This window comes from uncultured Roseobacter sp., from assembly GCF_947492555.1.
Classification (GTDB): domain Bacteria; phylum Pseudomonadota; class Alphaproteobacteria; order Rhodobacterales; family Rhodobacteraceae; genus Roseobacter.
Genome location: NZ_CANLNE010000001.1, coordinates 1 through 55498, shown reverse-complemented (window position 1 = coordinate 55498; position 55498 = coordinate 1). Strand labels below are relative to the sequence as shown.

Below are 55498 nucleotides of genomic sequence, written 5' to 3'. Positions count from 1 at the left end.
CGGCGGGTGGGGAAGGTTTGTCCCCCGCTGAGGATGTCAGGCAGGCCGTGACCGGCTTTGTCACTGATTTCAAAAGCTTCCAAACCGACATTGAATCAAAACTTCAACAAACAGAAGAGCGACTGACCATGCTGGACCGAAAGACACACACTCCCCAACGCAGCCCTCTTGCAGGCGCTGTCGATGCTGGCGCACCCCATCAGAAGGCCTTTAATGCATATCTGCGTTCCGGCGATGATGACGGCCTGCGTGGCCTTGAGATGGACGTGAAGTCGCTGTCCACAGCGGTGAACTCGGACGGCGGCTACCTCGTTGATCCGCAGACGTCGGATACCGTGAAGTCGGTTCTGAACGCAACCGCGTCCATCCGCTCCATTGCCGCCGTGGTGAATGTCGAGGCGACGTCCTATGACGTTCTCGTCGATCACACCGATGTAGGCGCGGGTTGGGCGACAGAGGCCGGTTCCACAACGGAAACGGACACCCCGCAGCTCGACCGCATCACCATTCCGCTGCATGAGCTGAGCGCACTGCCGAAAGCATCCCAGCGTCTGCTGGATGACAGCGCGTTCGACATCGAGACATGGTTGGCAAGCCGCATCGCGGACAAATTCGCGCGGGCCGAAGCCGCAGCCTTCGTTAACGGTGACGGTACCGATAAGCCCATGGGCTTTCTGAGCCACGCCTCCGTCGACAACGACGTCTGGACCTGGGGCAACCTTGGTTATGTTCCAACAGGTCAGAATGGCGACGTGAATGCGGATGCGATCATCGACCTGGTCTATGCGCTGGGGGCGGAATACCGCGCCAATGCAACCTTCGTGATGAACTCCAAGACAGCGGGTCTGGTGCGCAAGCTCAAGGACAATGACGGCCGCTTCCTGTGGTCGGATGGTCTGGCAACGGCAGAACCTGCCCGCCTGATGGGTTATCCGGTGCTGATTGCCGAGGACATGCCTGATGCGGCGACGGACGCCAATGCGATTGCCTTTGGCGACTTTGCAAACGGCTACACCATCGCTGAACGCCCCGATCTGCGCGTCCTGCGCGACCCGTTCAGCGCCAAGCCGCATGTCCTTTTCTATGCGACCAAGCGCGTGGGCGGTGATGTCAGCGACTATGCCGCCATCAAGCTGCTGAAATTCGGCACCTCCTGAAGGATGTGACGATACCGGTGCCGGGGGATGCCCCCTGGTGCCGGGCCGGGTGCGTGCCGGAACGTTTGTGTTGTCTAGCTGCTCCCCTCCGACCGAGCAATGCAGATGGGTGCGCGCCCGGTTCCTGAGTGGTGGAGCACAAGTAATTGGAGACATTCGATGATGTTGATCGAAGAAACGACGGTGCCGGATGCGGCTCTACCAGTCGAGGAATTCAAAGCGCATCTGCGGCTGGGCACCAGCTTTGGTCAGGATTCTGCGCAAGACGAGGTATTGAGCGGGTTTTTGCGGGCGGCCATGGCGGCGATTGAATCGCGCACCGGCAAGGTCTTGATGACCCGGCCTTTTAGCTGGTCGCTGACCTTCTGGCGCGATCGGGATTCGCAGATCCTGCCGGTTGCACCTATTTCGGCGCTGACGCGATTGTCGACCATTGCACGCGATGGCAGCGAAACCGAGATTGATGCCACGCAGTACTGGCTGCAGCGCGACAGTCAGCGGCCCCGTCTGCGGTCCGTTGGTGCGTGCCTGCCAGTGATCCCGCAAAACGGGTCGGCCTCCATCGAGTTCGAGGCGGGCTACGGTCCGACGTGGCAGGATCTGCCCGCCGACTTGCGTCAGGCCACGTTGTTGCTGGCCGCGCATTACTACGAGTATCGCGACGAGACGTCCTTGAGCGATGGCTGCATGCCCTTTGGCGTCAGCAGCCTGATCGAACGTTACAAGGTGATGCGCCTCGGGCCGGGAGCGATCCTGTGAAAACGCCTCGTCTGAACCGCCAGCTTGTGCTCGAGGCCCCTCAGCGGATTGAGGATGGCGCGGGCGGATATGTCGAAACCTGGCAGTCGCTCGGGACACTCTGGGCGCAGGTCACCGCGCGTTCCGGTCGGGAGCTCGCGCAATCCGGCGCATCGGTTTCGGCCATGAGCTACAAGATCGTCATCCGGGGCGCGCCCTTCGGAGATGCCAAGCGGCCAAGGCCGGAGCAGCGATTTCGCGAAGGTGAGCGGGTGTTCGTCATCAAGGCCGTGGCTGAGAATGACGCAAATGGCCGGTACATCACCTGCTTTGCAACAGAGGAGAGTACGGTATGAGTTACGCCATGTCGGGCGCGCTTCAGGCCGCCATATACGAGGCCCTCATTAATGATGCGACCCTTGGCGGATTGATCGGCCGGGATGTCTATGATGCGGTACCCACTGGTGATTTGCCCGAAACCTACGTGAGTCTCGGGCGGGAGCAGGCGCGTGATGCGTCCGATCAGACCGGTAACGGCGCGCTGCATACGGTCGAGATTTCAGTCTTCACCACGCAGCCAGGATTTGCCGGTGCCAAGGCGGTCGCGATGGCGATTTCGGATGCGTTGCAGGATGCCGATCTGGCGTTGAGCCGCGGGCGTCTTGTCTTTCTCAGATTTCAGCGGGCCGAGGCCCGGCGGATCGACTCCAATGCCGGGCGCGAGATCCGGATGCGGTTTCGAGCCCGCGTCGAAGATGAATAACCTTTAGACTTCAAACAGGAGATAACCCATGGGTGCTCAGAACGGAAAAGACCTTTTGGTGAAGGTCGACATGACGGACAGCGGTTCGTTCACCACACTGGCAGGTCTGCGTGCCACGCGGGTCAGCTTCAACGCTGAAACGATTGATATCACCAGCCTGGAAAGCCAGGGCGGATGGCGCGAGCTGCTGTCCGGGGCCGGGGTTCGGTCGGTATCGATCAGCGGGTCGGGCGTGTTCCGCGACGCGGACACCGACGAGCGCGCGCGTCAGCTGTTTTTTGACGGCCAGGCGCCGAGCTTTCAGGTCGTGATCCCTGATTTCGGCGTTGTCGAGGGGCCGTTCCAGGTGACTTCCATCGAATACGGGGGCAGCCACAATGGCGAGGCAACTTATGAGTTGTCGCTGGCAAGTGCTGGTTCTCTGAGCTTCACGGCGATCTGATCATGGCAAATCCCTGGAGGGGCGATGTCGCCTTGGTCATAGATGGTCAGTCTCATGTGATGCGTCTGACATTGGGGGCGCTGGCAGAGTTGGAGGCCGCGCTGGAAGCGGATTCGCTGATGGCGATGGTCGAGCGTTTTGAGGGCGGGAGTTTCACCAGTCAGGATGTCCTTGCGCTGTTACGCGCGGGGCTGACGGGCGGGAAATGCGGGGTGTCCGATGATGCCCTTTACCATGCGCAGATTGAAGGCGGTCCGATCGCAGCGGCAAAGGCAGCGGCAGAGCTTTTGGCGCGGGCCTTCACGGTGCCTGCGGCATGAGTCAGCTGGACTGGCCCGCCCTGATGCGGGTGGGGCTGCGCGGACTGGGCTTGCATCCGGATGTGTTCTGGGCGCTGACGCCTGCCGAATTTCAGTTGATGCTGGGCGATCCGACAAAATCCGGACCGCTGTTGAGCACCGGTTTGGAGGCCCTGATGACGGCCTATCCGGACAAGGACAATAAGGACGATTGCGATGACGGATGAGAGCGGTTTTGAAGATCTGGAAGGGCGCGCGGAGGGGCTAAACGACACGTTGGGCCAGACCAGTGTTCTCGTCTCGGGGTTCGATAGCGAACTGCGGCGGATGAAGACGTCGCTGGAGGCGACAGGGCGCGATATTGCGGCCCTGGAACGCGGCCTGACCCGCGGATTGCGGCGTGCGTTCGACGGCGTCGTTTTCGATGGGGCGAGTCTATCGGATGCGTTGAACACCCTTGCCAACAGCATGGTGGACACGGCCTACAGCGCCGCCATCAACCCGGTGACAAAGCATGCCGGTGGGCTGTTGGCGCAGGGTGTCGACGGGCTGTTGGGTAGTATTCTGCCCTTTGCAGATGGCGCCCCTTTTAGTCAGGGTCGTGTGATGCCCTTTGCAACCGGTGGGATCGTCAGCGGTGCCACACCTTTTGGCATGCGTGGCGGTATGGGCGTGATGGGCGAGGCGGGTCCGGAGGCCATCATGCCGCTGGCCCGTGGTCCGGACGGCAAACTCGGCGTGCGCGGCGCAGGCGGCGGTGGACAAAGCATCGTTATGAACATCTCGACCCCCGACGTTCAGGGGTTCCAACGCAGTCAGGGGCAGATCGCTGCCCAGATGACCCGTGCCCTGGGGCGCGGGCAACGCAACCGGTAACGGGAGGGGAGCAGGATTATGCAGTTTCATGAAGTCAGATTTCCAGCCACGCTGAGCTTTGGCTCTGTTGGCGGTCCGGAACGCCGTACGGATGTTGTGACGATCAGCAACGGATATGAAGAGCGCAACTCTCCATGGGCGCATTCGCGCAGGCGGTATGACGCAGGGATGGGCATGCGGTCACTGGATGACATCGAGACTTTAATCGCCTTCTTCGAGGCGCGTTTCGGCCAGCTTTTCGGGTTTCGCTGGAAAGACTGGTCGGATTATCGTTCGTCCAAGCCGTCGCTGGACATCACCGCCTTCGATCAGGCCTTGGGAACCGGGGATGGCGTGCAAACCGAGTTTGCGCTGCAAAAGACCTACCAGTCGGGCGCCCATGGATACAGCCGCCCAATCAGCAAGCCGGTTGCGGAAACCGTGCGGGTTGGTGTGGCTGGTGTCGAGCTGCAGGAAACCATTGATTACGCGCTCGATCTTACGAGCGGCGCAATCACCTTTTCACAGCCCCCAGTCGCTGGCGCCGATGTCACCGCAGGGTTTGAGTTTGATGTTCCGGTGCGTTTTGACACCGACCGCATTCAGACCAGTATCGCCAGTTTTCAGGCTGGCGAAGTGCCCAATGTCCCTATTGTGGAGGTACGCATCTGATGTCGCAAATGGATGCAGGATTGCAGGCCCATCTTGAGGGCGGGCTGACCACCGTGGCGCACGCATGGGCTATTGAGCGCAAGGATGGTGTTATACTTGGCTTCACCGATCATGACCGGGAGCTGACCTTCGACGGAATCACCTTTCGCGCGGATACAGGCCTGAGCGCCCTGGCGCTGTCACAGAGCACGGGCTTGTCGGTGGACAACACCGAAGCCCTTGGGGCGTTGAGCGATTTGTCGATCCGCGAGGATGAGATCGAGCAAGGCCGTTTTGACGAGGCTGAGGTGCGCGCTTGGCTGGTGAATTGGAATGACGTATCGCAGCGTTGGCTGCAGTTCCGTGGCACGATTGGTGAACTGCGGCGCGCGGATGGTGGTTTCCAGGCAGAGTTGCGGGGGCTGACTGAGTTACTGAACCGCCCGCTGGGGCGCGTTTACCAGAAGCCGTGTACGGCCGTCCTGGGCGATGGGGCATGTCGGTTTGATCTCACGGCGCCGGGGTATTCCATCGACTTGCCGATTGAGACGGTGACCCAGGCCCGCGTGTTTCGGTGGGCAGGCTTCGGCGGATTCGATGCAAGCTGGTTTGCGCGGGGGCGGTTGGAAGTTCTGACCGGGTCGGCAAAAGGCCTTTGGGGAATGGTCAAGCAGGACCGGTTCGAAGGCGCTGACCGCGTGATCGAACTTTGGGAGCCGATGCGCAGCCCGCTGGAGGCTGGCACTGTCGTGCGTCTGATCGCCGGATGCGACAAACGCAGCGAAACCTGCCGTGTGAAGTTTGCAAATCTCGCCAACTTCCAGGGCTTTCCGGATGTCCCGGGCGAAGACTGGATGATGGCGGTTCCGAAATCCACGGGCGCGAACACCGGTGGGAGCCTGAGATGACACCGCTTCAACAAAATATCGTGACTGAGGCACGGGACTGGATTGGCACGCCCTATGTCCACCAGTCAGCAGTCAAGGGCGCGGGCACTGATTGTCTTGGGCTGTTGCGGGGGATTTGGCGGGTGCTTTACGGCGATGAGCCCGAAAGCGTGCCAGCCTATTCCATGGATTGGTCCGAACCACAGGGTGAAGAACGTTTGTGGAATGCTGCATTGCGCCACCTGCACCCGAAAGACGTGAAGGATGAGGCCCCGGGCGACGTTCTGCTTTTCCGCATGCGCAGCAGTGCGGTGGCCAAGCATCTGGGCGTCGTCGGGCGCGTTGGCTCAAACCCGAGCTTCGTTCACGCATATTCGCGCTTTGGTGTGGTGGAGAGCTCTCTCAGCCTGCCGTGGCGCCGCCGGGTGGTTGCTCGGTTTACATTTCCTGAGGAGGCCAGCTGATGGCGACGCTAGTTCTTTCTACTGTAGGCGCTGCGGTTGGCGGCTCCATCGGGGGTACGGTGGCAGGTCTATCGACGGCCGTCATCGGGCGGGCTGTTGGGGCAACCATCGGTCGCGTGATCGATCAGAAACTCCTGGGTCAAGGCTCCGATGTTGTCGAGACGGGCAAGGTCGACCGGTTCCGGATTTCGAGTGTTGGTGAGGGGGAAGCGTTGGCCCAGGTCTATGGGCGCATGCGTCTGGGTGGACAGGTGATCTGGGCATCGGACTTTGCCGAGACCGTCACAGTGGCAGGTGGCGGTGGCGGCGGCAAGGGTGCCCCAAGCCAGCCAAAGTCGCAAACCCGCAGCTATTCTTACTCGGTCAATCTGGCCATCGCCATTTGCGAGGGTGAAATCACGCGTATCGGGCGGATCTGGGCCAATGGCGAAGAAATTGCACCGGACGACTTGAACATGCGAGTCTACCGTGGCGCGGCTGATCAGTTGCCGGACCCGGTGATTGAGGCAATCGAGGGGACCGGTATGGTTCCGGCCTACCGTGGCACAGCCTACGTGGTTTTTGAAAACCTCTCGCTGGAACGGTTCGGAAATCGGGTGCCTCAGTTTTCCTTCGAGGTATCACGCCCGGAACAGGTTACCGAACCCGATGCGGATCAGGCGCTGACCTATGCAATCAAAAGCGTGGCGGTGATACCCGGCACGGGAGAGTATTCGCTGGCCACGACGCCGGTGCATTACACCAGCGGTCCCGGTAGCCGCTGGAGCGCCAATGTGAACACCCCGGCAGAGAAGACTGATTTTGCAGCGTCACTGGAGACGTTGAGCGACGAACTGCCAAATTGTCAGGCGGCATCGCTTGTCGTTTCCTGGTTTGGTAATGATTTGCGCTGCGGAACCTGCGAAGTGCGTCCAAAGGTTGAGAAAAAGCAGTACGAAGGCGAAAACATGCCTTGGTCGGTCGCGGGGTTGAACCGGAGTTCAGCCGAGGCAATGCCGCTGGAAAACGAGCGCCCAATTTATGGAGGGACGCCGACCGATCAATCCGTAGTACAGGCCATTCAGGCGATGCATACGGCGGGCAAGGAAGTGTTGTTTTACCCCTTCATTCTGATGGATCAATTGAGCGACAATGTCCTGCCGAACCCTTACGCCCCGGAAGAAACGCAACCACGGCTACCATGGCGTGGACGGATTACGCTCTCTGTGGCACCTGGCGTCGCGGGATCGCCTGATGGGACTGCAGGCGCAGATGCGGAAGTCGAGGCGTTCTTCGGAACAGCGAAGGCTGCCGATTTTACAACTTCCGGAACATCTGTTGTGTACAGCGGACCTCAAGAGTGGTCGTTTTCCCGGTTTATCCTGCATTATGCGGCGCTCTGCAAAGCTGCGGGAGGGGTCGAAGCGTTTTGTATCGGCACCGAGATGCGCGGCCTGACGCAAATCAGAGGATTGGGAAATCGCTTTGTTGCCGTTGAGCACTTGCAAGCACTCGCCGCCGACGTGCGTAGTATTCTCGGCCCTGACGTCAAAATCAGTTATGCTGCGGATTGGAGCGAGTACTTTGGCTATCAGCCGCAGGATGGGTCGAATGATCGGTATTTTCATCTCGACCCGCTGTGGGCGGATCCCAACATCGATTTTATCGGTATCGACAACTACATGCCGATGTCGGACTGGCGCGAGGGGGATGACCACCTCGATGCCGATGTCGGGTCCATTTATGATCTCGATTACCTGCGCGGCAATATCGCCGGGGGTGAAGGGTATGATTGGTATTATGCCTCGGATGAGGATGCGGCAGCCCAGATCCGAACGCCCATTGAGGACGGTGCGCACAACGAGCCATGGATTTATCGGTACAAGGATATCAAGAACTGGTGGTCAAACGAACATTACGAGCGCATTGGAGGGATTAGGGCTGCCACAGCGACCCCTTGGGTGCCGAACTCCAAGCCGATCTGGTTCACTGAAATGGGCTGTGCATCGGTTGATAAAGGCACAAATCAGCCCAATAAGTTCCTGGACATGAAATCCTCCGAAAGCAGCCTGCCGAAGTTTTCGAACGGAGCGCGGGACGATTTTGTTCAGGCACAGTACCTGCGTGCGATGGTGACATTCTGGGGCGATGAGACCAATAACCCGGTTTCCGCCACCTACGGTGGGCCAATGGTAGACATGGATCGCGCCTTTGTCTGGGCATGGGACGCGCGCCCGTATCCCTATTTCCCCAATAATTCAGCGCTTTGGAGCGATTCGGAAAACTACGCGCGCGGTCATTGGATTAATGGAAGAACGTCAGCGCGGTCTCTGGCGTCTGTCGTAAGCGAGATTTGTCATAAGGCCGGTGTCTTAGATTTCGACACGAGCCAGCTTTACGGAAATGTCCGTGGGTACCTGGTCAACGACGTGAACGATGCACGTGCATCACTGCAGCCTCTGATGCTGCGCTATTCCTTTGATGCTGTGGAGCGTGATGGCCAGTTGGTTTTCCGCATGCGGAACGGTCAGAACCCTGTGCCGCTGGATCGGAGTATTCTGGCGCTGAGTGATGAGCTGGACGGGACCGTTGAACAATCGCGCTCGGCACAGGCCGAGATGGCAGGACGTGTAAGGTTGCGTTTCGTTCAGGCCGATGCCGATTTCGATGTGCTTGCCGAAGAGGCTGTTTTGGCGGACGAGCGCACGCATTCTGTCTCCACCTCTGAAGTCCCGATTGCGCTGACCCGCGGAGAGGGGCGGCAAACTGCCGAAAGGTGGTTGACCGAAGCGCGCATCGCCCGCGATGCGATACGCTTTGCCCTGCCGCCCTCCTGCCTGACCATGGGGGCGGGCGATGTCATTGAATTGCAGGCCGATCAATCGGAAGGGCGAGCCTTGTACCGCATAGACCGAGTTGAACAGGGGATGCTCCAGATTGTTGAAGCCATTCGGATTGAGCCGGATGTCTATACCTCGGCTGAAATGATCGATGATATGCCCAGCCCCAAGGCTTTTGTACCGCCGGTACCGGTTTCACCACTGTTTATGGACCTGCCTTTGATCACTGGAGACGAAACACCGCACGCCCCCCATGTCGCGGTGACTGCACAACCCTGGCAAGGGTCCGTCGCGATCTATCAGTCTCCGAGCGATAGCGATTTCAGGCTCGCGAGCCAGATCTCTGCGCGCTCAATCATAGGCACCACACAGTCAGACATGTTTGCAGCACCTGCCAGCCTTTTGGATCGGGGCGCACCTCTTGAAGTCAAGCTCATCAGTGGAACTCTGAGTTCAGTTGATGTTCAGGCGATGCTGAGTGGTGCCAATCTGGCCGCCATTGGAGATGGTACGCCGGACAATTGGGAAGTTTTTCAGTTTGCGGATGCGGAACTGGTGGACAAGGATACCTACCGCCTCTCCCGCAGATTGCGAGGACAGGTCGGCAGTGACGGTCTGATGCCGGATGTCTGGCCAACAGGTTCTTGGTTCGTCTTGCTGAACGGCTTTCCGGAGCAACTGGAGATCAGCCGGAATTTACGGCGCGTGGAACAGACCTATCGTATAGGTCCAGCGCGTCGTTCTGTGGATGATATTTCCTATGTTCAGGAGGCGCATGCCTTCAACGGAAACGGCGAACGGCCTTACGCGCCGGTACATCTGCGAACACACCGTACCTCGGATGGGAGTGTCGCCGCGACCTGGGTGCGTCGCACGCGATTGGATGGCGATGGATGGGATGTACCGGAAGTACCTTTGGCCGAAGAAGGAGAAACCTACTCGGTCCGTGTGCGGCAAGGCGAAGCTATATTGCGGGATGCAATCGTTCACTCTCCGGAATGGACGTATGCGCACGCCGATCAGTTGGCGGATGGCGCCGTTGGGACAGTTGTCGTGGAGGTTGCGCAGGTTTCCGCCGTTTTTGGAACCGGATTGTCGCGGCAAACAGAGGTCACACTTTGAGGACTTGTTGCGCAGTGAGGCACGTAGAGAATGACGTTACATGGTATTCAATTGCCACGTTAGCTGTGTTTGTCACAGGCGCTGATTGATCCATTCAAAACTGGAATAGAATACATCACAGGTTTGCGTTTGGTTTTTGCTTACTAGATAAAGTAAGTAAGAACTGGTGCAAAAGGATGATGGCAATGGCTGAACTGAAACCAAAGATCACCCAGGTCGATCCGGCGTGGGATCAGATATGTGCTGAAGCGCGGCAGGCTGCATTGGACGAACCCCTGATGGGGGGATTTCTGCACGCCTGTATCCTGCATCATAAAAGCATCGAAAAAGCGCTGTCTTACCGTATTGCAGCGAAGTTGGCGTCGAATGAGATGTCCATGGTTGTGGTGCGCGAGATGGTCGAAGACGCTTACGCGAGCGATCCGACTCTTGTTCAAGCTGCCCGTGCAGACCTCGCCGCGATTTACGAGCGTGACCCGGCCTGCCATCGCCTCTTGCAGCCCATCCTCTATTTCAAAGGGTATCAGGCGATGCAGGCTTATCGGGTCGGCCATCACCTCTGGTCAAAAGGCCATCGCGATCTGGCGTACTTTGTCCAGATGCGTGTCTCTGAAATCTTTGGCGTGGACATTCACCCGGCGGCCCGCATCGGCAAGGGCATCATGATCGATCACGCCCATTCTATCGTCATTGGTGAGACAGCGGTGGTGGGCGACAATGTCTCGATGTTGCATTCGGTGACGCTTGGCGGGACCGGCAAAGAAGAAGAGGACCGTCATCCCAAGATCGGCAATGGCGTGTTGATCGGTGCCGGTGCAAAGGTGCTTGGGAACATCAAGGTCGGGCATTGCAGCCGCATCGCTGCAGGTTCGGTCGTTCTCGAAGAAGTTCCGGCCTGCAAGACCGTCGCGGGTATTCCTGCAAGGATCGTTGGCGAGGCCGGATGTGATCAGCCCTCGATTTCGATGAACCACATGTTTGGCCCGGACAATCAGTAGCTGAACGACAAAATGCAAAAGGCCGGGTGTTTTGCACCCGGCCTTTTTTGCGTTTGCGCTGCGGTTACGCGAGCATTGTCATCGGGGTCTCGAGGTTTTCCTTGATTGCCTGCAACAATTTCGCACCCAATGCGCCGTCGATGACGCGGTGATCGACAGAAAGCGTGACGGACATGACCGTCGCCACCGCGAGTTCTCCGTCTTTTCCAACAATCGGTTTTTTCACGCCCGCGCCGACGGCCAGAATAGCGCCATGTGGAGGGTTGATAACCGCATCGAAGTTGTCGATGCCGAACATCCCGAGGTTCGAGATGGCAAAGCTGCCGCCCTGATACTCGCGCGGCGCGAGCTTCCGATCCCGGGCACGCCCGGCGAGATCTTTCATTTCTGCTGACAGCGCGGAGAGCGATTTCATCTCGGCGTCTTTCAGGACGGGTGTGAACAGCCCGCCTTCAATGGCAACGGCCACGGCAACGTCGGAGGGTTTCAGTTTTAGCATCCTGTCGCCCGCCCAAACGGCATTTGCGTCCGGCACGGATTGCAGCGCCAGGGCGCAGGCCTTGATGATGAAATCGTTGACGGAGAGCTTCACGCTGCGGCTTTCAAGCTGCTTGTTCAGCTCGCCCCGGAACTTCAGCAGTGCATCCAGTTCGATGTCCCGACGCAGATAGAAATGCGGGATCGACTGTTTGGCTTCTGTCAGGCGCGCCGCAATGGTTTTGCGCATGCCGTTGAGGCTGATTTCCTCGTAGTCGCGCCCATCGTACATCGCCATGACCGCGTCCGCCGCCGGGCCAGCGGCCGGTGCCGCAGCTGCAGGAGCCGCTGCAGGCGCATTGGCGGCGGCTGGTTTGGGGGCCGCACTGGCGCCCTCGACGTCCGCTTTTATGATCCGACCATGCGGGCCGGAACCTTTGATATCCGCGAGGTTCAGACCCTTGTCAGCCGCAATCCGACGTGCCAGCGGAGAGGCGAAGATCCGGGTGCCATCTGCGGCCTGTGGGGCAGGGGTACTGCCTGCTGCCGGAGCAGGGGCGGGCGCCTCGGAGGCCGCAGGGGCCTCCTCGTTGCCCGCGTCGGCGGCTTGTGTCGCCTTCGGCGTGGGCGTCGACGTGTCGATATCATCGGCACTTTCGCCTTCTTCCAGCAAGACCGCGATGGCGGTGTTCACTTTCACACCTTCGGTGCCCTCGGCCACGAGGATCTTGCCGATGGTGCCTTCATCGACGGCCTCGAATTCCATCGTGGCCTTGTCGGTTTCGATTTCGGCCATGATGTCGCCGGAGGAGACGGTGTCACCTTCTTTAACGTGCCATTTGGCCAGCGTGCCCTCTTCCATGGTAGGGCTCAGAGCGGGCATGAGGATTTCTGTCGGCATCTGATGCGCTCCTTACTTGTAGGTGACTTGCTTCACGGCAGCGACGACCTCGTCAGTGGTCACCAGCGCGAGTTTTTCAAGGTTTGCCGCATAAGGCATGGGCACATCCTTGCCTGTGCAGTTGATCACCGGGGCATCCAGATAGTCGAAGGCCTGCTGCATGATGACGCTTGAGATATAGTTGCCGACGGAGCCCTGTGGCCAGCCTTCTTCAACCGTAACGCAGCGGTTGGTCTTCATCACCGATTTGAGAATGCTGTCTGTGTCCATCGGGCGTAGGGTACGCAGATCGATGACCTCGGCGGAGATGCCTTCCTCTGCCAGCTGATCGGCGGCGGCGAGGGCATAGCTCATGCCAATACCGAAGCTGACGATGGTCACGTCCGAGCCTTCGCGCCAGATGCGTGCCTTGCCGAACGGTACCGTATAGTCATCGAGATCCGGTACGTCGAAGCTGCGCCCGTAGAGGATTTCGTTTTCCAGGAAAATCACCGGGTTGGGATCGCGGATCGCGGTCTTCATCAGGCCTTTGTAGTCGGAGGCGGAGTAGGGCATCGCGACCTTCAACCCCGGTACCTGCATGTACCAGGCCGCGTAATCCTGACTGTGCTGCGCACCCACGCGGGCGGCGGCACCGTTGGGACCACGGAAGACCATGGGCGCACCCATCTGACCACCGGACATGTAGAGGGTTTTTGCGGCTGAGTTGATGATCTGGTCGATGGCCTGCATGGCGAAGTTGAAGGTCATGAATTCGACAATTGGGCGCAGACCGCCGAAGGCTGCCCCTGTGGCGATCCCGGCAAAGCCATGTTCGGTGATCGGCGTGTCGATCACGCGTTTGGCCCCGAACTCATCGAGCATGCCTTGGCTGATCTTATAGGCGCCTTGGTATTCGGCAACCTCTTCTCCCATCAGGAAGACGCTGTCGTCGCGGCGCATCTCTTCGGCCATGCCATCGCGCAGCGCCTCGCGGACGGTTTGCTGTTTCAGCGTGGTGCCTTCCGGCCAGTCGGGCGTGCTGTCTGTTTGGGGCGCTGCAGGGGCAGGGGCGGGCGCCTCGGAGGCCGCAGGGGCCGCCTCGTTGCCCGCGTCGGCGGCCTGTGCCGCCTCCGGTGCGGGCGTCGATGTGTCGATATCATCGGCACTTTCGCCGTCTTCCAGCAAGACCGCGATGGCGGTGTTCACCTTCACCCCTTCGGTCCCTTCGGCCACGAGGATCTTGCCGATGGTGCCTTCATCGACGGCCTCGAATTCCATCGTGGCCTTGTCGGTTTCGATCTCGGCCATGATGTCGCCGGAGGAGACGGTATCGCCCTCCTTAACCAGCCATTTGGCCAGCGTGCCTTCTTCCATTGTTGGGCTCAGAGCGGGCATGAGAATTTCTGTTGCCATGGATCAAGCCTCCTGCGGAACTTCTGTGGCGTAAATATCGGTCCAGAGCTCTTCGACAGCCGGCTCCGGTGAGGTTTTGGCGAACTCAGCGCTGTCGTTCACGATTTCCTTGATCTCTTTGTCGATCGCCTTGAGATCCTCATCGCTGGCATGTTTGCCGGTGAGCAGAAGCGAACGAACCTGTTCGATCGGATCCCGCTCGTCGCGCATTTTCTGCACTTCTTCGCGGGTCCGGTACTTGGCCGGGTCGGACATCGAGTGCCCCCGGTAGCGATAGGTCTTGATCTCGAGAATATAGGGGCCGTCGCCGGAGCGGCAGTGCGCCACGGCCTTTTCGCCCGCTTCTTTGACTGCCAGCACATCCATGCCATCCACGGCCTCGCCGGGAATGCCAAAGGACTTGCCGCGTTCGTAAATTTCAGCGGAGGAGGTGGAGCGTTGCTGCGACGTGCCCATCGCATATTGGTTGTTTTCGATGACAAACACACAGGGCAGTTTCCACAGGGCGGCCATGTTAAAGGCCTCGTAGACTTGGCCCTGGTTTGCAGCACCATCCCCGAAGTAGGTGAAGGTGACCCGACCGTTTTCCTTGTACTTATCCGCAAAAGCGAGGCCCGCGCCCAGCGGCACCTGCGCCGCAACGATGCCGTGGCCACCATAGAAATGCTTCTCCTTGGAGAACATGTGCATGGAGCCGCCCTTGCCCTTGGAATAGCCGCCTTCGCGACCCGTCAGTTCGGCCATCACGCCGTTGGGGTCCATGCCGCAGGCCAGCATATGGCCGTGATCGCGGTAGGAGGTGATGCGCTTGTCGCCTTCTTCTGCTGCCGCCTCGAGGCCAACGACGACCGCTTCCTGCCCGATGTAGAGGTGACAGAACCCACCAATCAGCCCCATGCCGTAAAGCTGGCCCGCCTTTTCCTCGAACCGCCGGATCAGCAGCATATCGCGGTAATAGGCCTTGAGCTCTTCCGCAGAAACATTCGGTTTTTTGGTGGATTTTCGCGGTGCCATCTGAGCGGTTCTCCCTCGTCTCACCCGGCTACGGGCAGATAGTTTAGCGTTAAACTATTCTTTATCGGATTCGCGCGCGTAAGGCGAGGGGCAATCTGACGCGTGGTCAGCAGCCCGTTTAATTGTCAGGTATTAGGGCGCTAAGCGCTTAGCGGATAACGATTTCATCCGCGCGGATCATGCCAAGAACAGATCGTGCCTGTTCGTCCAGAAGGTCCAGATCGAGAAAGTTATCTGACAGTCGTTGGGTCAGGTTCTCCATTCGGACGACTTCTTGCTGCACGTGGGTCAGTTGTTTTTGCAACGCATCGGCTTCGGCCACGATCTCGGCGCGGCGGAACAATCCGAAATCGCCCTGTACGGCAGCGAATGTGAAATAGGTAGCCAACCCCAACGCAAGCGTGAAGAACACGAATGTACCGAATGCAGGTCGGGGTGTGCGGGTCATCTGCCGTGCCTCTTGGTCGCCTCTTACCGGGCGTGGTAGTACTATCGCACAGGCACCGTGAAAAGGGAATCCCCTTTGTCACATTTCCTTTGAAAAACAGGCGGTTTCGCGCGGGTTGCTGGCGGAGTCCGCGTCAGTCGGACAGCGCTGCAACCCCCGGTAGCTCCTTGCCTTCCATCCATTCCAGGAAGGCGCCGCCAGCGGTGGAGATATAGGTAAAGTCCGCTGCCGCACCGGCCTGATTGAGTGCGGCGACCGTATCCCCACCGCCCGCAACCGAGATCAACTGGCCTGCCTTGGTCAGGCGCGCGGCCTCTGCAGCGGCGGCGTTTGTCGCCTGATCGAAAGGCGCAATCTCGAAGGCCCCAAGGGGACCATTCCAGATCAGTGTCTTGAGATCGGCAAAAGCCGCACAGACAGATTTTGCGCTTTCGGGGCCTGCGTCCAGCACCATCTGATCTGCGGCCAGGACCGTATCGGCGCCGAGGGGCAGGGCGTCATGATCGGCACCGGCTTTGAACTCCCGCGCGACCAAACCGTCCACGGGCAGGAGCATGCGGCAGCCGGTTTTCTCTGCCTCCGCCATGATCGCCCTGGCCGTGTCGATGAAATCGGGTTCCTGCAGGGATGCGCCCAGTTGCGCGCCTTGAGCGGCGAGGAAGGTGTTCGCCATGCCGCCGCCGATCACCAGCAGGTCCAGTTTACCCACCAGATTTTCAAGCAGCGCGATTTTTGTCGAGACCTTTGCGCCGCCCACAACGGCGCCGACGGGGCGTTCGGGATGGGCCAATGCGCTTTCGAGAGCGGACAACTCGGCCTGCATCAAGCGACCCGCGCAGGAGGGCAGCAGATGCGCGACGCCGGTTGTCGAGGCATGGGCACGGTGCGCGGCAGAGAAAGCATCGTTACAGAACACGTCACCCAAGCTGGCGAGGAACTGCGCCATGCTGGGATCATTGGCCTCTTCCCCCGCGGCAAAGCGGGTGTTCTCCACCAATACGACGGTGCCGGCGGGCAGGGCTTTCAGGGCGTCAGCATCGGGGCGTTCGACGAAAGTGACGTCCTGACCGAGGGCCGCCTCCAGCGCGGGCAGGGTCACCCGCAGCGACATTTCGGGCACGACCTTGCCTTTGGGGCGTCCGAAGTGGGCCAGCAGGATCGGCAAACCGCCCGCCGCCAGAATATCGCGAATGGTTGGCACGATCCGATCAATGCGGGTGGTGTCGGTGACCCGGCCATCCTCGACCGGTACGTTGATATCCACCCGCACCAGCACCCGTTTGCCTGCAAGCTCCATATCGTCCAGCGTCTTCCAGCCCATCACCCGATCCTTTCGTCAAAATTGCCCCCGTGTTTTGCGCGTATGACCGCTTGCGTCAATGACCTGCTTGGCATTCAGCGCCACAGGATTTAGGTAATCGGCCAAGCAAACAGACAGGAGCGCCGATATGGCCGAGATCAAAGACCCCGAGAACACAATTCTGATGGAGCTGAAGGGCGGCACCGTGACCATCGAGCTGCTGCCCGATGTGGCCCCGAAGCATGTCGAGCGCATGAAGGAACTCGCGCGGTCCGGCCAATATGACAACGTGGCGTTTCACCGGGTGATCGACGGCTTCATGGCGCAGACCGGCGACGTGCAGCACGGCAACATGGAAGAGGGCTTCAACCTGCGCATGGCGGGCACCGGCGGCTCGGACATGGACAATGTCCCGGCTGAATTCTCCAAGATTCCGCACGCGCGCGGATCAATTGGTGCCGCCCGGTCGCAGAACCCCGACAGCGCCAACAGCCAGTTCTTCATCAATTTCAAGGACAATGACTTCCTGAACGGTCAGTACACCGTTTACGGTCAGGTAACCTCCGGCATGGAGCACGTCGATGCGATCACTCGGGGCGAGCCGCCTGCGGAACCCGACCGGATGATTTCCGTCAAGGTGGCCGCAGATGCATAAGGCGCTCATCGCATCGCTGATGCTGGCCAGCCCGGCGCTGGCCTCGGGTCTTGAGATCGAAGTTGCGGGCGAGGCCAGCGGTACGATCAAGATCGACCTGCTCGAAGATGTGGCGCCCGGCCACGTGGCGCGGATCACGGCGCTGGCAGAAAGCGGCGCCTATGACGGTGTGGTCTTTCACCGTGTGATCGAAGGATTCATGGCGCAGACCGGTGATGTCGAACACGGCAAACGGGGCGGTGACATGCGCCGCGCGGGCACCGGTGGGTCGGAGCAGCCTGATCTGGCAGCGGAATTCTCGGACGTGCCGTTTGACCGCGGCGTCGTGGGTATGGCGCGGGCGCAGAACCCGGACAGCGCCAACAGCCAGTTTTTCATCATGTTCCAGGAAGGGTACTTCCTGAATGGCCAATACACCGTTGTCGGCCGCGTGACAGAAGGGCTCGACGTGCTGGACGCGATCAAGCTTGGCGCCGGCCCCAATGGCGCCGTTATCGGCGAACCAGACGTGATGCAAAAGGTCACCGTGACGGACTAGCGTGTGTGATCCTGACCAGCCCGTCACGAGATACCGGGCGGGCCGGTCAATCGCAGCTTTGACCTGATGCGCTCAATCCCGTTCCCCGTGTTGTAAGGTGGGGTGTGATTGCGTATCCTCGGCCCAACTCCGCACAGGCTGCGATATTCGACGAACCAAGACGGCAAGTGGGGCAACGCCAAAGGCTGCTTCTACAGGAGACGTATTTGAAGCTCGTAATTCATTGCGGCCTGCACAAAACGGGCACCACAAGTTTCCAGAAGTTTTGCTTTGCGAACCGGCTCTTGCTTCGTGATTTTGGAGTTCACTACCCGGAGTATGGCGACCAATTTCAGCACAGCCATGTCCTTTGGGAGGTACAACGAAGAGGCTCGGAAACGCTTGGAGCTTATCTTCAGGAGTGCTTTAGGGAGGCCGAACCCACCTGCCACACGGTGCTTCTGAGTGGCGAGGATTTTGAAAACTGTATCGCGGATGTCGCACTTGCTTCTGAAATCGAGGTATTGGCGCATGAGGCCGGGTTTGACGCGATTTCATGGGTCGTCGTGACCCGGCCAATCGAGGATTACATCTCTTCACTCTATGCAGAGAAGAGTAAGCATGGTGTGGTCCTAAGCCGCGAAGTCGTGCAAAATGCAGCGAAAGAGCGTGGTTGCCTGTACTTGTCGACGATCAACTTCAACTACATCTTCATTTTCGATTTCACGCGCTTCGCCAAGCGTTTCCGACACCATGTATCGGGTCAAGTTATTGAATACGACTTCGACAGTTTCATGGTGGATCATCCGGGCGTCGTTTTGCTACGGCGACTTCTGTCGGAAGATGCATTCACGCAGTTTCAGGCCGCAGCCGAAATCGGCAAGCGGGCTGAAAATGAGCGACTTAACTACGACCAAGTCGAAGCAAACTATGTTGCGACGGCCCTTGGTGTGGAAAGACTAAAAAGCAATTGGTTTCGCCCATTGGCTGCACCCTTCATTTGGCTACGGCTTCGAAAAGCCCGAATACTGCAGAATGGCAGCACCAAGTCAGGCTGAATTGCACGACTGTCGCCGTTCTTCGGGCATAGACGCGCCGGTCCATTCAATATCCCCTTTCGGACGCTGGAAGAGGGAGCGCAAAGGCAAATTGCAGTGGCAAAGCCCACGGTTGCGTGCCCGGAAAAGCTGCATGTGGTGATGATTGCGCGATTCCCCGCACCGTACGGCTGCTTTCTTCCTGAAGATCACCCGGAGATTATCCAGCGACTTGGCGGTCGTAGTCCTCAGCGTCAAACCACCCCAGGGAGGATGTGACTTTCATATCGTCGTTGAGTTCCCATTCCTCCCAACCAGTCACATTCAGTGGATTGCCGGTCTCTGCATGGTGGCCCGTGAAGGTCCACATATAAACGACGTGCGTACCGGCCCCCCGGATACCATCACACGTAAGATGCAAGTCCGGCACATCCGAATGAAAGCCTGCCGCCATCTCGGTGAGCCCGGTATGTCCCACGGAGGGCTCGCCACGGTTGATTGTGATACTGCTGCCGGGCACATGCATGTCGGCAACCTGCGTCGGAATCTTCGAATTCCAAGCGTCTGTATATCGCTTTGCAAGGGCGTCCAGTTGACGTTGTGTAAATGGCATCTTGGCCTCCTAATTCATCGGGGAGGCTATGCATTGCGGGTAAGCTTGGCAAGAAATCCCTTGCCCCGACCAGCCATGCCCAGCGGGGAGGGGCGTGGGGCTGGGAGCTGTCTGACAAGAACCACGAGATATGGTTTCAGTTCGGTTGACTCAAAAAAGGCGCCGCAGCGCGACGCCTTTCGTCTTTTCAGCGCGATCCTTTTAGGATGCGGGATTCGGCTTGGCCGCAGGCGTCGATTTCGCGCCCGGGTTCAGAGGATCGTCCTGACGCTGTACCGATCCTTCGAAATGTGCGCCGCTTTCGATGGCAATGGTCTTGTGAATGATGTCACCCTCGACCCGCGCAGTTGATGTCAGGCGGACCTTCAGGCCGCGAACGCGGCCCACGATGCGTCCGTTGACCACGACATCATCAGCAATCACTTCGCCCTTGATCGTGGCCGTCTCGCCAATGGTCAGCAGATGGGCACGAATATCGCCTTCGACCGTGCCTTCGACCTGGATGTCGCCAGTTGTCTTCATGTTGCCCGTGACGTGCAAATCCGACGACAGCACGGAGGCTGGCGGCTTTGCCTTTGGAGGGCTTGCTTTGTACTCGGCCGGCTTTGGTGTGGCCGGAGCAGAGGAAGACGCCGCAGGTGTGCTTGTGTCAGCTTCGGCCTGTTTGGCGCCCGGTTCGTTGATTTTGCTCTTAGAAAACATCTTTTGCAGCCTTGATATAGATCATTGGGTTTACAGCTTTCCCACCGACACGCACTTCGTAGTGAAGGTGCACGCCGGTCACCCGTCCACTCGCACCCATATCACCGATATGATCCCCGCGCGAGACCCTTTGCCCAACTTTGACGCGAATTTTTGAAAGATGCGCGTAACGGGTTTCGATGCCGAAGTCGTGCTGGATTTTGATCAGGCGACCATAGCCGGACTGCCAGCCCGCGTGGATCACCACGCCGTCAGCCGTGGCATGCAGATCCGTGCCGGCAGGGGCGGCGAAGTCCACGCCCTTGTGCATGCGGCGGCCACCGGTCTTGGGATCACGGCGGAAGCCGTAGTCACTGGTGAACCGAAAGGCGCGTTTCACCGGCATCGCAAAAGGCGCTTTTTCAGCCGCAATGCGGTAAAGGTTCAGCGTGTCCATCTGCTCCAGAATGCGGTTGGCCCGCAGGAAATCAGGGGACACTTCCTCTCCCCGGCTGGAAAAGGACAGCGGTGTCAGCGGGCCGCCCTGGCCGGAATAGCCACGCCGCACCTGGTCCAGAATGCGCTGTGGTGGCATCCCGGCGGCCTTGAACATCTTGTCCAGGGGCTCGACCGACACGGTCATTGCTTCTTCCAACTGGCGGAAGATCTGATCGTTATTCTCCTTCATCAGCTCGATTTCCAGCGCGAGCTCGTCGGCATGGATCAAGGCCTGCTGTGCGTCTGCAACAACCTGATCCCGTTCGGCGGCGGTGCGCGCCAGCGCATCGGCAAGAAAATCAACCGGGACGCCCGCATCCTTGGACGCAGCAAGGGTCTGCGCTGTGCCCTGTGGCGCATCACTTTGCAGCGCCGCCAGCGCCTCGCGCGCAGTCTCGCGGTCTTTCATCTTGCTGCGCAGGGTGGTCTGGATTACCTCGATCCCGGTCTCCAGCTCATGCCGCCGCGTTTCGGACGCCAGCAGTTCCGATTGCATCACGGAAATCTGGTCAAGGGCGGCGTTGAACCGTTCCTGCGCGGCCAGCGCCTCGGCGGCCCGGCCATCGCGCTGCGCGGACAGATCATTCAGGCGGGCCTGATAGGTTACCTGATCGCGCTTTGCCTGTTCGCGGAAGTTGCCAGACCCAATGCTGTCCATCAGCAGAATGGCCGTGGCGATGATCGTCCAGGAGACCAGAAGGGCACCGCCGGCAAAGGCGATCAACTGGGTTTCCGGTTTCAGGCGGATAAATCTTGTATCGGTATCGGATTTGAGAAACACGCGGCGTTCAGGGAAACACTGCTCAAGCAGCCCATGAACCTTGATTGCCAAACGTGTCCGCACGAAGCCGTCCCTCTGCTCGTCTCCCCCGGTGCGCACCCTTTCTCAAGAGGGTTAACACCACACGCAGAGTGCTTAAAGAGCGGTTGCATGCGGGGCAAGCCGCTTTCGACCCCTTGCCTCAACTTGGCGTTGAATTGTTGTAAATCGGCAAAAATCTGCTTGTTTCTGCGGGTTTCCGCTCTTAGGCGCCTTCGGCCAGGGGCCAGTAGAAATCCGGGGGAATACCTGCCTCAGCCCGCTTTTCCTCGTTGAAGGGCGGCTTCAGCGCGCCGTGGAAATATTTCCGCACCAGGTTGTGGAACATTTCCTTGGGGTCTTCTTCGTGCCGACCACAGAGGAAATGGAACCACTTCGACCCATAGGCCACATGACTTACCTCTTCGGCGTAGATGGTCTCGAGTGCGGCGACCGCCGAGGTCGACTTCGCTTTGCGGAAAATCTCGATCATACCGGGTGTCACGTCGAGCCCGCGTGCCTCCAGCACCATGGGCACCACGGCCAGACGTCCCATGAAGTCATCTACGGTGTCTTCGGCTGCACGCCACATGCCCGCATGGGCCGGAAGCGCGCCGTAGTGGCTGCCAAGTTCTTCAAGACAGTCGCACATCAGTTTGAAATGTTTGGATTCTTCGTCTGCGGCTTTAACCCAGTCATCGTAAAACCCCATCGGCATTGGAACATGGGCAAAGCGTGCGATGATGTCCCAATGCAGGTCCACCGCGTTCAATTCGATGTGGGCGACAGCATGCAGCAGCGCGATGCGTCCCTCCGGCGTGCCGGGGCGACGGCGCGGCACGTCGCGCGGGCTGAGCAGTTCGGGCGCCGCGGGCCGGGCGGGATGTACCGGAGGGTCGGCGCGACCGATCTGCGGCGTCTCACCCGCCGCGCGCGCGGCCTGCCAGTCAGCGGCAAACCGGCGCGACAGGGCCGTCTTTTCGTGACCGTCGGCGGTGCGCAACACCGCCTCGGCCATTTCCGCCAATGGGATCACAGCGCCTGAACCGCCTGCAGCACCTCATCCACATGGCCGGGCACTTTTACCTTGGGCCAGATGCGCGCAATTGTGCCATCGGCGGCAATCAGGAAGGTTGAGCGTTCGATGCCGAGGAATTTCTTGCCGTACATGCTCTTTTCCTTCCAGACACCGTAGTCTTCGCAGGCGCTGCCATGTTCGTCCGACAACAGCGGCACGGTCAGCTCTTTCTTGGCCACGAATTTGTCATGACTCGCCATGCTGTCCTTGGAGATGCCGAAGACCTTGGCGCCCGCCGCCTCGAACGCCGCCTTGCTTTCGGAAAAGCCGATGCTCTCCTTGGTGCAGCCGGGCGTGTTGTCGCGCGGATAGAAAAACAGAACGACCGGCTGGCCCTGCAGCGCAGACAGGGTGACATCGCCGCCATCGGTGCTCGGCAGGGTGAAATCGGGGGCAGGTTGGGAAATCTCTGGCATGACACTCTCGTGGGTTTAAAGGTTTGCACTGCAGTGACATATTAGGACTGTGCGGGCCAGAGGGAAGGCCTGCCACGCCGATTAACCCGTCGCCTGTCCCAGCCACGAACCCCGCAGCCCGATTTGGAACAAAACCCGTCAGATCGCCCCAGAAGACGCCGCAAGAAGCGCTATGTGATCCCGGCCCTTTTGCTTGTGCTGGTGATGGCCGCTGTTGGCGGGGCGGTCTGGTGGGTCAAGGACCGGGACATCATCATCCCGCCGTGGGTGCGGGACCAGATCGAGACGCGGCTGATCGAGGCCGTGCCGGATGCGCGGATCGCTTTTGGTGAAATGATGCTGATCGTCGATGAGAACTGGCGCCCCCGCGCCCGTATCCGCGACGTCCGGATCGCCACACCCGAAGGTGTTGATATCGTTTCGTTTTCAGAGTTGCGGGCGAGCCTGTCGATGACCGGGCTGCTCAAGGGCAAGCTGGAGCTGAAGACGGTTGATCTCAACGGGATTTTCCTGAACCTGCGGCGCGGGCCGGGCGGCGTGACGCTATCGGGGGGCGGCGCGACCCAGACCGTCTCACGCGAAGCGCCGAACCTCGCACGGCTTGTCGCGGACCTGGACGATCTGCTGCTGCGCCCGGTTCTTGCCCGGCTGCGCAGAGCCGATCTGCGCGGTCTCACGCTGCGCTATGAAGACGAGCGGGCCAACCGCGCCTGGACCATCGACGGGGGCAGCCTGTCGATGGAGCGGAACGGTGCGGCGCTGCAGGTCGGCGTTGACCTTGCGGTGCTGAGCGGGGGCGCGCAGGTGGCGACCGTGGCGGCGAATTACGCCGGCCAAATCGGCCGGACGGCCTCGCAGTTCGGCGTCACTTTCGCCAATGTGGATGCCATCGACGTCGCGGTGCAGGGCCCGGCCTTTGGCTGGCTGCAGGCGCTGCGCGCCCCGATCTCCGGCTCTCTGCGCGGAGGTGTGCGGGAAGATGGCACGTTCGATCCGCTGAACGCGACTTTCCAGATCGGGGCGGGCGTGATCCAGCCCACACCGGAATCCCGCGCTATCCCCATCGACAGCGCGCGCAGCTATTTCACCTATGAACCGGCGGCGCGGACGTTGCGGTTCGATGAGCTTGCGGTCGAAAGCAAATGGGTCAGCGGTCGACTCGATGGGACAGCCACGCTGGCCGATGATGGCAATGGCCGTATCGAGGACCTCGTGGGGCAGTTGCGGCTCACCAATCTCAGGATCAACCCGGCGGATTTCTACGAGGAACCGGTGCAGGTTGCAGAGGCGGAGCTCGATTTCCGTCTCACGCCACGGCCCTTTGCCCTGCATCTGGGACGGCTGCAGGTGATCGACCAGGGTCACATTCTGACCGCAAATGGCAAGCTTTCTGCGGACGCGCGCGGGTGGGACATCGCGGTGGACGCCCAGATGGACGGCTATGAACCCGACCGGCTGATGGAGCTCTGGCCGGAACACGTGGTGCCCAAGACGCGCAAATGGCTGAGCGAAAACCTCTATGGCGGCCAGATGCGGGATATCGGGGCCGCGCTGCGCTGGTCTGCAGGGCAAGAGCCCGAAACCTATCTTGGGTTCGACTTCGATGAGGCCCATGTTCGATTTTTGAAAGAAATGCCGCATATCCGCGAGGCCAAGGGGCACGCCTCCCTGCTTAAGGACCGCTTCGTTCTTGTGGTGGACAGTGGTGGCGTAGAGGCGGAGGAAGGCGGGCATATCGATCTGGCGGGGTCGTCCTTTATCATCCCCGATGTGCAGGCCAAAGACGGCACACCTGGCGTGATCCGGCTGCTCACGAAATCCTCCGTGACGGCGGCCTTGTCCATGCTGAACCAGCGGCCTCTCGAAGTGATGCGAAAGGCAAACCTGCCCGTGGCCCTTGCTGATGGCCGGGCAGAGATGTCGGGTACCGTGGCGCTGCCGCTCATCAAAGGGGTCAAGGTGGAGGCGGTTGAATTTGATGTCTCTGGCGAGATCGCGGATCTGCGCAGCGAGGCGTTGATCATGGATCGGGTGTTGCAGGCTGACCGTCTGGCGCTGGTGGCTTCCGACGAGAGCGTCAATCTCACCGGGCAGGGGGATCTGGATGGTGTGCCCTTCGACGTGACCTGGACGCAACCGTTGAACAGCCCCGGCGCGCCGGGACGTGTTACCGGAGAGATCAGTGTAACACCCGATGCGCTGGACGCCTTCAGGATCGATCTGCCACCCGGATACATGCGTGGCGAAGGCAAAGCCGACATTGATATCACGCTGGCCAAGGATCAGCCGCCTGTGCTGCAGCTTGCCTCCGACCTGCGTGGCATTACACTGTCGATCCCGCCGATTGGCTGGTCCAAGGGCCCGAACACCGCCGCCGATTTCGAAGTGGTGGCCGCGCTGGCGGAGGTGCCGGTGGTGGAGCGTCTCTTTCTTGACGCGCCTGGCCTTGACGCGGTCGGGGCGGTGGATCTCGCCGAGGGGGGAGACCTCGACAGGGTGCGCTTCTCGCGGGTGCGGGTCGGAAACTGGCTGGACGCCCCGATTGATCTGGTGGGACGGGGCAGGGGCGCACCGGTGGGGGTGGTTGTGCGGGGTGGCACGCTTGATCTGCGGCGCGCGGACATCCCGGCGTCTGCCGCAGCCGGAGAGGCGGCGCCGCTGACCGTGGCGCTCGACCGGTTGCAGGTCACCGATGCCATTGCGATCAACGGTTTGCGCGGAGAATTCACCACCGGTGCGGGGCTCGATGGCGTCTTTACCGGGCGGATCAACGGCGGCGCGCAGGTAAACGGCCGGATGATCCCACAAGGCGCGCGCAGCGCGATCCGACTGACGGCCAATGATGCTGGTGCCGTCTTTGCCTCGGCCAATGTCGTGCAACAGGTGCGCGGCGGGAATTTCGAACTGGTGTTGCTGCCCGTGGGCACCGGCGGGGCCTTTGACGGCACCTTACGGGTGCTCAACACGAGCGTCGTCGATGCACCCGCCATGGCCGCGCTGCTCAACGCGGTCAGCATTGTAGGTCTCTTCAACATCGAGGGCAGTGACAGTCTCTTTTTCTCTGAGGTGAATGCCGATTTCCGCCTGTCGCCGCGTCGGATCACCCTGCGCGAAGGCAGTGCCGTGGGGTCCTCCATGGGCATATCGATGGATGGTATCTATGCCACGGACAGCGGTGCACTGCAGATGCAGGGGGTGATCACGCCGGTCTATCTGCTCAACGGGATCGGCAGTGTCTTTACGCGAAAGGGCGAGGGGCTCTTTGCCTTCAACTATTCCATTGGCGGGACCGTGCGGGACCCGGATGTCTTTGTGAACCCGCTGACGGCGCTCACCCCGGGCGGCATCCGCGATCTTTTCCGCGCGCCGAAACCGGATGTGCCCCTTGCCGAGGGCGAAACCCCGCCACCTCCCGCACCTGAACGGGAACGTCCCACTTTCACCCGCGGCGAAGATCGCTAAAAGGCCCCCTCATGAAACTGAGTGATTTTGATTTCGATCTGCCGGACGGGCTGATCGCGACCCGCCCCGCGGTGCCGCGGACCTCGGCCCGCCTGCTGGTTGCGCAAGGGGCCGACATGACCGATGCCGTTGTTTCGGACATCACAAAATACCTGCGCCCCGGTGACCGGCTGGTGCTGAACGATACCCGTGTGATCCCGGCGCGCCTCAGCGGACTGCGCCACAGGACATCGGCGCAAGGACAGACACAGGCACGTATCGAGGTGACCCTGCTGGAGCCGCGCAGTGACGGCACCTGGGCGGCGCTGATCAAACCACTGAAGAAGCTGAAAATAGGCGAAGAGGTGATTTTCAGCGCGGACCTGAGCGCGACGCTCCAGGGAACGTCGGACGGGCAGGGGCATCTGGCGTTCAACCTTGAGGGCGATGATTTCGATGCTGCGCTGAATGCCGCGGGGGCCATGCCGCTGCCGCCCTATATCGCCGCCAAACGCCCGGCGGATGCGCGGGATCTGGACGACTATCAAACCGTTTTCGCCACCAACAAAGGCGCCGTAGCCGCGCCCACCGCGTCTTTGCACTTTGACGCGGCGCTCTTGCAGACCATAGCGGATCACGGCGTCAGCTTTACCCATGTGACGCTGCATGTGGGGGCGGGTACCTTCCTGCCGGTCAAGGTCGATGATGTCACCACCCACAAGATGCATGCCGAATGGGGGCAGGTCAGCGCGCAGGCAGCGGCTGAGATTGCCGCGACCAGAAAGGCGGGCGGCCGGGTGATCCCGGTCGGCACCACCGCCTTGCGTCTCATCGAGACGGCGGCGCGGGGGGGGCAGATCGCCGCCTGGGAAGGAGACACCGATATCTTCATCTATCCCGGCTTTGAGTTCCAGGTCACCGACGCGCTGATGACCAACTTCCACCTGCCGAAATCCACGCTGATGATGCTGGTCTCCGCGCTCATGGGGCAGGACAGCGTACGGCGTATTTACGCGCATGCCATCGCCCGCGAGTATCGTTTCTTTTCCTATGGAGACGCCTCGCTGCTCTTCCCGAAATAACCGCGTGGCCGCAAAGCGACCTACAAAGTCGCACATGGGCCTGACGGGTCGCACGCCGTCCTGCAAGGAGGGGGTGTCGTCCCTCCCGCGACCGAATGGAGATTGTCATGCTACAGGTCCTGTCCAGCGCTTGGGCGCTCTTGCTCGGGATGTCGTTGTTGATGGTGGGCAACGGTATGCAGGGCACCTTGCTGGGCATTCGTGGCGAGATCGAGGGCTTCTCGACCTTCGAGATGTCCATCGTCATGTCGGCCTATTTCGTCGGGTTTCTGGGTGGATCGCGCATGGCGCCGGGCCTGATCCGGCGCGTCGGCCACGTGCGGGTCTTTGCAGCGCTGGCCTCGCTGATCTCGGCGGTGATGATCCTCTATCCCACGGTCACGGAGGTCTGGCTCTGGACGCTGGGCCGCGTGCTCATCGGCTTCTGCTTCTCCGCCGTCTACGTGACGGCTGAAAGCTGGCTGAACAACGCTGCCACCAACGAAAACCGCGGGCAGGCGTTGTCGCTCTACATGATCGTGCAAACGGCGGGCATCGTGCTCAGCCAGGCGCTGCTGCTGACCGCCGATCCCTCTGGCTACGTCCTCTTCGTGATCCCCTCGGTGCTGGTGTCGATCGCTGTCACCCCGATCCTGTTGTCCATCAGCCCGACACCGGCCTTTGACACGACCAAACCGATGAGCCTGAGAGAGCTGGCAGGCTTCTCCCCGATGGGCTGTGTCGGCATGTTCCTGCTGGGCGGGGTCTTCTCCGCACAATTCGGCATGGCCTCAGTCTATGGGGCAAAGGCCGGGCTGACGGTGGCACAAATTTCCACCTTCGTGGCCATGTTCTTTGTGGGCGCCGTTCTGTTGCAATACCCCATCGGGTGGATTTCCGACCGCATGGACCGGCGGTTCCTGATCCTGATTGTTTCTGCCGTTGGGGTCGTAGGCTCCGCGATTGGGATGGTGCTGGGCGGCAATTTCACCCTGCTTCTGGTCTCCGCCTTCGTTGTCGGCGGCATGTCGAACCCGCTCTACTCGCTGCTCATCGCCCACTCCAATGACTTCCTGGAGCATGAAGATATGGCGGCGGCCTCGGGCGGACTGATCTTTATCAACGGGTTGGGCGCGATCCTCGGACCGATCACTACCGGCTATATGATGGACACTGTAGGACCGAGCGGGTTCTACCTCTTCACCGGCATTCTCTTTGCCGCGCTGGTACTCTATGCGGCCTACCGTTCAACCGTCCGGAAATCCATCCCGGTGGACGAAACGGGGGCGTATGTCGCCGTGGCGCCGTCCTATACATCCGTTGCGCTTGAATATGCTCAAGAATACGCCATCGAGTCCGATTTGAGCGATGAAAATGCAACTATTCCTGATTGAATGTGTCGCACTGATGCAAAAAGTGACTATGCATTTAACTTAAACGAGACGTAACATACCGTAGTGGTGTGTTTATGAGGAGACGTGAGTGATGGTAGGTCCGCAAGAGATCTTGAGTTTTTGGCTCGACGACATCGGCCCCAAGGGCTGGTACAAACAGTCTGATGCGCTGGATACGGCGATGAGGACACGGTTCGAAGAAACCTGGAAAGCGGCCTGTGAAGGGCGATTTTCCCTCTGGCTGACATACCCCTCGGGCGCGCTGGCCTACATCATCTTGATGGATCAGTTTTCCCGCAACATGTTCCGCGATACCGGTCAGGCCTTTGCCAGCGACCGGGCCGCTCTGGCCGCTGCGAAATCAGCCATCGACAAGGGCTGGGACATGCGGATCGACGAGCCCGCGCGCCAGTTTTTCTACTTGCCGTTGATGCATTCGGAAAATCTTTGTGATCAGGACCGTTGCGTGCGTCTGATGTGTGAACGTATGCCAGAGCACGGACCTGAAAACCTGCTGCATGCGCAGGCCCATCGCGCCGTCATCCGCCAGTTCGGGCGCTTTCCACACCGCAATGCGGCGCTTGACCGCGCCCCGACGCAGGCAGAAGTGGAATTCATCGCGCGGGGCGGATACGGCGAAATGGTCCGCAGCCTTCAGGCCGACAAAGCCGCCTGAGCGCCATCCATGCGCGTCCTGCAGGGCGCCTTTGCGCGGTGCGCATTTGTCGCGCCGCAGTTCATGTTGCCGCTGATCGAAATATAGTTTAACGGTAAACTATATTTTGGACCCCATCTGCGAGGACATGTCATGGCTGCGAAATCCTTTGATCTGATTGTGATTGGGGCAGGCCCCGGCGGCTATGTGGCCGCGATCCGGGGCGCGCAGCTGGGGATGTCCGTTGCCATCGTCGAACGCGAACATCTGGGCGGCATTTGCCTCAACTGGGGCTGCATCCCAACCAAGGCGATGCTGCGCTCCTCCGAAGTCTTCCACCTGATGCACCGGGCCAAGGAATTCGGCCTGAAAGCCGATAACGTGGGTTACGATCTCGATGCGGTGGTGAAACGTTCGCGTCAGGTGGCGGGGCAGCTGTCGGGCGGCATCGGCCACCTGATGAAGAAGAACAAGGTCACCGTCTTCATGGGCGAGGCCACGATCCCTGCCAAGGGCAAGGTCAGCGTGAAAACCGACAAGGCCACCGAAGAATTGACCGCCAAGAATATCGTGCTGGCCACCGGCGCCCGTGCGCGCGAATTGCCGGGTCTGGAGGCGGACGGCGATCTGGTCTGGACGTACAAACACGCGCTGCAGCCCAAGCACATGCCCAAGAAACTGCTGGTGATCGGGTCTGGAGCCATCGGCATTGAATTTGCCAGCTTTTACAACACACTGGGGGCCGATACGACCGTGGTCGAGGTGATGGACCGCGTGTTGCCCGTGGAAGACGCCGAAATCTCTGCCTTTGCGAAAAAATCCTTCGAAAAGCAGGGCATGAAGATCATGCAGAAGGCCATGGTCAAGCAGCTTGATCGCGGCAAGGGCAAGGTCACCGCCCATATTGAGGTGGGCGGCAAGGTCGAGAAACACGAGTTCGACACGGTGATCTCTGCGGTGGGGATTGTCGGCAATGTGGAAGGGCTTGGCCTCGAAGCGCTTGGCGTCAAGATCGACCGCACCCATGTGGTCACGGATGAATTCTGCCGTACGGGTGTCGACGGGCTCTATGCCATTGGTGACATCGCCGGTGCCCCGTGGCTGGCGCATAAGGCGAGCCACGAGGGCGTTATGGTCGCCGAGTTGATGGCCGGGCAGAATGACGTGCACCCGGTGAAGCCCGAGAGCATCGCAGGCTGCACCTATTGCCACCCGCAGGTCGCCTCCGTCGGCTATTCCGAGGCCAAGGCCAAGGAACTTGGCTACGAGATCAAGGTGGGCCGCTTCCCCTTCATCGGCAACGGCAAGGCGATTGCTCTGGGCGAGCAGGAAGGCATGATCAAGACGATCTTTGATGCCAAGACGGGCGAGCTGCTGGGCGCGCACATGGTTGGTGCGGAAGTGACCGAACTCATTCAGGGCTATGTTGTGGGTCGCCAGCTTGAGACCACCGAGGAAGACCTGATGAACACCGTCTTCCCGCACCCGACCCTCAGCGAGATGATGCACGAGTCCGTGCTCGACGCCTACGGCCGCGTCATCCACATGTAAGCCGCTCAGCAACACGGTTTTCCAGCAATACATCGGGTGTGTGAGGCCGGACGGACCCCGCACCGACTCCTCTTTGACGCCGGAGTGCCGCCCGGGATGATGTGGGCACAGATGCCGCTGTCACAATCGGAACGCGCCATACCGCGGCGTATGAATTGATCTCCCACCGTCCCAATTCCGCGACATCATCGCGGCGCCGGGTGCAGGACCGGCACAAGGGGGTGGGCGGCCATGCAGGCTGGCCTTCAGGGGGAGCCGCATGCATCAGATGACAACGTTAACCTGGATCGAGGCCGTCGGCTGGCTGGCCTCGATCCTGACCGACGCCACCGACGCGATGAACACGATGATGCCGTTGCGCATTCTGGCCATCGCATCCTCGCTCTGTTTCATCGTCTAAGCCGCCATTCTGCAGCCCATGTCCCTGCGCGGCAAGCTCAGCAGAGCGACGGATAAAAAGCAGGCGATTTTTTCAGTCATCCGACCCTAAGGTCGGTTGCGGCGGATCAAGGCCGGACCTGTCGTGTTCCAGCAGGGCGATCCGGTGGACCGCCTGTACTTTCTGTCGGCCGGTCGGGTGCACAGCTAGGAGCATGACATCGATCTCGCGGCGGGTAGCATCTTTCGCGAGATGGCTCTTTTCACCGACCAGGCGGCGCGCACGGCGACCGCGCTGTACCGAAGATGCGCAAGTCCACGAGATTGATGAGAAACTGTTCATGCGGCTGCAGCTGGAACACCCGGCTTTCGGCATGTCGGCGATGCGCACGATCACCCGCCGTCTGATCGAAAACGCCAGGTCTGACCGCCGTGGTCATGCGTCGGGGGCGGCCACAAGGTCCGCTGGCGCCTGAGACGGGGCAGGTCCGAGACGTTGCCGTCTGCGCGAGGTGTAACTCCGGCCACCTGATCAAGGCACCCCGCCGCGTCCTGCGTTTTTGCAAGGGCGTCCTGCGGCGATGCGGGTTGTGGTGTTGGTCATCTGATCTCATTTTGTGGTGTTGGGTCAGGTGACCCGTCACATTCCCAATGGGAAGGACCTTTGTTATGAGTATCTCACGTTTTTTGACAGCCATTCTCTTCAGCCTATGGGCCACGTCCGGGCAGACAGCCTCTGTCACCTGGACGATGGACATCAATCTCGAGAACAGCGGCTCGGCCATTGGCAGCTTTGTCTGGGACAGCGAGCTTAACACCGTGACGTCCTGGGACATCACGGTCTCGGAAGGGCTGACCTCCGTTCTCATCGGGGTTCTGCCGGGCCAAACCTTCAGCAGCGCGAGCGCGGGGCACGTCGCCAATACCTACATCCAGGGTGGTTTCAGTTTTATCAACTTCGAAACCGACGATGTCACCTACTGGTACGGGCCCGATAGGCCGCGGCACTTTCGGCTCGGCTTCGGCTATGACGGCTTTGACGTTCTCGACACGCCCGTAGAGGCGCTCCTGCTGATCGGCGACACGCTGAACAAGTTCCCCGTCACGAAAACCGGTGTCACGGATTGCGGCAGTTGCTCGCCATCCCGCAGCGGCAGGCCGGGGTCCGTGCTCAGCGCCGTTCCGGCACCGGTGCCTCTGCCAGGCGCGCTCCCACTGACCCTGTTCGGGTTTGCAGCGCTTGGTTTTCTGCACAGACGAAGGGGCGCATAAGACCGCCCAGGACGCTGAGCGACAATTCGGTTGCGTTCATCGCGGCACCAGATTGCCACCCTCACACGGCTCTGTCATACCGCGCCCGAGGGGGCTGGTGCCATGCAGACAACATCTTGGGGACTGGTGCTTGCGCTCTGGGGGGCCGGGCTGGGCGCGGCGGCCCAATATGGCAAGTTCAGCGCGATTTTTGATCAACTGCCCGGCGTCTACCCGGACGCAGGCGCGGCACTGGGATTCATCGTTTCCATCGTCGGCCTGCTGGGTATTTTCTTCGGTGTTGCGGCAGGTCTGATGGTGGCCCGCATCCGCTACCGGCGGGCGCTGCTCTGGGCGCTTTGGATCGGGGCCGCGATCTCCCTGTTTCAGGCGTTTCTGCCACCGCTGCCATGGATGCTGGCCAGCCGCGCGCTGGAGGGGCTGTCGCATCTCGCCGTTGTCGTTGCAGCCCCGACGCTGATCGCACAGATCTGCGCCCCGAAGGATCGTGGGTTGGCGTTGACCCTCTGGGGTACCTTCTTTGGCGTGGCCTTCACGATACTGGCCTGGGGTGGGCTGCCCCTTGTCGCCTGGAAAGGCATACCGGCCCTGTTGACGGCGCATGCAATCTACATGGCGGCCTTTGCCCTGCTGTTGGGGGCACGGCTTAAGGCGCTGACCGTCGATCAACCCGCCCCCCCGCTGTCCCTGTCCAAGATTCTGCGGGACCATGTTGAAATTTACCGCTCTCCCTGGATCTCCGCTCCGGCCATCGGCTGGCTGTTCTACACTTTCTGTTTCGTGTCCATTCTGACGGTGCTGCCCGCCTATATTGCCGAAGAGAGCCGCGCTTTCGTGATGGGGGCCATGCCGCTCGTCAGTATCGCCTCCTCGATGACGCTGGGGGTGGCCCTGTTGCGGCATGTCCCCGCGATCACCGTCATCCTGACAGGTTTTGTCGGTAGCTGTCTGTCGATGGGGTGGCTTTGGCTTGACCCCGGCGCGCCGATGGCGTGTCTTGCCCTTGCGGGTACCATGGGGTTGATCCAGGGGGCCAGCTTTGCGGCGGTGCCCCAACTGAACCACAGCCCGGAGACGCAGGCCCAGGCCAATGGGGCGGTGGCACAGATGGGCAATGTCGGCAACACGCTCGGAACGCCTGTCATGGCTATCACGGCAGGTTCTTTGGGTTATGCCGGATTGCCGGTTCTGGCGGGCTGCGCCTTTGTGCTCGGGGGGTGCGCGCATGTGGTTTTGGCACGGCGTCGGCGTCGGGCTTGATGTTCTCTTTACGTTCTCTCTTTTTTGTTGGAGAATCCCTGCGAGCCGCCTATGTCTAGACCGTTAACCGGGGGTGCCTGATGGCCGAGTTGAAGAATATCGAGGTGCGCGGCGCGCGCGAGCACAATCTCAAGAGCATCGACGTGGATATCCCGCGCGACAAACTCGTTGTGATTACAGGGCTTTCCGGCTCCGGCAAGTCCTCGCTCGCCTTCGATACGATCTATGCCGAGGGCCAACGCCGCTATGTCGAATCGCTCAGCGCCTATGCGCGGCAGTTCCTCGACATGATGCAGAAGCCGGATGTGGATCACATCGCGGGTCTCTCGCCTGCGATTTCCATTGAGCAGAAAACCACCTCGAAGAACCCGCGCTCTACCGTCGGCACGGTCACCGAAATCTATGACTACATGCGGCTTTTGTTCGCCCGCGTCGGCACGCCCTATTCGCCCGCCACCGGCAAGCCCATTGAGGCGCAGCAGGTGCAGGATATGGTCGACCGCGTGATGGCGATGGAGGAGGGGACCCGTGCCTATCTGCTCGCGCCCATCGTCCGCGACCGTAAAGGCGAGTACCGCAAGGAGTTTCTGGAGCTGCGCAAGCAGGGGTTCCAGCGGGTCAAGGTGGACGGTGAGTTTTACGAACTCGATGAGCCGCCGACCCTCGACAAGAAGTTTCGTCATGACATCGACGTGGTGGTCGACCGGATCGTCGTGCGCGAAGGGCTGGAGACGCGGCTGGCCGATTCCTTACGCACCGCCCTCGACCTCGCCGATGGTATCGCGATCCTGGAGACCGCGCCCAGCGAAGGCGATCCCGAGCGCACCACTTTCTCCGAGAAATTCGCCTGTCCGGTTAGCGGCTTCACAATCCCTGAGATTGAGCCGCGCCTGTTCTCCTTCAACGCGCCTTTCGGGGCCTGTCCGGAGTGCGATGGTCTGGGCGTCGAGTTGTTCTTTGACGAGCGCCTCGTAGTGCCGGATCAGAACCTGAAAATCGCAGATGGCGCGCTGGCCCCCTGGCGCAAGGGGAAGTCGCCGTACTTCCTGCAAACCATTGAAGCCATTGCGAAACACTACAAGTTCAAGCAGTCGACCAAATGGAAGGACCTGCCCGAGAAGGTGCAACAGGTCTTCCTTTACGGCTCCGGTGAGGAAGAAATTGCCTTCCGCTATGACGAGGGCGGGCGTGTCTATCAAGTGACCCGCACCTTCGAAGGTGTGATCCCCAATATGGAGCGGCGTTACCGCGAAACCGACAGCAATTGGATTCGCGAGGAATTCGAGCGCTATCAGAACAATCGCTCCTGTGGCAGCTGTGGTGGCTACCGGTTGCGGGACGAGGCACTGGCGGTGAAACTGGGTCCGTCCGATAATGCGGAGAAGCTGCTGCACGTGGGGCAGGTGGTCGAAATGTCGATCCGCGAGGCCTTCGACTGGTGCGAGACGGTGCCGGAGCATCTGACTGCGCAGAAAAACGAAATCGCCCGTGCGATCCTGAAGGAAATCCGCGAACGGCTCGGGTTCCTGAACAATGTGGGCCTCGAATATCTCACGCTCAGCCGCAACGCGGGCACGCTGTCCGGCGGCGAAAGCCAGCGTATCCGGCTCGCATCGCAGATTGGCTCGGGTCTGACCGGCGTGCTCTACGTGCTCGATGAGCCCTCCATCGGGCTGCACCAACGCGACAACGACCGGCTGCTGCTGACGCTCAAGAACCTGCGCGATCAGGGCAATACGGTGATCGTGGTCGAACACGATGAGGAGGCCATCCGCGAGGCGGATTACGTTTTCGACATCGGGCCGGGCGCGGGTGTTCATGGGGGCGAGGTGGTGGCCCACGGCACGCCGCGCAAGATTGCGGCCTCCAAGAAGTCGATCACCGGCCAGTACCTGACCGGCGTGCGCGAAATTGCGATTCCGGCAGAGCGGCGCGGCGGCAACAAGAAAAAGCTGCAGGTGGTCGGGGCGACCGGCAACAACCTGCGTAATGTGACCGTCGATTACCCGCTTGGTAAATTCGTCTGCGTCACGGGGGTGTCAGGCGGCGGCAAGTCCACGCTGACCATCGAGACACTGTTCAAGACCGCCTCGATGCGGCTCAACGGTGCCCGCCAGACACCCGCGCCCTGCGAGACGATCAAGGGGTTGGAACACCTCGACAAGGTCATCGACATCGACCAGCGGCCGATCGGGCGCACCCCGCGCTCGAACCCGGCGACCTACACCGGTGCCTTCACGCCGATCCGCGATTGGTTCGCCGGGCTGCCCGAGGCCAAGGCGCGCGGCTATAAGCCCGGGCGCTTCAGCTTCAACGTCAAGGGCGGGCGCTGTGAGGCGTGTCAGGGCGACGGTGTGATCAAGATCGAGATGCACTTCCTGCCCGACGTCTATGTGGAATGCGAGACCTGCAAGGGCGCGCGCTACAACCGCGAGACGCTGGAGATCAAGTTCAAGGGCAAGTCCATCGCGGATGTGCTCGACATGACGGTCGAGGACGCGCAGCAATTCTTCTCCGCCGTGCCGTCGATCCGGGAAAAGATGGACGCGCTGATGCGCGTGGGGTTGGGCTACATCAAGGTTGGCCAGCAGGCGACAACGCTCTCGGGCGGCGAGGCGCAGCGGGTAAAGCTGTCGAAGGAACTCAGCAAACGCTCCACCGGCCGCACGCTCTACATCCTCGATGAACCGACGACCGGCCTGCATTTCGAAGACGTGCGCAAGCTTCTGGAAGTGCTGCACGAGCTGGTGGATCAGGGCAACTCCGTGATCGTGATTGAACACAACCTCGACGTGGTGAAAACGGCAGACCACATCATCGACATCGGTCCTGAAGGTGGCGACGGGGGTGGTCAGATCGTCGCCACGGGCACGCCCGAAGAAGTGGCCGACGTGGCGGAAAGCTACACCGGGAAATACCTCAAACCGATGCTCCTCAGTCGCGGGCGAGTGGCCGCCGAGTAGCAGGGCGTTACCTCGGAAATTCGGTGGCTCAACATCCCCCGTTTGAGCAGAGAGCCGCTACGCACGGGCGGACGGCATCCTTTTTGTGCACCGGACTGGTTGTGCCCCGGACTGGTCAGTCCAAAAGGGCCGCCGCAGCCCCCAGGAACTCGAGAACCTCATGCGTTTCCCTGTCTACCCGAAACACATTGTCGCCAACGCGATAGTAGGTTCCGTCGCGACCCAGGCCGTAGCGATCGGGATTGCGGATGATGATGTAATCCCCCTGAACGATGTCGCCCCGGTTGTATCTTTTCCCTTCATAGCCGCCTTTCTTGGCCTGTCCGGGCGGGACACATGGGGTTGCTTTCTTGGCAAGACCGGGTGGGCATCCCTTGGGTGCCGCAGCAACAGGGGTAGCGAATGACAGCGCCGCCGAGGCCAGCACGAATGGAATGAATAACCGCATGTGACATCTCCTGATTTTCTGGGGGCATAACTCAATCGCGCAGGGAATCGTTCAGAAACTTTTGCTGACGGCAGAATTCTGTACTCAGGATGGCGACAGACAGAGGTCGAGCAGATGCGCAAAGTCACGCGCGTCCAGACTGTCGAAACTGCCAGCAAACGTCTCTATGCGACCCGCGCGGGCCTCTCCCAGAATAGGATCGGCGAAGAGATGAAACTTGTCCGAGATTTCCGTATCGGACAGCGGCATATCCACATCGCCACGGGGAGTGCGGGGCTCGGAGGTCACAGTGCGACCGTCGGACGTTGTTAGGCTGACGCTGGCCCAGCGTTTGCCGACGCTGATCTTGGTAAAGTGCGGATCGTCAATGAGTTGCGTGGCGTTGCTGATCCGCAGGATATCTGCGTCCTGCAAGGTCTCGGTGGCCAGTTCAGGCGCGCCGACTTGCCCTCTTACGATCATTGTTGCGACGGGAAAAGCAATGGCATAGGCAAATTCATCGGGTGTTGCAGGAGTATGGCCTGCAAGGCGTGTCGCATTGTGGAAGGTGTGTATCTTGACGCCCGCAATCTGGCTGTGGTGCAGCCCGTGGTTCCGCATCAGATCCTGCGCGGCGTCTATGGCGGGATGCGCCCAGCGGCAGCAGGGATAGGCTTTGTAGTGCGTATCCTCGACCAGTCGCCAGCGCTCCCCAAGGTCCGACCAGAATTCGGGCGCCTGTTCGCAGGTCAGGGCCGGAGCGCCGGTGAAGCCCATCTGCGCAAGATAGGCTGCCGTCACGCCCGAGGGCGCGCCCCAGCCAACGCCATCCCTCAACATCGTCGGATGATCGATGCAGCGCATCATCTGGCTGCGTGGTCCGTGGTATTCGCCGATCCCGGCGGCCTGTCTGATCTGGTCCGGTGTGCAATGCAGTGCCCGCGCACAGGCGACGGCAACCCCGATGGAGGTCCACGCCCCGGATGTGTGGTAGTCGGCGCAGGTGGCGTGCTGCGCCAGTCCCGCACGATAGCTGACCTCGTAAGCTATGGCCAGAAGTGTCGCAAAATCAGTGCCGTGCAGGTTGGCGCTGACATCCGCCATGGCCATCAATGCCGGAAAGACGGCGGAACCTGCGTGCCCCTTGCAGGGTGAGCTACCATCATGCGCATCCACGCTGTCGATGGTGAAGGCACCGGCCATCGCCGCGCCTGCCGGGCTGACAATGGCGCCCTGCATCAATATCCGCGCGCTGCCCGCTTGACCTGACCCGAAAAGCGCAACGGCGGCGCGCCGGGCAATACCCGCCATTTCAGTGGTCGAGGCGACTGCAGCCACCCCCATCGTGTCCAGAAAGGATCGGCGCAGCACCCGCAGCACGTCCTGAGGCAGGTCCTCATAGCTGAGGGTCGCGGCGAAGTCGTGAAAGGCGGGGGGCATCGGCTGTCCTTTGCGGCTTTGCATCACCCTAACCCGGGATCACCGCCGCGATGGTCTGTTTGCGACCTAGCCGGACCTGCCGCGTTCGGAAAAGCGCGGCAACATCGCCGAGAAATCCTTGCCCAACCCATCTTCATCCTGCACGAACTGCCGATAGAGCCTGTGGGCCAGCGCCCCCATCGGGGTGTCCGCGTCCACGGCTTCTGCGGCCTGTTGTGACAGTCCCAGATCCTTCACCATCAGTTCGGCGGCAAAGCCGGGCGTATAATCATTGTCGGCCGGGCTGGCGGGCCCAACGCCGGGCGCAGGGCAGTAGGCATTCATGCTCCAGCTGTAGCCGGAGGATGTGCTGACCACATCGAACATTTTCTGCCGGTCAAGCCCGAGTTTGTCGGCCAGGGCAAAGGCTTCGCAGGTGGCGATCATCGTGGCACCGAGGATCATGTTGTTGCAGATCTTCGCGGCCTGTCCGGCCCCGGCGTCCCCGCAATGCACCGCCTTCTGCCCCATGATGTCAAAGAGCGGCTGGGCCTTGGCAAAAGCCTGTTCCGTACCGCCCGCCATGAAGGTCAGCGTGCCGCCCGCCGCGCCGCCGATCCCGCCGGAGACGGGCGCGTCCACAAACAACTGACCACTACCCCCTGCCTGCTCTGCCACGGCGCGCGCGCTTTCCACATCCACGGTGGAGCAATCGAGTAGCAAGGCGCCCTGTTGCATGGCGGGCAGGACGTCGGCGGCGACCCGGCGCAGGATGTCGCCATTTGGCAGCATCGTGATCACCACGTCCGCATCGCGCACGGCCTCGGCGGCAGAGGCGGCCATGGTCACGCCCTCCGCCGCGCTGACCGCCGTGTCGAAACCGGTCACTGTGCATCCCGCCCTGGCCAGATTGGCCGCCATCGGCGCCCCCATATTGCCCAAGCCGATAAAGCCTATCTTTAGCGCGTCCATCTGTTTCCCCTCCAATTTCAACGTGTTTTTCCCCAGTGGCATCAGCATCTTGCTCACCGCTGCCGCAGGCACCTTCTGATCCGCGAATTGCCATTTCGGTGTGCGGTCCTTGTCGATGATCGCAGCGCGAATGCCTTCGAGGAAGTCGCCGTGTTCCATCGCGCGGAAGGTAAAACGGTACTCCAGCTCCAGCGCCTTTGCGATGGTGATCGACGGGCCGCGCAGACGGTGAAGGATCTCCACCGTGCTCGCCATGGAGAGCGGGCTGTTGCGTTGCATCTTTTTCAGGGTGTCGCGGGTGAAATCACTATCGTCGTGGCGCAGATTGGCAAGGATATCGGCAAGGGTTTCGCCGCCGAAGTGACGGTCGATCTCCTCCTGAAGGTCTGCGAGGGTACCGGCCGGGGCTTCCTGCGCGGCGTTGGCAAGGATATCCGGGCCTGCGCCCTGTTCCAGCCGGTCGATCAGGTCCGGCCAGCGTTCTTCCGGGACATAGAGATCGGCAAAGCCAGCGAGGATCGCATCCGCCGCCGACATCCGCGTCGCGGTGGTGCCGAGGTACTCCCCCAGCCGCCCCGGCGCCAGCGCCAGCATCAGGGTGCCACCCACGTCGGGGACCAGACCGATCCCGCATTCCGGCATGGCAATCTGGCTCGACTGCCCGACGATGCGGTGCGATCCGTGGCAACCGATGCCAACGCCGCCACCCATGGTAAATCCCTGCAGAAAGGAGATAACGGGTTTGGGGTATTCAAAAATCTTGGCGTTCAGGCGGTACTCATCTGCCCAAAAGGTCTGGCCATAGGCGAAATCTCCACGTGTGCCGGTGTCATACAGTTCGGCAATATCGCCCCCGGCGCAAAAGGCCCTGTCCCCCTCGGCGTCGATGACGACCTGCGTCACCTCGGCCTTGTCGCGCCAGCTGTCCAACGCCTCTTCGATCGCCAGACACATCTGATAGGTCATGGCATTCAGCGCCTTGGGCCGGGCCAATGTGATGCGCCCGGTGGTGCCCGTTGTTCGAATGCGAATGTCGGTCATTTATCTCCACCCACGCGTCGTTTGATGGGATGTATCGCTTGGCCCATGCTGCTTTTCAAGGCGCCGCGAGGCTGGGGTGCCTGAGAGTGTTTATCGGCCGTGCCGGATGGGGCGAGGGCGGCGGGTCGCGCCGCCCTGCGGTGCTCATTCCATCGGCTTGAAGTTGAACTCGCCGCCTTCCTTGATGCCCGACGGCCAGCGCGAAGTGATCGTTTTCGTGCGTGTGTAGAACTTGAAGGCATCCGGCCCGTGCTGGTTCAGATCACCGAACACGGACTTCTTCCAGCCGCCAAAGGTGTGGTAGGCCAGCGGCACTGGGATCGGCACGTTCACCCCGATCATGCCCACATTCACCCGGTTGGCAAAATCGCGCGCGGCGTCGCCATCCCGGGTGAAGATCGCGGTGCCGTTGCCGTATTCGTGGTCCATCGCCAGCCCCAGCGCCTCTTCGTAGCTTTGCGCCCGCACGGTGGAGAGCACCGGCCCGAAAATCTCGGTCTTGTAGATGTCCATGTCCTTGGTGACATTGTCGAAAAGATGCGGGCCGACGAAAAAACCTTCCTCGTAGCCTTGCAGGCTGAAATCGCGCCCGTCGACCACCAGCTTGGCACCCTGATCGATGCCGGTCTGCACCAGACGTTCGATATTGGCCTTGGCGGCAGCGGTCACGACAGGGCCGTAATCCACATCCGTGCCGCCGGTGTAGGGGCCGACTTTCAGCTTTTCGATGCGCGGGACGAGCTTTTCGATCAGACGGTCGGCGGTTTCATCGCCCACCGGGACAGCAACCGAGATGGCCATACAGCGTTCGCCCGCCGCACCATAGCCCGCACCGACCAGTGCATCCGCCGCCTGATCCATATCCGCATCGGGCATGACAATCATGTGGTTCTTGGCGCCGCCGAAGCACTGCACGCGTTTGCCCTGTGCGCAGCCGGTGCCGTAGATGTATTCGGCAATCGGGGTGGAGCCGACAAAACCGATGGATTGGATCGTCTGGTCATAGAGAATGGCGTCCACCGCCTCCTTGTCGCCGTTCACCACCTGCAGGATGCCCTTGGGCAGGCCCGCTTCTTCCATCAGTTCGGCCAGCATCAGGGGCACGGAGGGATCGCGTTCGGAGGGTTTCAGGATGAAGGCGTTGCCACAGGCGATGGCAGGCGCGAACATCCACATCGGGATCATCGCGGGGAAGTTGAAGGGCGTAATACCCGCCGTGACACCCAGCGCCTGACGCATGGAATACATGTCGATGCCCGGACCGGCGCTGTCGGTGTATTCGCCTTTCAGCAATTGCGGCGCACCGATGCAGTACTCCACGACTTCCAGACCCCGCTGCACGTCGCCCGCCGCATCGGGCAGGGTTTTGCCGTGCTCACGGCTCAGCGCTTCGGCCAGCTTGTCCATGTCGCGATTCAGCAGGTCGACGAATTTCATCAGCACGCGGGCGCGACGCTGCGGGTTCACCGCCGCCCAGGCGGGTTGCGCAGCGGCTGCAAACGCCACGGCCTTTTCCACTTCCGCCTTGGAGGCCAGCGGGCATTTGGCCTGAACCTCGCCCGTGGCCGGGTTCATCACATCGGCAAAGCGCCCGGAGGTGCCTTTTACATATGCGCCGTTCAGATAGTGGGTGAGTTCTTGCATGGTATCCTCCGCAGGGTTGGTCCGACGTCCGGCAGCATGTGCCAGCGGCTGTGAGATTGCCAGAACCATAGTCTTGCAAAAACAAGGGTGAAAGAGGCAAGATGGCAAAGTTGTTTTGTAATTTTGCAAAACAACATCAAGAAATGTGGGCGTTGAAAAGGCGGGCGGGTGCAGACAAACTGGGATGATCTACGGCTATTTCTGGCCGTCGCGCGCGAGGAATCGCTCTCTGGCGCGGGCAAGGTCCTGCGGCTTGATCCCGCGACTGTGGGGCGGCGGATGCAGCGGTTGGAGGACGCCCTGCAAGCCCGGCTTTTTGTGAAGTCGCCACAGGGCTACACGCTGACCGAGGCGGGGATGTCCCTTCTGACGCGGGCGGAAACGGCAGAGCGGGCGATGCGCAATGCTGTGGCGGAATTGCCGGATGTGTCCGACAGGCTCAGCGGCCAGATCCGCATCGGTGCGCCGGATGGCGCCGCGAACTACCTGCTGCCGCAGGTCTGTGCCGCAATCGCCGATGAGAACCCGGACCTCGACATCCAGATCGTGGCCCTGCCGCGTGTCTTCAACCTGTCGCGGCGGGAGGCGGATATGGCCATTGGCGTCAGCGCACCCACGGCGGGCCGTCTGGTGGTGCAGAAGATCACGGATTATCACCTGCATCTGGCGGCCTCGGAGCACTATCTGGCAGACAGCCCGCCGATTAAAGGCCGCGAAGATCTGCGCCACCACCGTCTTGTCGGCTACATCCCCGACATGATCTTTGACCGCGAGCTGGACTACCTCAGCGATCTGGGGATTACCCGCGTGCCGCTGGCCTCGAATTCGGTCTCGGTCCAGATCAACTGGATCCGGCAGGGCGGGGGCATTGGCGTTGCCCATGATTTCTCCGTGCCGGCCATGCCCGGCGTGCGCCGCATCCTCACCGATCAGATCAGCCTGACGCGGGCGTTTTACCTGATCCGCCACGCCGATGATCAGCGTAACCTGCGGTTGAGCCGCTTTGCGCAGGCGCTCACTGCAGGTTTGCGCGCGGAAGTTGCACGACTCGAAGCGCTGGCTTGACTTGATGCCACTTTGAGGTGACGCTGGAGGGGGTGAAACACGTCTCAAGGAGCTTTCGCATGTTGGTGTCACAGATCCTGAAAACCAAAGCTTTACATGACATTATTACGGTGTCTCCGACCACATTGGTCTCTGAGGCCGCGAAAATCCTGTCCGACAAACGCATCGGTACGGTTGTGGTCTCTCGCGACGGCAAGAGCGCGGATGGCATCCTGTCTGAACGCGACATCGTGCGGGAGATCGGGGCGCGCGGGGCGGGGTGCCTGACGCACCCGGTGGAGTCCATCATGACAACCAAGCTGGTGACCTGCGGCAGCGATGACGCGGCGGATGCGGTTCTGCAAAAAATGACCGATGGGCGATTCCGCCATATGCCTGTGCTGGACAAGGGCACGCTGGTCGGGTTGATTTCGCTGGGCGACGTGGTCAAGGCCAAGCTGATGGAACTGGCGATGGAGAAAAATGCGCTGGAAGGCATGATCATGGGGCATTGACCCCGGTCCGATCTCTCTGGCGGTTTCCGCGTTAAGGACTTGCAATCCCATGGCTTAAATGGTCGTGTGGCACGAATTCTCACGACAGGAGAGCCCACATGCGCGTTGGCCTCTATCCCGGCACCTTCGATCCGATCACGCTGGGTCATATCGACATCATCCGACGTGCGGCGGTTCTGCTCGACAGGCTTGTGGTGGGGGTTGCGATCAATCGTGACAAGGGGCCGCTCTTTGACCTCGAAGAGCGTGTTGCCATGATCGAGGCCGAATGCGCCGAGCTTGCGAAACAAACCGGCATCGAAATCCGCGTGCATCCGTTCGAAAACCTGCTGATCGACTGCGCCCGCGATGTGGGGGCCCAGGTCATCGTGCGCGGCCTGCGCGCCGTGGCGGATTTCGAGTATGAATATCAGATGGTTGGCATGAACCGGCAGCTGGATGACACCATCGAGACCGTCTTTCTGATGGCGGAAGCACAGCATCAGGCGATTGCCAGCAAGCTGGTCAAGGAAATCGCCCGTCTGGACGGGGACATCAGCAAATTCGTGACCCCGCGGGTCAAAACGGCGCTGATGGCGCAGCTGGGCAAGACCTAGAGCAGCGCGCCCATCCGTGCGGCCACGTCCAGCATGCGGTTGGAAAAGCCCCATTCATTGTCGTACCAGGCCAGCACCCGCACCCATGTGCCATCCTGCACGCGGGTCTGGTCTTCGGCGACAATCGTGCTGTGCGGGTTTCTCTTGAAATCGGACGATACCAGTTTGCGTGTGGTTGTGGACAGCACCCCGCGCATCGGCCCGTCTGCCGCCGCGCGGAAGGCCGCGTTCACCGCATCGACATCCGTCGCCGTGGCGACCTCGACCGAGAGATCGATACAGGACACATTTGGGACAGGCACGCGGATCGCCTGACCAGTGATACGCCCGGCCAGATCGGGCAGCACCTCGCCCAGGGTCTGTGCTGCCCCAGTGGTCGTCGGGATCATCGACACCGCTGCCCCACGGGCGCGGTAGAGATCATCGTGCGGCGCGTCGTGCAGGCTTTGGTTGCTGGTGTAGCAATGCACGGTCGTCATCATCCCGCGCCGGATGGTAAAGCTGTCCTGCAGGACCTTGGCCATGGGAGCCAGGCAGTTGGTGGTACAGGACCCGTTGGAGATCAGCAGGTCCTCTGCCGTGATGGTCTCGGCGTTGATGCCTTCGATGACCGTCTTGGCCGCACCCTTGGCCGGTGCTGACAGTAACACGCGGCGTGCGCCCCGGGACAGATGTTCACGTGCACGCAAGGGGGTGGTGAACCGTCCACTACACTCCAGCACGATATCGACGTCGGGCCAGGTGATCGCAGTTGGCTCCTGCACGGACGTCATGCGGATCGTGCCCGCGCCGAGGTCCAGCCCGGCATCCGAATAAGTCAGGGGGCCGGGGTAGGGGCCGTGGGTGGAATCAAACTCGAAAAGATGGGCGAGTGTTGCCGCCGGTGCCGGATCGTTGATCGCCACCACCTGCATGTCGCTGCGTCCGTTTTCGTGCAGCGCGCGCAGGACTGTCCGTCCAATACGGCCAAACCCATTGATGCCCAATCTGAGTGTCATAGCCTGAAGTTCCACTTTGCATAGCGTCCGTCGGCCCGGCGGACGCCCGTCTGTCTTATCTCCAGAAGGAGAGCCATTCGATCAACTCAAAGAGCTTTTTGCCAAGAAACACAAGATGGTCCGTGCCGAAAAGCAGGACATCGACCAACACCAGAAGCAGGATGATTGCCCCCAGGGCGAGAGCGATGCGATTGGTCATAACGTGCCTTTCCCGGACAGGATGCCCAAGCGGGGCATCCCAGGGGCCCGCCACTGCGGTACCCTTTCAACGATCCGGGTATGACAGTCTCCTTTCAGCCCCGCAAGCCGGGACAGATCAGCCCAGGTGGCCCATGTCGACGGCCACATCGGCCATGCGTGCCGAGAAGGCCCATTCATTGTCGTACCAGGCCAGAACGCGCACGGTGCGCCCGCCGACCACCTTGGTCTGTTCCGGGGCGATGATGCAGCTTTGTTCGGTGTGGTTGAAGTCGATGGAGACCTTGGCCTCCGCGTCATACCCCATCACACGCGACATTGATCCGTTTGCAGCGTTCTGCAGGGCGTCGTTGACTTCCTCGACGGTGACATCACGCGGCGCCTCGAACGTCAAATCCACGGCGGAAACATTGGGGGTGGGTACCCGCATTGCAGTCCCGTCGAGTTTGCCTGCCAGATTGGGCAGCACTTCCCCCAGCGCCTTTGCGGCCCCGGTGGAGGTCGGGATGATCGCCATCGCGGCGGCACGGGCGCGGTAGAGGTCATCATGGCGGCGGTCCAGAGTGGGCTGATCGCCGGTGTAGGAATGGATCGTGGTCATGATCCCGCGTTCGATGCCGATGGCTTCATCCAGCACTTTGGCCATGGGCGCCAGGCAATTGGTGGTGCAGGAGCCGTTGGAGATCACGGTATCCGAGGGCAACAGCTCGCGATGGTTCACACCATAAACGATGGTGCGGTCCACACGCTTTGCCGGGGCAGAGATCAGCACCCGCTTCGCGCCCTGCTGAATGTGGGTCTTGGCCTTGTCTCCATCGTTGAACTTGCCGGTGCATTCCAGCACCACATCGACACCGGTCCAGTCGAGTTCGTTCATGTCGTAGGTCGACATCATACGGATCGGGCCGCGCCCGAGATCCAGCGAGTTGGCACCCACGACGACGTTGCCGGGAAAGCGGCCATGGACCGAATCGTATTTGATCAGATGAGCAGAGGTTTCCAGCGGCCCCGTCGCGTTGATGGCCACGACATCAATGTCATTGCGGCCTGATGTGGCGATATGGGCCAGCGTACAGCGGCCAATGCGTCCGAAACCGTTAATACCGACTTTGATGGTCATGATACCTCTCCACACGGAACATTTGAGGGCTCTATAGCCGGAAACACTGCATCGCGGAATGCTTAAAACGACGTGTTTTCCGCGTGTTAGCGTTAAACCTTGGTAACAGTCTGTTGCAGGGCAATCATGTTAGCGCGACCAGCGGTGCATTGCCAAACGGGAACCATCGCTCTACCTCTGCGTTGCACCGGCAATCAGGACAAGGGACTTCGGGATGAGCGGGCTACTAGCGTTGCTGGATGATGTGGCGGCAATCGCCAAGGTGGCGGCGGCCTCTGTCGATGATGTGGTGGGGCAGGCGGCCAAGGCAGGCTCCAAGGTCGCGGGGGTGGTGATCGACGATGCCGCGGTGACGCCGAAATATGTGACCGGTTTCGAGCCCAAGCGCGAACTGCCGATCATCTGGAAGATCACCAAGGGATCGCTTTTCAACAAGCTGATCGTCTTGTTGCCCGCCCTGTTGCTGCTGAATGCATTCGCGCCCTGGGTCATCACCCCGCTGCTGATGCTGGGGGGGGCGTATTTATGTTTCGAGGGGGCGGAGAAGGTTTTTCACTGGCTCTACCCGCATGGCGATGCGCATGTGGAAAAAGACATGTCCGTCGGGGATCCGCTGCATCTGGAAGAAACGCGGGTCAAAGGCGCCATCAAGACCGATTTTATCCTGTCGGCGGAGATCATGACAATCATCCTGTCGAACATTGAGGCAGATAGTTTCTGGTTCGAGGCGGCGACGCTGGCCTTTGCCGGGGTTGCGGTGACGGTCTTTGTCTATGGTGCTGTGGCGTTGATTGTGAAGATGGACGACGTAGGTGTCTGGTTGGCGGCAAACGGCCTGACCGGGTCCGGGCGCGCGCTGGGGCGTGGATTGGTGAAGGGGATGCCCAAGCTGCTGACCCTGCTGACCGTTGTCGGCACCGCCGCGATGCTCTGGGTCGGCGGGTCGATCATCATCCACGGGCTTGAGGTGCTGGGCATGCCGTGGCTTTACGATGAGATCCACCACATCGCAGTGATTGTTGCCGATGCGGTGGCGCAGGGGTCCGGTTTTGTTGAGTGGCTGGTGACGGCGCTGTTCGACGGTATCTTTGGCCTGGCGCTGGGGATGCTGCTGATCCCGGTGGTGACCCGGGTGATTGCACCGCTCTTTGCTGCGCTTGGCGGCAAAGAGGAGGCGTCGCATTAAGCCCGCGGCCGTGAGGAGGGTGGCCTGAAAGCCCACCCTACCTGCTGTCTGCAAGGGTTGATTACTTGATCAACGACTTGGCTTTTGCGGCAACGGCTTCGGCGGTGATGCCGAATTCCTTGTAGAGTGTGCCTGCCGGTGCTGAGGCACCGAAGTCATGCATGCCCACAAAGCCAGCCTTTTCGCGTCGTCCCCGTTCGCCAAAAAGCCAGCGATCCCAGCCGAAGCGGATACCGGCCTCGACTGCGACCCGCACCGGACCGCCGGGCAGAACGCGTTTGCGGTAGCTTTCGTCCTGCTCTTCGAAAAGCTCCCAGCAGGGCATGGACACCACGCGGGCCCCAATACCCTCGGCCTGAAGGATATCCCGCGCGGCCATGGCAATCTCAACTTCGGACCCGGTGGCCATCAGGATCGCCTGACGTTTGCCTTCAGCATCCGCCAGTACATAGGCGCCCTGAGCGGTCATGTTCTTGGTCTTGTGCTCGGTCCGCACAGTGCTGAGACCCTGCCGCGTCAGAGACAGAACCGAAGGCGTTTCCTTCGACGTCAGCGCAAGTTCCCAGGCCTCTGCCGTCTCGATGGTGTCGGCGGGGCGGAAGACGTAGGTGTTGGGTGTCGCCCGGCTGATCGCCAGGTGTTCCACTGGCTGGTGCGTGGGGCCGTCTTCGCCGAGGCCGATGCTGTCGTGGGTCATCACGAAGACCGTGGGGATTTTCATCAAGGCGGCCAGCCGCATCGCCGGGCGCGCGTAATCGGTGAAACACATGAAAGTGCCGCCGTAGGGACGCAGTCCACCGTGCAGCGCCATGCCGTTCATCGCCGCGGCCATCCCATGTTCGCGAATGCCCCAGTAGACATAGCGCCCGTCCCGGTTGTCGACGTCGAAGACACCCAGATCGGCGGTCTTGGTGTTGTTGGAGCCCGTGAGGTCCGCCGAGCCGCCCACGGTTTCCGGCATCACCGGGTTGATGACCTCCAGCACTTTCTCGGAGCTGGCGCGGGTGGCCAGTTTCGGTGCGCCCTCGGACATCTGTTTCTTGAACGCCTTGATCACGGCGCTGAGCTTTTTCGGCGCCTCCAGCGCATAGGCGCGGTTAAAGGTCTCGCGCTTGCTGCGGGGCAGGGTGTCAAAGCGCTCTTCCCAGGCGCGGCGGGTCTCGGCGCCACGTGCACCAATGGCTTCCCAGGCGGCTTTGACATCCGCTGGCACCTCGAAAGGGCCGGTCTTCCAGCCATAGGCTTCCTTGGCGGCGATCAACTGATCCGCATCGGTCAGTGCGCCGTGGCCTTTCGATGTATCCTGTGCCGCGTGGCCGAGGGCGATGTGAGTCTTGCAGGCCACCATGGTGGGCTTGTTGCCCTTCTTGGCCTGCGTCAGGGCCGCGTCGATCGCCGCCGGATCATGGCCGTCGATCTCCAGCACGGCCCAGCCGGCGGATTTGAAGCGGCCCACCTGATCGGTGCGGTCGGACAGGGTCACCGGCCCGTCGATGGTGATGTTGTTGTTGTCCCAGAGCACGATCAGCTTGCTGAGCTGATGGCGTCCGGCCAGGGTGATGGCCTCCTGGCTCACGCCCTCCATCAGGCAGCCGTCGCCTGCGATGACATAGGTATAGTGATCCACGACCTTCTTGCCGTAGGTGGCGCGCTGGATTTCCTCGGCCATGGCGAAACCGACGGAATTGGCGATGCCCTGACCCAGGGGACCGGTGGTGGTCTCGATCCCTGACGCATGGCCGTATTCCGGGTGCCCGGCAGTGCGTGATCCCCACTGGCGAAAGTTCTTGATCTCCTCCAGCGTCATGTCGGCATAGCCGGTCAGATGCAGCAGCGAATAGAGCAGCATGGAGCCATGTCCCGCAGACAGGATGAATCGGTCGCGGTCGGGCCAGTTGGGCTGGCTGGGATCGAACTTCAGATGCTTTTCAAAGAGCACGGTCGCCACATCCGCCATCCCCATGGGCATGCCCGAGTGGCCGGAGTTCGCCGCCGCCACGGCATCCAGCGTCAGGGCACGGATGGCGGTGGCTTTGGCCCAGTGATCGGGGTTGGCGGCGGCAAGGGCTTTGAGATCCACGGAGCAGGTATCCTTTGTCGGTTCAGGTCGGCCCGGAATGGGCGCTTTTCGGCCAATTGGCCAAGGCTTCAGCGCTGCATATCAGCCGCCTCACAAAGATCAAGGGCGGCACGGTGGCTTTGCCCTGCCTGGGACTTCAACAGCGCCCGCCAAGCGCTTGATCCCAAAGAAAGCCGTATTTGTTGCGCCGGATGATTAGAGTTAACCTTGATGAAACCCGGAGCGATTCGGCACCGCAGATGCGACGCGCCGGCGCGCAAACTGAGATAATGAGGTGGGCATGAGCGATATCGAGGAACTGCACAGTCGGATTATGGCGGCCATGGACCGTGTGGCACGCGGACTGGATGATCTTGGCAAATCGGGCGGGGATGATGCCGAAGCCCTTAAGCAGGCCCTTGATGAAGAAAAAACGGTAAACGCGCAGTTGACCGAACGGGTCCGTGTATTGGGCGAGCGTCAGGAACAGGCGCTGGCCGGGTTGGAGGCGAAGGCTGCCGAGACCGCGGAACGGATGCAAAAGCTCGATCTGGATCTGCAGCGGCTGCGCCGCGCCAACGGCCAGTTGTCGGAAGCCTGCGAAGCGTTGCGCACCGCCAATGCCGAAGGGATCGGGGAGCCCCATCTGATCAACAAGGCGATGATGGCGGAGCTGGAAGCGCTGCGGGCTGCCCGCGCGGCAGAGATCGCCGAGGCGGATGAAATCATTGCTGCACTGACGCCGTTGCTTGAGGCGGATGTGGCGCAACCAGAGGAGGCCAGCTGATGCCTGAGGTTACAATCACCATCGGTGGACGCCAGTTTGATGTCGCCTGCCAGGCGGGCGAAGAGCATTATCTGCACACCGCGGCCAAGATGCTTGATGACGAAGCGCAGGTTTTGGCGGATCAGGCAGGCCGCATGCCCGAAGCGCGGATGCTGCTGATGGCGGGGCTGATGCTGGCGGATAAGACGGCAAGCGTCGAAGATCGTGTGGCAGAGGTACAGGCCAAGCTGACGGCCTGCGAAGCCGAGCTGGCCACCCTGCGCGATTCCAAGGCGGAACCGGAGCGCATTGAGGTTCCCGTCGTTCCCCAGGCGGTCAGCGACACTCTGGCGGAACTGGCGGCCCGGGCAGAAGCGCTCGCGGCATCCGTGGAAGAAAAAGCAGCCAGCTGATCACGTCTGCGGTCTGCGCCAGGGTTTGCTGAAAGGGAAATATGGCGCATATCCTGCGTCCATGGCGCGATAGATATCCCGTCTTGTGTCTTGCTGGTTTTTCTCAGGGATGAGGCATCTGCCTTGAGCTTGAGCTGCACCGGATGGTGTTCAAGCGGTGTCCGGTCTGTATGTAACCGGTCGGGCAAGAAAACCTCCGTTTTTCCTAGAATACGCAGTTAAACCGGGCAGGATCCATGTCGTCTGTCTTCGCTTTTGTCCCGCCCAACCCGGTCGGGATCGATCTGCTGTCTGCGCAGATGATCTTCTTCGTCTTGCATATCTGCACAAGCCTCCTGCACGGATCCGGCTTCCGGTCCACCGCCGGTTTGATATCTAGACCGGACGAGGTCGTGGGGCGTGTCGGGGGTGTGCTCTGAAATTCTGTAAATAATTGGATTTACTTAGCTTTTAAGTAATTTTCCGCACTGTCGCACGACGATATGAGCAGGTTGACCGGCCCCCATCGTTCATCGGTTTGCAGAGAATGCGCACCTTTGACTTGAGATTGGGTTCGAACGGTCGACCGCACGGATATGAGACGATAGCGTGTAAAGGATCGATAATGTTAAACAAAGTAAAGTTGGTGTTTGTGTTACTCTGCGGCCTTGCCTTGGCCGCATGTGCAACCGAACAGGTATTTGAGCCGATCCAGTCGGATCCGGTTTATGACAAGTTGGGCAATGCTCTCTGCGCGGCGGACGGATCCGCGGCAACAAGCGCAACAGCCGCCGGTGCGCGACCCTGCGAACCAGGTGATGACGGATGCGTTGGGACGACTACATCAGTTGATGGCGGTGTCATCCCGTGTGACCCTTCCGACGGATGTTCGTACATTTCGGTTACGGTGCCTTGTGTTGAGCCCAGCGGCGGCGATGCCTCAAGCAGTACGACATCGACATCTGGATCAGGGTCGGGATCGGGCGGTGGTGATCCGTCAACCGGTACCGGTACCGCGCCTGGTATCTAAAGTACGATACCGTAAAAAAGAAAGGGGGCGGTATCGCCCCCTTTTTTCTGGAGCGCCGGGCTCCGAAGCTGGATCGAACGTCAGCCGTTTGCTTCGCGGATCTTGTCGGCGGCATCCTTGTCGAAGGTCACGCCGTTTTCTTCCAGCAGCGTGTCCAGCTCGCCGGACAATGTCATCTCGGTGATGATGTCACAGCCTCCGACAAATTCGCCTTTCACGTAGAGCTGCGGGATTGTCGGCCAGTCGGAAAAATCCTTGATCCCCTGACGGAGGCCTTCATCGGCCAGCACGTTCACGTCCGAAAAATCCACGCCCATATAGTTCAGGACACCGGCGACGCGGCTCGAAAAACCACATTGCGGCATCTCCTTGGTGCCCTTCATGAAGAGGACAACGGTGTTGGCGGTGATGGTGTCCTGGATTTGTGTTGCTGCGTCGGCCATAGGTCTGTTCCTTCGGGTCTGGGTGCGCGCCATCCTCCGGACGGCACCTGCGTTCATTCTGTCAGTCGGGCGCCTTGGTGGTCAGGGCCAGGGCGTGAAGTTCGCCGTTTGAACCATCCATCTTGCCCTTGAGGGCGGCGTAAACCGCGCGCTGTTGCTGCACCCGGTTCTTGCCACGAAAGCTTTCGTCGATGACCATCGCTGCCATATGCACGCCATCGCTGCCCTCCACGGTGATTTGCGCGTCGGGAAAACTGGCGCGCAAGAGGTCTTCGATTTCGCGGGCTTGCATCGGCATCTGGCGGCTCCATCTTGGTCTTGCGCTAGATGTAAGGCGCGGCGGGGACGGGGACAAGATGTCAATTGACCGCGACCCTTGGCAATCGAGCGTAAGGTCGCATTTTGGGCAGACAATATCTGCGGCATGATGAATAGTGCCGGACAGGGAGAGCCATAATGGATGTTTTTGAAAATGCGCCCGAACAGGCTCTGGCCTGGCATGAGGCCGGGCGCGGTGCCGTGCTTGCCACCGTGGTCGAGACCTGGGGCTCTGCGCCCCGGCGCGTTGGTGCGCAATTGGTCATTGCCGGGGATGGCGAGATGCAGGGCTCCGTTTCGGGCGGCTGCGTTGAAGGTGCCGTGGTGCTGGAAGCCACGGAGGCGCTGGAGAAGGGTGAGCAGCGGCTGCTGGAGTACGGGGTCAGCGACGGCGATGCCTTTGCCGTCGGGCTCGCCTGCGGCGGGACGATCCGCATTCTGGTGGAACCGATCGGCACCGTCCTGCCGGAGGCGTTGCTGCGGGAATTGATGGAGGCGCGGGCCGCGCGCCAGCCGGTCGCCTATGAGGCAAACGTCAAGACGGGCGCGCGCAGGCTGTTGCGCGACGGCTACGAAGAACGGTTTGCGATGGACCGTTCCGGGTTCGAGCAGGAGGGCGACATCTTTGTTGCCATTCACAATCCGCCGTTGCGTCTTGTCATCGTCGGGGCGGTGCATATCGCGCAGGCGCTGGTGCCGATGGCGCGGATTGCAGGATATGATCCCTATGTTGTCGATCCGCGTGCGGCCTTCGGCTCGGAGGCGCGATTCCCCGGCGAGCGGATTCTGTCGGACTGGCCGGATGAAGCGCTTGAGGCCGTGGGGGTGGACAGCCGGACAGCGGTGGTCCTGCTGACCCATGATCCAAAGCTTGATGATCCGGCTCTGCTGATCGCCCTGCGCTCAAAGGCCTTCTACATCGGCGCGCTTGGCTCCAAGCGCACTCATGCGGCCCGGCTAGAACGTTTGGCAAAAGCCGGGATTGAACCGCATCACCTGGGGCGTATCCACGGGCCGATCGGCCTTGATATCGGCGCTGCCGGGCCGCCGGAAATTGCGGTTGCCATCATAGCAGAGATGACGCGGGTGCTGAGGCGCGGCGCATGAAGTTTGGTGCGGTCGAGATTGGTCTTGCCGAAGGCGCCGTGCTGGCCCATTCCGTTTCCCTTGGCGCAAGGCGCAGGCTGCGCAAGGGGCGGGTGCTGGATGCAGACGATATCGCAGCCCTTGCCGGCGCGGCGGTCGAGGAGGTCACGGTTGCCCGGCTTGAGGAGGGTGATGTCTTCGAGAATGATGCGGCCCAGGCGCTGGCTGACGCGCTGGTGCCGGACCCCGCAGGTCAGCATTTGCACCTGACGGAGGCTTTCACCGGTCGGGTGAACCTTCTGGCCGAGGGTCCCGGTGTTGCGGTGCTGGATGTCGCGGCGCTTGAGGCTTTGAACCAGATCCACCCGATGATCACGCTGGCCACCGTACCGCCGTTCCAGCAGATGGCGAACCGCGGCATGGTTGCGACAATCAAGATCATCTCCTACGCCGTGCCGCAGGACGCGTTGGAAGAGGCGTGCCACATGGCAAAAGCGGCAATCAGGTTGGCGCCCCCGGTGATCGACAGCGTCCATCTGATCATTACCGAGACCGATGGCGGAGCGGGCACCAAGGGCCAGAAGGCGATTGCGGATCGGGTTGCTGCCTTTGGGCTGAAAATGGACGAGCCGAAGGTGGTCCCGCACGAAGAGGTGGCACTGTCCCGCGCGCTGATTGACCAGGCACAGGGGCTGACCCTGATCCTGACCGGATCGGCAACATCCGATATCGATGACGTGGCTCCGGCGGCACTGCGCCTGGCGGGGGGAGACGTTGCGCGTTTCGGTATGCCTGTGGACCCGGGCAATCTGCTGTTTCTGGGAAACCTTGCGGGGGCGCCTGTGATCGGGTTGCCGGGGTGCGCACGCTCGCCAGCGCTGAACGGTGCGGATTGGGTTTTGGCCCGGGTGGTCTGCGGGCTCGAGGTCCGGGATGCGGACATCGCCGCAATGGGTGTTGGTGGGCTGTTGAAGGAAATCCCGTCCCGTCCGCAGCCACGTGCGGGCAAGACGTCAAAGTAGTCCGGACGCTTAGACATCTTGAAGTGCCTTACCCCTTGCGAAGTTTTAGGTTCTCAAGGCGTCGGCAGCGTGCTTAACTCGGATCAAAGAAAAATCCGAGGGAGTTATTTTATGTTTGAGGTATCGTTTTTAGTGAATGGAGTTGCGCGTTCTGGTTCTGTTGAGGGTCGGACGTTGTTGTCGTCATTTTTGCGGGATGAGCTGCAGCTGACGGGGACACATG

General features: G+C 60.9%; 56 protein-coding genes and 2 pseudogenes (1 of these 58 cut by a window edge). 36 read left to right on the top strand and 22 right to left on the bottom strand.

The window, feature by feature from the left end:
- The 13 genes from Q1A07_RS00285 to cysE all read left to right on the top strand — a co-directional run.
- On the top strand, window positions 1-1157 hold the 3' portion of the coding sequence (locus Q1A07_RS00285) for a phage major capsid protein (RefSeq protein ID WP_299776731.1). It extends 22 nt beyond the left edge of the window; 1157 of the gene's 1179 nt are visible here — the last part of the coding sequence; its start codon lies off the left edge, out of view; the stop codon is at window positions 1155-1157.
- A 159-nt stretch (window positions 1158-1316) separates the two neighbouring features.
- The gene (locus Q1A07_RS00280; RefSeq protein ID WP_299776729.1) at window positions 1317-1916 is read left to right on the top strand and encodes a head-tail connector protein; all 600 of its coding nucleotides are present in this window, start codon (window positions 1317-1319) and stop codon (window positions 1914-1916) included.
- Window positions 1913-2251 (top strand): phage head closure protein, encoded by a 339-nt coding sequence (locus Q1A07_RS00275; protein ID WP_299776727.1) that lies wholly within the window; start codon window positions 1913-1915, stop codon window positions 2249-2251. The genes Q1A07_RS00280 and Q1A07_RS00275 overlap by 4 nt, the downstream gene beginning before the upstream one ends.
- The gene (locus Q1A07_RS00270; RefSeq protein WP_299776725.1) at window positions 2248-2658 is read left to right on the top strand and encodes a DUF3168 domain-containing protein; all 411 of its coding nucleotides are present in this window, start codon (window positions 2248-2250) and stop codon (window positions 2656-2658) included. Before Q1A07_RS00275 ends, Q1A07_RS00270 begins: the two co-directional genes overlap by 4 nt.
- 28 nt (window positions 2659-2686) lie before the next feature.
- On the top strand, window positions 2687-3100 hold the full coding sequence (locus Q1A07_RS00265; protein ID WP_299776723.1) for a phage major tail protein, TP901-1 family: 414 nt from the start codon (window positions 2687-2689) through the stop codon (window positions 3098-3100).
- 2 nt (window positions 3101-3102) lie between these two features.
- Window positions 3103-3420: a gene transfer agent family protein gene (locus Q1A07_RS00260; RefSeq protein WP_299776721.1), complete on the top strand. Its 318-nt coding sequence runs from the start codon at window positions 3103-3105 to the stop codon at window positions 3418-3420.
- Window positions 3417-3626, top strand: a complete 210-nt coding sequence (locus Q1A07_RS00255; protein WP_299776719.1) for a rcc01693 family protein — start codon at window positions 3417-3419, stop codon at window positions 3624-3626. Before Q1A07_RS00260 ends, Q1A07_RS00255 begins: the two co-directional genes overlap by 4 nt.
- Window positions 3616-4275: a phage tail tape measure protein gene (locus Q1A07_RS00250; RefSeq protein WP_299776718.1), complete on the top strand. Its 660-nt coding sequence runs from the start codon at window positions 3616-3618 to the stop codon at window positions 4273-4275. Before Q1A07_RS00255 ends, Q1A07_RS00250 begins: the two co-directional genes overlap by 11 nt.
- A gap of 18 nt (window positions 4276-4293) precedes the next feature.
- Entirely contained in the window at window positions 4294-4926 is a 633-nt protein-coding gene (locus Q1A07_RS00245; RefSeq protein ID WP_299776716.1) for a DUF2460 domain-containing protein, read from the top strand.
- Window positions 4926-5813, top strand: a complete 888-nt coding sequence (locus Q1A07_RS00240; RefSeq protein WP_299776714.1) for a DUF2163 domain-containing protein — start codon at window positions 4926-4928, stop codon at window positions 5811-5813. Before Q1A07_RS00245 ends, Q1A07_RS00240 begins: the two co-directional genes overlap by 1 nt.
- Window positions 5810-6256, top strand: coding sequence for a peptidase (locus Q1A07_RS00235; protein WP_299776712.1), 447 nt, complete (start codon window positions 5810-5812; stop codon window positions 6254-6256). Before Q1A07_RS00240 ends, Q1A07_RS00235 begins: the two co-directional genes overlap by 4 nt.
- On the top strand, window positions 6256-10197 hold the full coding sequence (locus Q1A07_RS00230; protein ID WP_299776710.1) for a glycoside hydrolase TIM-barrel-like domain-containing protein: 3942 nt from the start codon (window positions 6256-6258) through the stop codon (window positions 10195-10197). Before Q1A07_RS00235 ends, Q1A07_RS00230 begins: the two co-directional genes overlap by 1 nt.
- Window positions 10198-10382: 185 nt before the next feature.
- A complete protein-coding gene (gene cysE, locus Q1A07_RS00225; protein ID WP_299776708.1) occupies window positions 10383-11195 on the top strand; it encodes a serine O-acetyltransferase in 813 nt (270 codons plus the stop codon).
- Between the two features lie 64 nt (window positions 11196-11259).
- Here cysE and Q1A07_RS00220 read toward each other — a convergent pair whose 3' ends face one another.
- From Q1A07_RS00220 to Q1A07_RS00200, 5 genes are all read right to left on the bottom strand, one after another.
- Window positions 11260-12573: a pyruvate dehydrogenase complex dihydrolipoamide acetyltransferase gene (locus tag Q1A07_RS00220; protein ID WP_299776707.1), complete on the bottom strand. Its 1314-nt coding sequence runs from the start codon at window positions 12571-12573 to the stop codon at window positions 11260-11262.
- A gap of 12 nt (window positions 12574-12585) precedes the next feature.
- A complete protein-coding gene (locus tag Q1A07_RS00215; protein WP_299776705.1) occupies window positions 12586-13968 on the bottom strand; it encodes a pyruvate dehydrogenase complex E1 component subunit beta in 1383 nt (460 codons plus the stop codon).
- 3 nt (window positions 13969-13971) lie between these two features.
- On the bottom strand, window positions 13972-14982 hold the full coding sequence (pdhA, locus tag Q1A07_RS00210) for a pyruvate dehydrogenase (acetyl-transferring) E1 component subunit alpha (protein ID WP_299776703.1): 1011 nt from the start codon (window positions 14980-14982) through the stop codon (window positions 13972-13974).
- 148 nt (window positions 14983-15130) lie between these two features.
- Window positions 15131-15430 (bottom strand): septum formation initiator family protein, encoded by a 300-nt coding sequence (locus Q1A07_RS00205; protein ID WP_299776701.1) that lies wholly within the window; start codon window positions 15428-15430, stop codon window positions 15131-15133.
- A gap of 133 nt (window positions 15431-15563) precedes the next feature.
- Window positions 15564-16751, bottom strand: a complete 1188-nt coding sequence (locus Q1A07_RS00200; RefSeq protein ID WP_299776699.1) for a phosphoglycerate kinase — start codon at window positions 16749-16751, stop codon at window positions 15564-15566.
- 127 nt (window positions 16752-16878) lie between these two features.
- Here Q1A07_RS00200 and Q1A07_RS00195 point away from each other — a divergent pair, with 127 nt between their 5' ends.
- The 3 genes from Q1A07_RS00195 to Q1A07_RS00185 all read left to right on the top strand — a co-directional run bounded on the left by Q1A07_RS00195 (window position 16879) and on the right by Q1A07_RS00185 (window position 18960).
- Window positions 16879-17385 carry a peptidylprolyl isomerase gene (locus tag Q1A07_RS00195; protein ID WP_299776697.1) on the top strand — a complete coding sequence of 169 codons (507 nt, stop codon included), beginning with the start codon at window positions 16879-16881 and terminating at the stop codon, window positions 17383-17385.
- Entirely contained in the window at window positions 17378-17923 is a 546-nt protein-coding gene (locus tag Q1A07_RS00190) for a peptidylprolyl isomerase (RefSeq protein WP_299776695.1), read from the top strand. The genes Q1A07_RS00195 and Q1A07_RS00190 overlap by 8 nt, the downstream gene beginning before the upstream one ends.
- A 206-nt stretch (window positions 17924-18129) precedes the next feature.
- Window positions 18130-18960, top strand: a complete 831-nt coding sequence (locus tag Q1A07_RS00185; protein ID WP_299776694.1) for a hypothetical protein — start codon at window positions 18130-18132, stop codon at window positions 18958-18960.
- Window positions 18961-19159: 199 nt separating this feature from the next.
- On the opposite strand, the gene Q1A07_RS00180 is transcribed toward Q1A07_RS00185, so the two are convergent.
- From Q1A07_RS00180 to Q1A07_RS00160, 5 genes are all read right to left on the bottom strand, one after another.
- A complete protein-coding gene (locus tag Q1A07_RS00180) occupies window positions 19160-19552 on the bottom strand; it encodes a nuclear transport factor 2 family protein (RefSeq protein ID WP_299776692.1) in 393 nt (130 codons plus the stop codon).
- 201 nt (window positions 19553-19753) lie between these two features.
- A complete protein-coding gene (locus tag Q1A07_RS00175; protein ID WP_299776690.1) occupies window positions 19754-20254 on the bottom strand; it encodes a polymer-forming cytoskeletal protein in 501 nt (166 codons plus the stop codon).
- Window positions 20244-21575: a M23 family metallopeptidase gene (locus Q1A07_RS00170; RefSeq protein WP_299776689.1), complete on the bottom strand. Its 1332-nt coding sequence runs from the start codon at window positions 21573-21575 to the stop codon at window positions 20244-20246. Before Q1A07_RS00170 ends, Q1A07_RS00175 begins: the two co-directional genes overlap by 11 nt.
- A 181-nt stretch (window positions 21576-21756) precedes the next feature.
- Window positions 21757-22566 carry a ferritin-like domain-containing protein gene (locus tag Q1A07_RS00165; RefSeq protein WP_299776687.1) on the bottom strand — a complete coding sequence of 270 codons (810 nt, stop codon included), beginning with the start codon at window positions 22564-22566 and terminating at the stop codon, window positions 21757-21759.
- A complete protein-coding gene (locus Q1A07_RS00160) occupies window positions 22563-23024 on the bottom strand; it encodes a peroxiredoxin (protein ID WP_299776686.1) in 462 nt (153 codons plus the stop codon). Before Q1A07_RS00160 ends, Q1A07_RS00165 begins: the two co-directional genes overlap by 4 nt.
- Before the next feature lie 174 nt (window positions 23025-23198).
- On the opposite strand from Q1A07_RS00160, the gene Q1A07_RS00155 reads away from it, so the two are divergent.
- The 6 genes from Q1A07_RS00155 (at window position 23199) to Q1A07_RS00130 (ending at window position 31526) form a co-directional block, all read left to right on the top strand.
- Window positions 23199-26486 carry a DUF3971 domain-containing protein gene (locus Q1A07_RS00155; protein WP_299776684.1) on the top strand — a complete coding sequence of 1096 codons (3288 nt, stop codon included), beginning with the start codon at window positions 23199-23201 and terminating at the stop codon, window positions 26484-26486.
- 11 nt (window positions 26487-26497) lie between these two features.
- Window positions 26498-27547 (top strand): tRNA preQ1(34) S-adenosylmethionine ribosyltransferase-isomerase QueA, encoded by a 1050-nt coding sequence (gene queA, locus Q1A07_RS00150; RefSeq protein WP_299776682.1) that lies wholly within the window; start codon window positions 26498-26500, stop codon window positions 27545-27547.
- Between the two features lie 107 nt (window positions 27548-27654).
- Entirely contained in the window at window positions 27655-28920 is a 1266-nt protein-coding gene (locus Q1A07_RS00145) for an MFS transporter (RefSeq protein WP_299776680.1), read from the top strand.
- A 91-nt stretch (window positions 28921-29011) separates the two neighbouring features.
- Window positions 29012-29596 carry a DUF924 family protein gene (locus Q1A07_RS00140; protein WP_299776678.1) on the top strand — a complete coding sequence of 195 codons (585 nt, stop codon included), beginning with the start codon at window positions 29012-29014 and terminating at the stop codon, window positions 29594-29596.
- Window positions 29597-29728: 132 nt separating this feature from the next.
- Window positions 29729-31126 (top strand): dihydrolipoyl dehydrogenase, encoded by a 1398-nt coding sequence (lpdA, locus tag Q1A07_RS00135; protein WP_299776676.1) that lies wholly within the window; start codon window positions 29729-29731, stop codon window positions 31124-31126.
- Window positions 31127-31385: 259 nt separating this feature from the next.
- A complete protein-coding gene (locus tag Q1A07_RS00130) occupies window positions 31386-31526 on the top strand; it encodes a hypothetical protein (RefSeq protein ID WP_299776674.1) in 141 nt (46 codons plus the stop codon).
- Window positions 31527-31598: 72 nt separating this feature from the next.
- Here the strand turns inward: Q1A07_RS00130 and Q1A07_RS00125 are convergent, their stop codons facing one another.
- Entirely contained in the window at window positions 31599-31721 is a 123-nt protein-coding gene (locus tag Q1A07_RS00125) for a hypothetical protein (RefSeq protein WP_299776672.1), read from the bottom strand.
- Between the two features lie 124 nt (window positions 31722-31845).
- Between Q1A07_RS00125 and Q1A07_RS00120 the strand changes: the two genes are divergently transcribed.
- The 4 genes from Q1A07_RS00120 (at window position 31846) to uvrA (ending at window position 36999) form a co-directional block, all read left to right on the top strand.
- Window positions 31846-31980 (top strand): hypothetical protein, encoded by a 135-nt coding sequence (locus Q1A07_RS00120; protein ID WP_299776670.1) that lies wholly within the window; start codon window positions 31846-31848, stop codon window positions 31978-31980.
- 193 nt (window positions 31981-32173) lie between these two features.
- Window positions 32174-32776 (top strand): hypothetical protein, encoded by a 603-nt coding sequence (locus tag Q1A07_RS00115; protein ID WP_299776668.1) that lies wholly within the window; start codon window positions 32174-32176, stop codon window positions 32774-32776.
- 102 nt (window positions 32777-32878) lie between these two features.
- Window positions 32879-34036 (top strand): MFS transporter, encoded by a 1158-nt coding sequence (locus Q1A07_RS00110; protein WP_299776666.1) that lies wholly within the window; start codon window positions 32879-32881, stop codon window positions 34034-34036.
- Window positions 34037-34116: 80 nt separating this feature from the next.
- Window positions 34117-36999, top strand: coding sequence for an excinuclease ABC subunit UvrA (gene uvrA / locus Q1A07_RS00105; RefSeq protein ID WP_299776665.1), 2883 nt, complete (start codon window positions 34117-34119; stop codon window positions 36997-36999).
- Between the two features lie 115 nt (window positions 37000-37114).
- Here the strand turns inward: uvrA and Q1A07_RS00100 are convergent, their stop codons facing one another.
- The 5 genes and pseudogenes from Q1A07_RS00100 to Q1A07_RS00085 all read right to left on the bottom strand — a co-directional run bounded on the left by Q1A07_RS00100 (window position 37115) and on the right by Q1A07_RS00085 (window position 42502).
- Window positions 37115-37447: an excinuclease ABC subunit A gene (locus Q1A07_RS00100; RefSeq protein ID WP_299776663.1), complete on the bottom strand. Its 333-nt coding sequence runs from the start codon at window positions 37445-37447 to the stop codon at window positions 37115-37117.
- An 84-nt stretch (window positions 37448-37531) separates the two neighbouring features.
- The gene (locus Q1A07_RS00095) at window positions 37532-38866 is read right to left on the bottom strand and encodes an MmgE/PrpD family protein (protein WP_299776661.1); all 1335 of its coding nucleotides are present in this window, start codon (window positions 38864-38866) and stop codon (window positions 37532-37534) included.
- Between the two features lie 66 nt (window positions 38867-38932).
- Complete coding sequence (gene mmsB / locus Q1A07_RS21880; protein WP_366944033.1) at window positions 38933-39859, bottom strand: 3-hydroxyisobutyrate dehydrogenase; 927 nt, start codon at window positions 39857-39859, stop codon at window positions 38933-38935.
- Window positions 39842-40858 (bottom strand): annotated as a pseudogene (locus Q1A07_RS21875) (enoyl-CoA hydratase/isomerase family protein); the annotation flags it as partial. The gene mmsB and the pseudogene Q1A07_RS21875, both read right to left, overlap by 18 nt.
- A gap of 144 nt (window positions 40859-41002) precedes the next feature.
- Complete coding sequence (locus Q1A07_RS00085; protein ID WP_299776657.1) at window positions 41003-42502, bottom strand: CoA-acylating methylmalonate-semialdehyde dehydrogenase; 1500 nt, start codon at window positions 42500-42502, stop codon at window positions 41003-41005.
- A 168-nt stretch (window positions 42503-42670) separates the two neighbouring features.
- Here Q1A07_RS00085 and Q1A07_RS00080 point away from each other — a divergent pair, with 168 nt between their 5' ends.
- The 3 genes from Q1A07_RS00080 to coaD all read left to right on the top strand — a co-directional run bounded on the left by Q1A07_RS00080 (window position 42671) and on the right by coaD (window position 44657).
- Window positions 42671-43567, top strand: a complete 897-nt coding sequence (locus Q1A07_RS00080; RefSeq protein ID WP_299776655.1) for a LysR family transcriptional regulator — start codon at window positions 42671-42673, stop codon at window positions 43565-43567.
- 59 nt (window positions 43568-43626) lie between these two features.
- Window positions 43627-44061, top strand: a complete 435-nt coding sequence (locus Q1A07_RS00075; RefSeq protein WP_299776653.1) for a CBS domain-containing protein — start codon at window positions 43627-43629, stop codon at window positions 44059-44061.
- Between the two features lie 98 nt (window positions 44062-44159).
- Window positions 44160-44657 (top strand): pantetheine-phosphate adenylyltransferase, encoded by a 498-nt coding sequence (coaD, locus tag Q1A07_RS00070; protein WP_299776651.1) that lies wholly within the window; start codon window positions 44160-44162, stop codon window positions 44655-44657.
- Here the strand turns inward: coaD and gap (Q1A07_RS00065) are convergent.
- The 3 genes from gap (Q1A07_RS00065) to gap (Q1A07_RS00055) form a co-directional block, all read right to left on the bottom strand.
- Entirely contained in the window at window positions 44654-45655 is a 1002-nt protein-coding gene (gene gap, locus Q1A07_RS00065) for a type I glyceraldehyde-3-phosphate dehydrogenase (RefSeq protein ID WP_299776649.1), read from the bottom strand. The genes coaD and gap (Q1A07_RS00065) overlap by 4 nt on opposite strands.
- A gap of 55 nt (window positions 45656-45710) precedes the next feature.
- Window positions 45711-45854 (bottom strand): hypothetical protein, encoded by a 144-nt coding sequence (locus Q1A07_RS00060; protein WP_299776647.1) that lies wholly within the window; start codon window positions 45852-45854, stop codon window positions 45711-45713.
- Window positions 45855-45971: 117 nt separating this feature from the next.
- Complete coding sequence (gene gap, locus Q1A07_RS00055) at window positions 45972-46973, bottom strand: type I glyceraldehyde-3-phosphate dehydrogenase (protein ID WP_299776645.1); 1002 nt, start codon at window positions 46971-46973, stop codon at window positions 45972-45974.
- A gap of 214 nt (window positions 46974-47187) precedes the next feature.
- Here gap (Q1A07_RS00055) and Q1A07_RS00050 point away from each other — a divergent pair, with 214 nt between their 5' ends.
- Window positions 47188-48159: a DUF808 domain-containing protein gene (locus Q1A07_RS00050; RefSeq protein ID WP_299776643.1), complete on the top strand. Its 972-nt coding sequence runs from the start codon at window positions 47188-47190 to the stop codon at window positions 48157-48159.
- 61 nt (window positions 48160-48220) lie between these two features.
- On the opposite strand, the gene tkt is transcribed toward Q1A07_RS00050, so the two are convergent.
- Entirely contained in the window at window positions 48221-50239 is a 2019-nt protein-coding gene (tkt, locus tag Q1A07_RS00045; RefSeq protein ID WP_299776641.1) for a transketolase, read from the bottom strand.
- Between the two features lie 280 nt (window positions 50240-50519).
- Between tkt and Q1A07_RS00040 the strand changes: the two genes are divergently transcribed.
- From Q1A07_RS00040 to Q1A07_RS00030, 3 genes are all read left to right on the top strand, one after another.
- Window positions 50520-51005 carry a hypothetical protein gene (locus tag Q1A07_RS00040; RefSeq protein WP_299776639.1) on the top strand — a complete coding sequence of 162 codons (486 nt, stop codon included), beginning with the start codon at window positions 50520-50522 and terminating at the stop codon, window positions 51003-51005.
- A complete protein-coding gene (locus Q1A07_RS00035) occupies window positions 51005-51397 on the top strand; it encodes a cell division protein ZapA (protein WP_299776637.1) in 393 nt (130 codons plus the stop codon). The genes Q1A07_RS00040 and Q1A07_RS00035 overlap by 1 nt, the downstream gene beginning before the upstream one ends.
- 236 nt (window positions 51398-51633) lie before the next feature.
- Window positions 51634-51816, top strand: coding sequence for a hypothetical protein (locus Q1A07_RS00030; protein ID WP_299776636.1), 183 nt, complete (start codon window positions 51634-51636; stop codon window positions 51814-51816).
- 670 nt (window positions 51817-52486) lie between these two features.
- On the opposite strand, the gene grxD is transcribed toward Q1A07_RS00030, so the two are convergent.
- Window positions 52487-52849: a Grx4 family monothiol glutaredoxin gene (grxD, locus tag Q1A07_RS00025; RefSeq protein WP_299776634.1), complete on the bottom strand. Its 363-nt coding sequence runs from the start codon at window positions 52847-52849 to the stop codon at window positions 52487-52489.
- A gap of 61 nt (window positions 52850-52910) precedes the next feature.
- The gene (locus tag Q1A07_RS00020) at window positions 52911-53147 is read right to left on the bottom strand and encodes a BolA/IbaG family iron-sulfur metabolism protein (protein WP_299776632.1); all 237 of its coding nucleotides are present in this window, start codon (window positions 53145-53147) and stop codon (window positions 52911-52913) included.
- A gap of 158 nt (window positions 53148-53305) precedes the next feature.
- Here Q1A07_RS00020 and Q1A07_RS00015 point away from each other — a divergent pair, with 158 nt between their 5' ends.
- From Q1A07_RS00015 to Q1A07_RS00005, 3 genes and pseudogenes are all read left to right on the top strand, one after another.
- Window positions 53306-54274 carry an XdhC family protein gene (locus Q1A07_RS00015; RefSeq protein WP_299776631.1) on the top strand — a complete coding sequence of 323 codons (969 nt, stop codon included), beginning with the start codon at window positions 53306-53308 and terminating at the stop codon, window positions 54272-54274.
- Window positions 54271-55275 carry a molybdopterin-binding protein gene (locus Q1A07_RS00010; protein WP_299776629.1) on the top strand — a complete coding sequence of 335 codons (1005 nt, stop codon included), beginning with the start codon at window positions 54271-54273 and terminating at the stop codon, window positions 55273-55275. The genes Q1A07_RS00015 and Q1A07_RS00010 overlap by 4 nt, the downstream gene beginning before the upstream one ends.
- 111 nt (window positions 55276-55386) lie before the next feature.
- Window positions 55387-55498, top strand: a pseudogene (locus Q1A07_RS00005) ((2Fe-2S)-binding protein); the annotation flags it as partial.

What these genes read in the sequence shown, in the direction of transcription:
- Q1A07_RS00280 (WP_299776729.1), top strand. Translation starts at nt 1,317, where the DNA reads ATGATGTTGATCGAAGAAACGACGGTGCCGGATGCGGCTCTACCAGTC.
- Q1A07_RS00270 (WP_299776725.1), top strand. Translation starts at nt 2,248, where the DNA reads ATGAGTTACGCCATGTCGGGCGCGCTTCAGGCCGCCATATACGAGGCC.
- Q1A07_RS00265 (WP_299776723.1), top strand. Translation starts at nt 2,687, where the DNA reads ATGGGTGCTCAGAACGGAAAAGACCTTTTGGTGAAGGTCGACATGACG.
- Q1A07_RS00260 (WP_299776721.1), top strand. Translation starts at nt 3,103, where the DNA reads ATGGCAAATCCCTGGAGGGGCGATGTCGCCTTGGTCATAGATGGTCAG.
- Q1A07_RS00255 (WP_299776719.1), top strand. Translation starts at nt 3,417, where the DNA reads ATGAGTCAGCTGGACTGGCCCGCCCTGATGCGGGTGGGGCTGCGCGGA.
- Q1A07_RS00250 (WP_299776718.1), top strand. Translation starts at nt 3,616, where the DNA reads ATGACGGATGAGAGCGGTTTTGAAGATCTGGAAGGGCGCGCGGAGGGG.
- Q1A07_RS00245 (WP_299776716.1), top strand. Translation starts at nt 4,294, where the DNA reads ATGCAGTTTCATGAAGTCAGATTTCCAGCCACGCTGAGCTTTGGCTCT.
- Q1A07_RS00240 (WP_299776714.1), top strand. Translation starts at nt 4,926, where the DNA reads ATGTCGCAAATGGATGCAGGATTGCAGGCCCATCTTGAGGGCGGGCTG.
- Q1A07_RS00235 (WP_299776712.1), top strand. Translation starts at nt 5,810, where the DNA reads ATGACACCGCTTCAACAAAATATCGTGACTGAGGCACGGGACTGGATT.
- Q1A07_RS00230 (WP_299776710.1), top strand. Translation starts at nt 6,256, where the DNA reads ATGGCGACGCTAGTTCTTTCTACTGTAGGCGCTGCGGTTGGCGGCTCC.
- cysE (WP_299776708.1), top strand. Translation starts at nt 10,383, where the DNA reads ATGGCTGAACTGAAACCAAAGATCACCCAGGTCGATCCGGCGTGGGAT.
- Q1A07_RS00220 (WP_299776707.1), bottom strand. Translation starts at nt 12,573, where the DNA reads ATGCCGACAGAAATCCTCATGCCCGCTCTGAGCCCTACCATGGAAGAG.
- Q1A07_RS00215 (WP_299776705.1), bottom strand. Translation starts at nt 13,968, where the DNA reads ATGGCAACAGAAATTCTCATGCCCGCTCTGAGCCCAACAATGGAAGAA.
- pdhA (WP_299776703.1), bottom strand. Translation starts at nt 14,982, where the DNA reads ATGGCACCGCGAAAATCCACCAAAAAACCGAATGTTTCTGCGGAAGAG.
- Q1A07_RS00205 (WP_299776701.1), bottom strand. Translation starts at nt 15,430, where the DNA reads ATGACCCGCACACCCCGACCTGCATTCGGTACATTCGTGTTCTTCACG.
- Q1A07_RS00200 (WP_299776699.1), bottom strand. Translation starts at nt 16,751, where the DNA reads ATGGGCTGGAAGACGCTGGACGATATGGAGCTTGCAGGCAAACGGGTG.
- Q1A07_RS00195 (WP_299776697.1), top strand. Translation starts at nt 16,879, where the DNA reads ATGGCCGAGATCAAAGACCCCGAGAACACAATTCTGATGGAGCTGAAG.
- Q1A07_RS00190 (WP_299776695.1), top strand. Translation starts at nt 17,378, where the DNA reads ATGCATAAGGCGCTCATCGCATCGCTGATGCTGGCCAGCCCGGCGCTG.
- Q1A07_RS00180 (WP_299776692.1), bottom strand. Translation starts at nt 19,552, where the DNA reads ATGCCATTTACACAACGTCAACTGGACGCCCTTGCAAAGCGATATACA.
- Q1A07_RS00175 (WP_299776690.1), bottom strand. Translation starts at nt 20,254, where the DNA reads ATGTTTTCTAAGAGCAAAATCAACGAACCGGGCGCCAAACAGGCCGAA.
- Q1A07_RS00160 (WP_299776686.1), bottom strand. Translation starts at nt 23,024, where the DNA reads ATGCCAGAGATTTCCCAACCTGCCCCCGATTTCACCCTGCCGAGCACC.
- queA (WP_299776682.1), top strand. Translation starts at nt 26,498, where the DNA reads ATGAAACTGAGTGATTTTGATTTCGATCTGCCGGACGGGCTGATCGCG.
- Q1A07_RS00145 (WP_299776680.1), top strand. Translation starts at nt 27,655, where the DNA reads ATGCTACAGGTCCTGTCCAGCGCTTGGGCGCTCTTGCTCGGGATGTCG.
- Q1A07_RS00140 (WP_299776678.1), top strand. Translation starts at nt 29,012, where the DNA reads ATGGTAGGTCCGCAAGAGATCTTGAGTTTTTGGCTCGACGACATCGGC.
- lpdA (WP_299776676.1), top strand. Translation starts at nt 29,729, where the DNA reads ATGGCTGCGAAATCCTTTGATCTGATTGTGATTGGGGCAGGCCCCGGC.
- Q1A07_RS00130 (WP_299776674.1), top strand. Translation starts at nt 31,386, where the DNA reads ATGCATCAGATGACAACGTTAACCTGGATCGAGGCCGTCGGCTGGCTG.
- Q1A07_RS00125 (WP_299776672.1), bottom strand. Translation starts at nt 31,721, where the DNA reads ATGCTCCTAGCTGTGCACCCGACCGGCCGACAGAAAGTACAGGCGGTC.
- Q1A07_RS00120 (WP_299776670.1), top strand. Translation starts at nt 31,846, where the DNA reads ATGCGGCTGCAGCTGGAACACCCGGCTTTCGGCATGTCGGCGATGCGC.
- Q1A07_RS00115 (WP_299776668.1), top strand. Translation starts at nt 32,174, where the DNA reads ATGAGTATCTCACGTTTTTTGACAGCCATTCTCTTCAGCCTATGGGCC.
- Q1A07_RS00110 (WP_299776666.1), top strand. Translation starts at nt 32,879, where the DNA reads ATGCAGACAACATCTTGGGGACTGGTGCTTGCGCTCTGGGGGGCCGGG.
- uvrA (WP_299776665.1), top strand. Translation starts at nt 34,117, where the DNA reads ATGGCCGAGTTGAAGAATATCGAGGTGCGCGGCGCGCGCGAGCACAAT.
- Q1A07_RS00100 (WP_299776663.1), bottom strand. Translation starts at nt 37,447, where the DNA reads ATGCGGTTATTCATTCCATTCGTGCTGGCCTCGGCGGCGCTGTCATTC.
- Q1A07_RS00095 (WP_299776661.1), bottom strand. Translation starts at nt 38,866, where the DNA reads ATGCCCCCCGCCTTTCACGACTTCGCCGCGACCCTCAGCTATGAGGAC.
- mmsB (WP_366944033.1), bottom strand. Translation starts at nt 39,859, where the DNA reads ATGCCACTGGGGAAAAACACGTTGAAATTGGAGGGGAAACAGATGGAC.
- Q1A07_RS00085 (WP_299776657.1), bottom strand. Translation starts at nt 42,502, where the DNA reads ATGCAAGAACTCACCCACTATCTGAACGGCGCATATGTAAAAGGCACC.
- Q1A07_RS00075 (WP_299776653.1), top strand. Translation starts at nt 43,627, where the DNA reads ATGTTGGTGTCACAGATCCTGAAAACCAAAGCTTTACATGACATTATT.
- coaD (WP_299776651.1), top strand. Translation starts at nt 44,160, where the DNA reads ATGCGCGTTGGCCTCTATCCCGGCACCTTCGATCCGATCACGCTGGGT.
- gap (WP_299776649.1), bottom strand. Translation starts at nt 45,655, where the DNA reads ATGACACTCAGATTGGGCATCAATGGGTTTGGCCGTATTGGACGGACA.
- Q1A07_RS00060 (WP_299776647.1), bottom strand. Translation starts at nt 45,854, where the DNA reads ATGACCAATCGCATCGCTCTCGCCCTGGGGGCAATCATCCTGCTTCTG.
- gap (WP_299776645.1), bottom strand. Translation starts at nt 46,973, where the DNA reads ATGACCATCAAAGTCGGTATTAACGGTTTCGGACGCATTGGCCGCTGT.
- Q1A07_RS00050 (WP_299776643.1), top strand. Translation starts at nt 47,188, where the DNA reads ATGAGCGGGCTACTAGCGTTGCTGGATGATGTGGCGGCAATCGCCAAG.
- Q1A07_RS00040 (WP_299776639.1), top strand. Translation starts at nt 50,520, where the DNA reads ATGAGCGATATCGAGGAACTGCACAGTCGGATTATGGCGGCCATGGAC.
- Q1A07_RS00035 (WP_299776637.1), top strand. Translation starts at nt 51,005, where the DNA reads ATGCCTGAGGTTACAATCACCATCGGTGGACGCCAGTTTGATGTCGCC.
- Q1A07_RS00030 (WP_299776636.1), top strand. Translation starts at nt 51,634, where the DNA reads ATGTCGTCTGTCTTCGCTTTTGTCCCGCCCAACCCGGTCGGGATCGAT.
- grxD (WP_299776634.1), bottom strand. Translation starts at nt 52,849, where the DNA reads ATGGCCGACGCAGCAACACAAATCCAGGACACCATCACCGCCAACACC.
- Q1A07_RS00020 (WP_299776632.1), bottom strand. Translation starts at nt 53,147, where the DNA reads ATGCCGATGCAAGCCCGCGAAATCGAAGACCTCTTGCGCGCCAGTTTT.
- Q1A07_RS00015 (WP_299776631.1), top strand. Translation starts at nt 53,306, where the DNA reads ATGGATGTTTTTGAAAATGCGCCCGAACAGGCTCTGGCCTGGCATGAG.
- Q1A07_RS00010 (WP_299776629.1), top strand. Translation starts at nt 54,271, where the DNA reads ATGAAGTTTGGTGCGGTCGAGATTGGTCTTGCCGAAGGCGCCGTGCTG.